52 protein-coding genes (2 of these 52 only partly in view) are annotated in these 57,671 nt (G+C 41.6%); 22 read left to right on the top strand and 30 right to left on the bottom strand.

What is annotated here, in order from left to right; all coding sequences use genetic code 11:
- From G563_RS33370 to G563_RS33360, 5 genes are all read right to left on the bottom strand, one after another.
- Positions 1 to 614 carry the beginning of a hypothetical protein gene (locus G563_RS33370; protein ID WP_051210667.1) on the bottom strand. Its footprint begins 1,294 nt before the window's first position, so only the first 614 of its 1,908 coding nucleotides appear in the window; it begins with the start codon at positions 612 to 614; its stop codon lies off the left edge, out of view.
- Positions 615 to 806: 192 nt separating this feature from the next.
- The gene (locus tag G563_RS0100590) at positions 807 to 2,273 is read right to left on the bottom strand and encodes a hypothetical protein (RefSeq protein ID WP_028663574.1); all 1,467 of its coding nucleotides are present in this window, start codon (positions 2,271 to 2,273) and stop codon (positions 807 to 809) included.
- Positions 2,274 to 2,413: 140 nt separating this feature from the next.
- Positions 2,414 to 2,632, bottom strand: coding sequence for a hypothetical protein (locus G563_RS33365; RefSeq protein ID WP_037325729.1), 219 nt, complete (start codon positions 2,630 to 2,632; stop codon positions 2,414 to 2,416).
- A gap of 9 nt (positions 2,633 to 2,641) precedes the next feature.
- Positions 2,642 to 3,151 (bottom strand): hypothetical protein, encoded by a 510-nt coding sequence (locus G563_RS0100580; RefSeq protein WP_028663573.1) that lies wholly within the window; start codon positions 3,149 to 3,151, stop codon positions 2,642 to 2,644.
- 29 nt (positions 3,152 to 3,180) lie between these two features.
- The gene (locus G563_RS33360) at positions 3,181 to 3,744 is read right to left on the bottom strand and encodes an RNA polymerase sigma factor (protein ID WP_063828374.1); all 564 of its coding nucleotides are present in this window, start codon (positions 3,742 to 3,744) and stop codon (positions 3,181 to 3,183) included.
- Between the two features lie 120 nt (positions 3,745 to 3,864).
- Between G563_RS33360 and gatC the strand changes: the two genes are divergently transcribed.
- The 6 genes from gatC to rlmB all read left to right on the top strand — a co-directional run bounded on the left by gatC (position 3,865) and on the right by rlmB (position 7,794).
- Positions 3,865 to 4,152 (top strand): Asp-tRNA(Asn)/Glu-tRNA(Gln) amidotransferase subunit GatC, encoded by a 288-nt coding sequence (gatC, locus tag G563_RS0100570; protein ID WP_028663572.1) that lies wholly within the window; start codon positions 3,865 to 3,867, stop codon positions 4,150 to 4,152.
- Positions 4,153 to 4,225: 73 nt separating this feature from the next.
- Positions 4,226 to 5,041: an Fpg/Nei family DNA glycosylase gene (locus G563_RS0100565; RefSeq protein ID WP_028663571.1), complete on the top strand. Its 816-nt coding sequence runs from the start codon at positions 4,226 to 4,228 to the stop codon at positions 5,039 to 5,041.
- Between the two features lie 127 nt (positions 5,042 to 5,168).
- Positions 5,169 to 5,480, top strand: a complete 312-nt coding sequence (gene rplU, locus G563_RS0100560) for a 50S ribosomal protein L21 (RefSeq protein WP_028663570.1) — start codon at positions 5,169 to 5,171, stop codon at positions 5,478 to 5,480.
- A 46-nt stretch (positions 5,481 to 5,526) separates the two neighbouring features.
- Positions 5,527 to 5,787 carry a 50S ribosomal protein L27 gene (gene rpmA, locus G563_RS0100555; protein ID WP_028663569.1) on the top strand — a complete coding sequence of 87 codons (261 nt, stop codon included), beginning with the start codon at positions 5,527 to 5,529 and terminating at the stop codon, positions 5,785 to 5,787.
- 173 nt (positions 5,788 to 5,960) lie between these two features.
- Positions 5,961 to 6,998, top strand: a complete 1,038-nt coding sequence (locus G563_RS0100550) for a class I SAM-dependent methyltransferase (protein ID WP_028663568.1) — start codon at positions 5,961 to 5,963, stop codon at positions 6,996 to 6,998.
- Between the two features lie 4 nt (positions 6,999 to 7,002).
- Positions 7,003 to 7,794, top strand: coding sequence for a 23S rRNA (guanosine(2251)-2'-O)-methyltransferase RlmB (gene rlmB, locus G563_RS0100545; RefSeq protein WP_028663567.1), 792 nt, complete (start codon positions 7,003 to 7,005; stop codon positions 7,792 to 7,794).
- Positions 7,795 to 7,844: 50 nt separating this feature from the next.
- On the opposite strand, the gene gmd is transcribed toward rlmB, so the two are convergent.
- The 3 genes from gmd to G563_RS0100530 all read right to left on the bottom strand — a co-directional run bounded on the left by gmd (position 7,845) and on the right by G563_RS0100530 (position 11,561).
- On the bottom strand, positions 7,845 to 8,960 hold the full coding sequence (gene gmd, locus G563_RS0100540; RefSeq protein ID WP_028663566.1) for a GDP-mannose 4,6-dehydratase: 1,116 nt from the start codon (positions 8,958 to 8,960) through the stop codon (positions 7,845 to 7,847).
- 40 nt (positions 8,961 to 9,000) lie between these two features.
- On the bottom strand, positions 9,001 to 9,540 hold the full coding sequence (locus G563_RS33355) for an SPOR domain-containing protein (RefSeq protein ID WP_229598421.1): 540 nt from the start codon (positions 9,538 to 9,540) through the stop codon (positions 9,001 to 9,003).
- A 68-nt stretch (positions 9,541 to 9,608) separates the two neighbouring features.
- The gene (locus G563_RS0100530) at positions 9,609 to 11,561 is read right to left on the bottom strand and encodes a DUF3857 domain-containing protein (protein WP_028663564.1); all 1,953 of its coding nucleotides are present in this window, start codon (positions 11,559 to 11,561) and stop codon (positions 9,609 to 9,611) included.
- Between the two features lie 78 nt (positions 11,562 to 11,639).
- Here G563_RS0100530 and G563_RS0100525 point away from each other — a divergent pair, with 78 nt between their 5' ends.
- Positions 11,640 to 12,275: a TIGR04282 family arsenosugar biosynthesis glycosyltransferase gene (locus G563_RS0100525; protein WP_028663563.1), complete on the top strand. Its 636-nt coding sequence runs from the start codon at positions 11,640 to 11,642 to the stop codon at positions 12,273 to 12,275.
- Between the two features lie 3 nt (positions 12,276 to 12,278).
- Here the strand turns inward: G563_RS0100525 and G563_RS0100520 are convergent, their stop codons facing one another.
- Positions 12,279 to 12,533: a hypothetical protein gene (locus tag G563_RS0100520; RefSeq protein WP_157584989.1), complete on the bottom strand. Its 255-nt coding sequence runs from the start codon at positions 12,531 to 12,533 to the stop codon at positions 12,279 to 12,281.
- Between the two features lie 165 nt (positions 12,534 to 12,698).
- Here G563_RS0100520 and G563_RS0100515 point away from each other — a divergent pair, with 165 nt between their 5' ends.
- Positions 12,699 to 14,351 (top strand): amino acid permease, encoded by a 1,653-nt coding sequence (locus G563_RS0100515; RefSeq protein ID WP_028663561.1) that lies wholly within the window; start codon positions 12,699 to 12,701, stop codon positions 14,349 to 14,351.
- Positions 14,352 to 14,524: 173 nt separating this feature from the next.
- Here the strand turns inward: G563_RS0100515 and G563_RS0100510 are convergent, their stop codons facing one another.
- Positions 14,525 to 15,235 carry an AlbA family DNA-binding domain-containing protein gene (locus tag G563_RS0100510; RefSeq protein ID WP_028663560.1) on the bottom strand — a complete coding sequence of 237 codons (711 nt, stop codon included), beginning with the start codon at positions 15,233 to 15,235 and terminating at the stop codon, positions 14,525 to 14,527.
- 153 nt (positions 15,236 to 15,388) lie between these two features.
- Here G563_RS0100510 and G563_RS0100505 point away from each other — a divergent pair, with 153 nt between their 5' ends.
- Both G563_RS0100505 and pbpC read left to right on the top strand, forming a co-directional pair.
- Complete coding sequence (locus G563_RS0100505) at positions 15,389 to 15,691, top strand: DUF4286 family protein (protein WP_028663559.1); 303 nt, start codon at positions 15,389 to 15,391, stop codon at positions 15,689 to 15,691.
- Positions 15,692 to 15,712: 21 nt separating this feature from the next.
- Positions 15,713 to 18,034: a penicillin-binding protein 1C gene (gene pbpC / locus G563_RS33350; protein WP_051210665.1), complete on the top strand. Its 2,322-nt coding sequence runs from the start codon at positions 15,713 to 15,715 to the stop codon at positions 18,032 to 18,034.
- 58 nt (positions 18,035 to 18,092) lie between these two features.
- On the opposite strand, the gene G563_RS0100495 is transcribed toward pbpC, so the two are convergent.
- From G563_RS0100495 to G563_RS0100450, 9 genes are all read right to left on the bottom strand, one after another.
- Positions 18,093 to 18,602, bottom strand: coding sequence for a hypothetical protein (locus G563_RS0100495; RefSeq protein ID WP_028663558.1), 510 nt, complete (start codon positions 18,600 to 18,602; stop codon positions 18,093 to 18,095).
- A 60-nt stretch (positions 18,603 to 18,662) separates the two neighbouring features.
- Positions 18,663 to 19,595 carry a fasciclin domain-containing protein gene (locus G563_RS0100490; RefSeq protein WP_028663557.1) on the bottom strand — a complete coding sequence of 311 codons (933 nt, stop codon included), beginning with the start codon at positions 19,593 to 19,595 and terminating at the stop codon, positions 18,663 to 18,665.
- Between the two features lie 94 nt (positions 19,596 to 19,689).
- Positions 19,690 to 20,676, bottom strand: a complete 987-nt coding sequence (gene hemB, locus G563_RS0100485) for a porphobilinogen synthase (RefSeq protein ID WP_028663556.1) — start codon at positions 20,674 to 20,676, stop codon at positions 19,690 to 19,692.
- Positions 20,677 to 20,686: 10 nt separating this feature from the next.
- Entirely contained in the window at positions 20,687 to 21,601 is a 915-nt protein-coding gene (locus tag G563_RS0100480) for a PfkB family carbohydrate kinase (protein ID WP_028663555.1), read from the bottom strand.
- A gap of 202 nt (positions 21,602 to 21,803) precedes the next feature.
- Entirely contained in the window at positions 21,804 to 22,499 is a 696-nt protein-coding gene (locus G563_RS0100475; protein WP_028663554.1) for a tetratricopeptide repeat protein, read from the bottom strand.
- Between the two features lie 49 nt (positions 22,500 to 22,548).
- Positions 22,549 to 23,598, bottom strand: a complete 1,050-nt coding sequence (locus tag G563_RS36615; RefSeq protein ID WP_051210664.1) for an acylneuraminate cytidylyltransferase family protein — start codon at positions 23,596 to 23,598, stop codon at positions 22,549 to 22,551.
- A 57-nt stretch (positions 23,599 to 23,655) separates the two neighbouring features.
- Positions 23,656 to 26,109, bottom strand: coding sequence for a GumC family protein (locus G563_RS0100460; RefSeq protein WP_028663553.1), 2,454 nt, complete (start codon positions 26,107 to 26,109; stop codon positions 23,656 to 23,658).
- Between the two features lie 18 nt (positions 26,110 to 26,127).
- The gene (locus tag G563_RS0100455) at positions 26,128 to 26,865 is read right to left on the bottom strand and encodes a tyrosine-protein phosphatase (protein ID WP_028663552.1); all 738 of its coding nucleotides are present in this window, start codon (positions 26,863 to 26,865) and stop codon (positions 26,128 to 26,130) included.
- Positions 26,866 to 26,876: 11 nt separating this feature from the next.
- On the bottom strand, positions 26,877 to 27,656 hold the full coding sequence (locus tag G563_RS0100450; RefSeq protein ID WP_028663551.1) for a polysaccharide biosynthesis/export family protein: 780 nt from the start codon (positions 27,654 to 27,656) through the stop codon (positions 26,877 to 26,879).
- A 220-nt stretch (positions 27,657 to 27,876) separates the two neighbouring features.
- On the opposite strand from G563_RS0100450, the gene rnhB reads away from it, so the two are divergent.
- Complete coding sequence (gene rnhB / locus G563_RS0100445; protein ID WP_028663550.1) at positions 27,877 to 28,452, top strand: ribonuclease HII; 576 nt, start codon at positions 27,877 to 27,879, stop codon at positions 28,450 to 28,452.
- Between the two features lie 96 nt (positions 28,453 to 28,548).
- The gene (gene glyA / locus G563_RS0100440; RefSeq protein ID WP_028663549.1) at positions 28,549 to 29,835 is read left to right on the top strand and encodes a serine hydroxymethyltransferase; all 1,287 of its coding nucleotides are present in this window, start codon (positions 28,549 to 28,551) and stop codon (positions 29,833 to 29,835) included.
- Between the two features lie 49 nt (positions 29,836 to 29,884).
- On the opposite strand, the gene G563_RS0100435 is transcribed toward glyA, so the two are convergent.
- From G563_RS0100435 to G563_RS0100420, 4 genes are all read right to left on the bottom strand, one after another.
- Positions 29,885 to 30,607: an RluA family pseudouridine synthase gene (locus tag G563_RS0100435; RefSeq protein ID WP_037325726.1), complete on the bottom strand. Its 723-nt coding sequence runs from the start codon at positions 30,605 to 30,607 to the stop codon at positions 29,885 to 29,887.
- Positions 30,608 to 30,725: 118 nt separating this feature from the next.
- A complete protein-coding gene (locus tag G563_RS0100430) occupies positions 30,726 to 32,159 on the bottom strand; it encodes a histidine kinase (RefSeq protein WP_028663547.1) in 1,434 nt (477 codons plus the stop codon).
- Between the two features lie 18 nt (positions 32,160 to 32,177).
- Positions 32,178 to 33,116, bottom strand: coding sequence for a hypothetical protein (locus G563_RS0100425; protein WP_028663546.1), 939 nt, complete (start codon positions 33,114 to 33,116; stop codon positions 32,178 to 32,180).
- A 17-nt stretch (positions 33,117 to 33,133) separates the two neighbouring features.
- Positions 33,134 to 34,090, bottom strand: coding sequence for a stage II sporulation protein M (locus G563_RS0100420; RefSeq protein WP_028663545.1), 957 nt, complete (start codon positions 34,088 to 34,090; stop codon positions 33,134 to 33,136).
- Between the two features lie 100 nt (positions 34,091 to 34,190).
- Between G563_RS0100420 and G563_RS0100415 the strand changes: the two genes are divergently transcribed.
- Positions 34,191 to 34,901, top strand: a complete 711-nt coding sequence (locus tag G563_RS0100415) for an RDD family protein (protein WP_028663544.1) — start codon at positions 34,191 to 34,193, stop codon at positions 34,899 to 34,901.
- A gap of 67 nt (positions 34,902 to 34,968) precedes the next feature.
- Here G563_RS0100415 and G563_RS0100410 read toward each other — a convergent pair whose 3' ends face one another.
- Entirely contained in the window at positions 34,969 to 35,805 is an 837-nt protein-coding gene (locus G563_RS0100410) for a M48 family metallopeptidase (RefSeq protein ID WP_028663543.1), read from the bottom strand.
- Positions 35,806 to 35,986: 181 nt separating this feature from the next.
- On the opposite strand from G563_RS0100410, the gene G563_RS0100405 reads away from it, so the two are divergent.
- From G563_RS0100405 to pruA, 5 genes are all read left to right on the top strand, one after another.
- A complete protein-coding gene (locus tag G563_RS0100405) occupies positions 35,987 to 37,699 on the top strand; it encodes a GMC oxidoreductase (protein WP_028663542.1) in 1,713 nt (570 codons plus the stop codon).
- Between the two features lie 28 nt (positions 37,700 to 37,727).
- On the top strand, positions 37,728 to 38,177 hold the full coding sequence (locus G563_RS0100400) for a nuclear transport factor 2 family protein (protein ID WP_051210663.1): 450 nt from the start codon (positions 37,728 to 37,730) through the stop codon (positions 38,175 to 38,177).
- 210 nt (positions 38,178 to 38,387) lie between these two features.
- The gene (locus tag G563_RS0100395) at positions 38,388 to 38,834 is read left to right on the top strand and encodes a hypothetical protein (RefSeq protein WP_028663540.1); all 447 of its coding nucleotides are present in this window, start codon (positions 38,388 to 38,390) and stop codon (positions 38,832 to 38,834) included.
- A gap of 243 nt (positions 38,835 to 39,077) precedes the next feature.
- Positions 39,078 to 41,180 carry a prolyl oligopeptidase family serine peptidase gene (locus G563_RS0100390; RefSeq protein ID WP_028663539.1) on the top strand — a complete coding sequence of 701 codons (2,103 nt, stop codon included), beginning with the start codon at positions 39,078 to 39,080 and terminating at the stop codon, positions 41,178 to 41,180.
- 45 nt (positions 41,181 to 41,225) lie between these two features.
- Entirely contained in the window at positions 41,226 to 42,857 is a 1,632-nt protein-coding gene (gene pruA, locus G563_RS0100385; RefSeq protein WP_028663538.1) for an L-glutamate gamma-semialdehyde dehydrogenase, read from the top strand.
- 108 nt (positions 42,858 to 42,965) lie between these two features.
- Here pruA and G563_RS0100380 read toward each other — a convergent pair whose 3' ends face one another.
- Positions 42,966 to 43,259, bottom strand: coding sequence for a 2TM domain-containing protein (locus G563_RS0100380; RefSeq protein ID WP_028663537.1), 294 nt, complete (start codon positions 43,257 to 43,259; stop codon positions 42,966 to 42,968).
- A gap of 241 nt (positions 43,260 to 43,500) precedes the next feature.
- Between G563_RS0100380 and G563_RS0100375 the strand changes: the two genes are divergently transcribed.
- Genes G563_RS0100375 through G563_RS0100365 form a run of 3 tightly spaced genes read left to right on the top strand, consistent with a single transcriptional unit; the run spans position 43,501 to position 45,743 of the window.
- Positions 43,501 to 45,126 carry an ABC-F family ATP-binding cassette domain-containing protein gene (locus G563_RS0100375; protein WP_028663536.1) on the top strand — a complete coding sequence of 542 codons (1,626 nt, stop codon included), beginning with the start codon at positions 43,501 to 43,503 and terminating at the stop codon, positions 45,124 to 45,126.
- A gap of 39 nt (positions 45,127 to 45,165) precedes the next feature.
- Positions 45,166 to 45,396, top strand: a complete 231-nt coding sequence (locus tag G563_RS0100370; protein WP_028663535.1) for a DUF433 domain-containing protein — start codon at positions 45,166 to 45,168, stop codon at positions 45,394 to 45,396.
- Positions 45,393 to 45,743: a DUF5615 family PIN-like protein gene (locus G563_RS0100365; protein ID WP_028663534.1), complete on the top strand. Its 351-nt coding sequence runs from the start codon at positions 45,393 to 45,395 to the stop codon at positions 45,741 to 45,743. The genes G563_RS0100370 and G563_RS0100365 overlap by 4 nt, the downstream gene beginning before the upstream one ends.
- 28 nt (positions 45,744 to 45,771) lie before the next feature.
- Here G563_RS0100365 and G563_RS0100360 read toward each other — a convergent pair whose 3' ends face one another.
- Positions 45,772 to 46,452 (bottom strand): LytR/AlgR family response regulator transcription factor, encoded by a 681-nt coding sequence (locus tag G563_RS0100360; protein WP_028663533.1) that lies wholly within the window; start codon positions 46,450 to 46,452, stop codon positions 45,772 to 45,774.
- A gap of 3 nt (positions 46,453 to 46,455) precedes the next feature.
- Positions 46,456 to 47,628 carry a sensor histidine kinase gene (locus G563_RS36610; protein WP_051210662.1) on the bottom strand — a complete coding sequence of 391 codons (1,173 nt, stop codon included), beginning with the start codon at positions 47,626 to 47,628 and terminating at the stop codon, positions 46,456 to 46,458.
- Between the two features lie 224 nt (positions 47,629 to 47,852).
- Here G563_RS36610 and G563_RS0100350 point away from each other — a divergent pair, with 224 nt between their 5' ends.
- Positions 47,853 to 53,318, top strand: coding sequence for an alpha-2-macroglobulin family protein (locus G563_RS0100350; protein ID WP_084650715.1), 5,466 nt, complete (start codon positions 47,853 to 47,855; stop codon positions 53,316 to 53,318).
- A gap of 145 nt (positions 53,319 to 53,463) precedes the next feature.
- On the opposite strand, the gene G563_RS0100345 is transcribed toward G563_RS0100350, so the two are convergent.
- The 3 genes from G563_RS0100345 to G563_RS0100335 all read right to left on the bottom strand — a co-directional run.
- Positions 53,464 to 55,491, bottom strand: a complete 2,028-nt coding sequence (locus G563_RS0100345; RefSeq protein WP_028663531.1) for a CHU_0125 family OmpA-like outer membrane integrity protein — start codon at positions 55,489 to 55,491, stop codon at positions 53,464 to 53,466.
- Between the two features lie 160 nt (positions 55,492 to 55,651).
- A complete protein-coding gene (locus G563_RS0100340) occupies positions 55,652 to 57,073 on the bottom strand; it encodes an inorganic phosphate transporter (protein WP_028663530.1) in 1,422 nt (473 codons plus the stop codon).
- 399 nt (positions 57,074 to 57,472) lie between these two features.
- A protein-coding gene (locus G563_RS0100335; protein WP_028663529.1) for an AsmA-like C-terminal region-containing protein crosses the window boundary here: on the bottom strand, positions 57,473 to 57,671 show its 3' portion. The gene runs 2,240 nt beyond the window's last position; only the last 199 of its 2,439 coding nucleotides appear in the window; its start codon lies beyond the right edge, outside the window — the gene reads right to left on this strand; the stop codon is at positions 57,473 to 57,475.

Below are 57,671 nucleotides of genomic sequence, written 5' to 3'. Positions count from 1 at the left end.
CCTGTAAGCATTACACGATAAGCCGCTAACTGACCTGGACCAATCTTAGCAATCGAACTACCGTCATTGAGCTCCATTCGAGCATGGGCAAATGGCAGTACCGTCAATCGCGTAGCCCGACTAATCGTATTTGGATGGGTGGATACAAGCCGAAGAGCTACAGAACCTGTACGGTCGGTAGGTAAGGTAAATCGAATGGGGCTTTCGTGAATAGAGTCTAAGACATTTACAAACTTTCCCGCTACGTTGGTCATTTGCAGAATAAACTCATTTTTATCTTCAAATTTCCCTTTGGTTTCAAAAGGAACCAAGATGGTACTTCCGGGACATATATACATATGCGACAAATCCCCGATTATCACCTCTGAGCTATTGTCTTCTGCCATAGCTCGAAAGGTAGTATCTTTCTGAAGTCCAACGGGCTTGATGGTATCTTGGCGAGATGAAAAATTAAAGTCCGTTATAATCCGACCCGAATCTTTCGGGTTTTTACGAAGAGTATCTTGGGATAAGATGTTTTTGCTATACTTGGCGAGAACGTCCCTTTCTCCCAACCACCACAACCCTACACTTGTCCAAGTGACAACAAGACAACTAATAATGAATTTGTGCATACTTTTTTGAAAATATTAGCACAAAATTAAGATTTAGGGAATTCTTTCAAAAGAAGGACGCTCAAAATCAAACAAATACTTCCCTACCACATTTCACTAAGTAGTCCAAAAATGCCCGATATTTTGCCCTTGTTCTACTCAATTCTTGGTTTGAAAGAAATCCAAAGTTCTCCCAAACCAAGGATTATTTTATTATAAATTCCCTACGGCTTGGTGAATACGAGCCGCCTGTTTAGGCTCAAATACCACGCAAGGAAATCCAAAAAGACATTTGTTTTTAATCATTTCGGCCACTTCTACCGGCACACTTTCTTCCCAGCCCGGTTCCCCACGCTTGATAAGTTCCAACACTCGGTCGGTCGAAATACGGAGATTTTCTTCGTTGAAATCACGAATATCTTCGATTTTGTCGTTACAAATCAAATAGCTAAACAACGGCTGTAGATTGGTAGGAAGCTCAAAATTTTGACAGGTAAACATTTTTCCTGCTTTGATAGTGGGATATACAAAAAGCTTCACATTTCGACTAAACAGCGTCGAAAACGATTCCAAGATACCACCAGGCAAATTTTGATAATAACTTTCTTCAAAAATATACTCCAAGTTGGGCACGCCTACTACCAATCCAATCTTAACACGGGTAGTTTTTGCCAAAAACGCCACCAATCGATGATACTCTTGGTAATTTGAAATCATTACCGTTTGGCCAATCGAACTCAAAATATCTACCCTATCCAAAAAGTCTTTTTCGTTGATATCTTGCTCACCTCCCCTCAGATTTTGGAGCGTAAGCTCGGCCACCATTACTACTTTCTTTTCATCTACGTCGGGCTCAGCCTTAAATTGTTTGAGGCCATTGCGAAGCATATCTACGTGTACATTGGTAATGGGTCGGAGTCGGCCTCTCAATAGCAAGATGTGTTTTTTGTAAAGTGCTTCTGAAGGCTGTAACACTTGTCCGTCAGGGCCAAACATGGCTACCTCCGTAAAACCATGTTTTACCAAGTACAAACTAAGTAGGCGATTGTCAACATGCTTAAAGTCGGGTCCTTGAATCCGAATCATGTCTATCTGAACTCGGTCTAGGCTTAAATCATCCATCAACGACAAAAGCAATGTTTCTGGTGATTTGTAATAATAAAAACAAGCATATATCAAATTAACCCCAATCACCCCCAAGGCTTGCTGCTGCATAATGCTATCATTATCAAGCATTTTGATATGAATCACCACGTCATTGTAAGGAGCGCGAGGAGTCAACTGAAACCGCAACCCCAGCCAGCCATGCCCTTCGTTGCTTTTCTGATAATTAAGCGCTACTACAGTATTGGCAAAAGCAAAAAACAAACTATCGGCACCTCGTTTTTCGGCCAACCGCTGCTCGACAAGGTCATATTCATGTTGAATCATTTTCATCAACCGCGACTCTACTACATAGCGCCCGCTGGGTTCAGGGCCGTAGATTTCGTCACTGAATTTCATGTCATAAGCCGACATAGTTTTGGCAATGGTGCCCGAAGCACCGCCAGCTTTAAAAAAATTGGCGGCGGTATCCTGGCCCGCTCCAATTTCAGCAAAAGAGCCATAAATACGCCTATCAAGATTGATTTTAAGCGCTTTTTGTTTAGTCCCGAGGTTTTTATCGTGTTTGACGCTCATAGGAAAGTAGTTTGTTGGCGTATTGGGATTTTAACTTTTTAAGTTTTTTTATAACAATACCCCGAATGCAACCTGTATTTTCTGCCTTCTACAAAAATACAACAAACTCCCCAATACCCATGCTACTAATTTGGAAGAAGCTACTCTTCTGGGGAGGTAAAATAAGCAATCACAGAATACATAACCCCTACCAAAGCTACTCTGAAAACCCACTGAATAAGCACGTCGCTTAGCGAATTAGCATGCTCTTTGGCTTCAATAAAAGCATATGTACAATAGCCCAATGTAAGCATAAACAACCCCCACCCTGCTAAGGAATAAGGCTTAAAAAAAATCGTTTTCCTCTCAAACCATTTCATTTGTCTCGGTTATTTTAGGTGTTCTATGTGTCTAAGTCTTTCCATATCTTGCATTGACTTTTCAATCATGTTTTCGGTGACTGCATAAAAACCGATTATAAGTGCCACACTCGTGCCAATCCCAATCAGGAAAAGATTCCAAAAACGTAGTTTTATCGTAACAATCAACTCGTTGGTGTTTCTATCATAAATGATATTGAGCAATGAAAGTAGGTTCATACCGGCGGCAATCAAAGGAAAAAGGAAAAAAAGCAGAGGCGAAAACCATCCTCCGTGGGCTCTATCAAATACCGTAAGGGTATCAAAAAAAGTATCTACCACGTGGTTGTCAGATTTAAAAATTTCTTTCATTCCCAAAAACGCCAACAAAAGCAACGGAAATAAAACAAGCCACCATCCAATAGCAGCCGATTTTCGAGTATTAAGTATGGGCACCTTCAGATACGCTTGGTGTTGAGTCGCTGGAGTGGGCTTTTTTAAGCCCTGCATTCTTTTTTCAAACTCTTCGTGATTTTCCATTGTCTCTATTTCTTTGGCTAATAAAAACCTTAACTCATCTTTTTTCTTAATATCTCTAGTCCTCGCGACAGTAGCGATTTGACCGTCCCCTCTGGCTTTTCTAAAATAGCACTGATTTCGAGTATGCTTTTTTCTTCAAAATATTTTAGAGAAATTACTTCTTGGTACTTTACATCCAGCTTTTTTAATTGGTTTTGAACCTCATTAAAGGCTTCAAACTGGGCCATATCTCGTTCTGCGTCTTGTCTTTCTTTGTCAAATACAACCAACAACTCCCGATCTGAAATTACTTCATGAGAAAGCTGCCCAAATAGGTCGGGGCGATATTTTTGATTTCTAAAAAAGAGATTGATTTCATTGGTTGCAATTTTATAAAGCCATGCAGAAACAGAATGTCCCTCAAACCTGTAATGATGAATGTTTAGGTAAGCTTTTAGAAAAGTTTCGGCTGCTATGTCACGAGCTATATCATAATCACCCACTCTACGAAAAGCATACCCAAAAATTTTTGAGTAAAATGCGTCGTAGATTTCACCAAAAACCTGAGCGTCGTTTTTGTCAAATACCTTAAAGTCAACTCTATTGATTTTCAAACTTAAAGCCATTTAGTCGTATAATACACTCTTTGGCGAAAAGTTGCGGTTTGGCGGTTAAATTCTTAGTTGTTTGCCCTAATTGAGGAGATTCTCTTAATTTTGTGAAAATTTAAGCCGATGCAAATAGACAAAGACACGCTCCACAAAATCGCCAACTTAGCCCGTTTGGAAATCAAGCCCGAAGAAGAAGCTCCACTCCTTCAAAGCTTAGAAAACGTACTCTCTTGGATGGAGCAGCTCAATGAACTAGATACCGACAATGTCCCTCCACTTACGCATATCTCTTCCGAAATCAACGTAATGCGCGAAGATATTGTAGGTCAGCACCTTCCGCGTGAGCAAGCTCTCGCCAACGCTCCTTCTCAAGATGGGGTATATTTTAAGGTACCAAAAGTGATTGAATAACAATGGTAAAAAAGTTCAAATTTTCGAATCAAGTTAGGCGGTTTTGAGTTTTCTATTGTAAACTCAAACGTTTATGCCCGAACTACCCGAAGTCGAAACATACCGTCGTTATTTTGAAGCTACTTCACTTCATCAGGTGATTGAGGCGATTGAGGTGGAAGACCCAAAACTACTCACCACCGACTATGCCACCCTCACCGAAGCTCTAATTGGGGCATGTTTTGTAAAAACCCAGCGAGTAGGTAAAAACTTGTTTGTAACTACCGACCAAGGCCCTATTCTTCGATTTCATTTTGGAATGACGGGCGATTTGGAATATTATCATTCGTCGATTCCACGTCCACGTCATGCTCGTATTGTCTTCATATTCCGCTCAGGTTTCAATTTAGGGTTTATTTGTCCGCGCAAATTTGAGCGTATTGGACTCGTAGAAGATATTCCTACTTTTTTGAAAGAGAAAAAAATTGCACCTGACGCACTTACTATTAGTTTGGAGCAACTAAGTCATAACATCCGACAAAAGAAAAGCATGATTAAACCCATCCTACTTGACCAAAGTACAGTAGCGGGTATCGGCAATTGGATTGTAGATGATGTACTTTTTCAGGCTAAAATTCACCCTGAACGACTCAGCCAAAGCCTTAGTAATGAAGAAATAGAGCGTATTTTTTTCGCTATCAAACTTGTATTGGAAACCGCAATCGAGCACGAAGCAAACTATGGGATGTTTCCTAAAAGCTTCTTGATTCATGCCCGTGAATGGGCCCCCTCCCCTTATGAAGAAGCCTTACGACACAAACTCTGTCCTTGCGGCAGAGTAGAAATACAGCAATCGCAAGTAGGAGGACGAACCACCTATTTTTGTCCTCTTTGTCAAACTATTCCCTAAAATGTAGAGAGTAGTCCCAAATAGCTACACTTTTTTTAGATTTTGATAAAAATAAATTGCTAATTTTTAGCAAAACCACTATTTTTGCACTCCATTTTTGGAAAAAACTGATTTAATCCCAATCATCATGTACGCAATCGTAGAAATCGCGGGACAGCAATTTAAAGTAGAAGAGGGCCAACAAATCTTTACCAACCGTTTGGAAGGAGATGTGGACGCTGCACTCGTGTTTGACAAAGTATTGCTAGTGGACAACGCAGGTACCATTAGCATAGGCGCACCGACGGTAACCGGTGCCAGTGTAAAAGCCACTGTTGTAGAGCACCTCAAAGGTGAGAAAGTAATCGTTTTCAAGAAAAAACGTCGTAAAGGATACGTGAAGAAAAACGGTCACCGTCAAGCTCTTACAAAAGTAAAAATCGACGCAATCGTAGGCTAATTTACTTCAATCAATAGCGTTTTAAAATTTTAAAATACTTAAAGAAATGGCACACAAGAAAGGTGTAGGTAGTTCGAAAAACGGCCGCGAATCGGAAAGTAAGCGCCTTGGCGTTAAAATCTTCGGAGGCCAATCTGCCGTAGCTGGTAATATCATCGTGCGTCAGCGTGGTACTAAGTATCACCCAGGTCGCAACGTTGGTGTTGGCCGCGACTATACGCTCTTTGCTTTAGCAGATGGTACTGTAAAATTCTCTCGTGGACGTGACAACAAGTCTTTTGTTCACATCGAATTGGCAGAAGCCTAAGTCATAGAGTGATTATTGTTGTATTTGATTAATTCAAAAGAAACCAATCATTTACAACTACATTAGAGAAAACTTGGTAAAAAACCCGCTTGAAAATTCAGGCGGGTTTTTTGCTAGTTATTTGCGTTTTTAATCGGGGAAGTCTACCTTCCATCTCCGAAAGCTCCTTATCTATGCAACTTCGCGTCGCCCCCGAAAATCCGCTTGAATGGTTAGCCCTCCAGACCAATCAGGTTCCCATTCCGTTGTTACATATTCAAATGTATTTTGTGATGGCCAAAGCAGTGATGGAGGCAGCCGAAGCAGGGGTTTTTGAGACTATCGAAAAAGGCCAAGATACCACCAAACGCATAGCGCACTCTTGCAATCTGCACGAAGGTGCATTGGAGCAATTGCTCACGCTTTTGGTTTCGATGGAGTATTTAAGCTACCATCAAGGGCACTTTTCTTTGACTCCAATGGCAAAAAAATGGATAGCCCCAGATAGCCCACATTCTGTACATGCGATTGCCCTGTATAACAATCACGTGGCCTGGGAATGGGTGAGTAAGCTAGGACAGTATTTACGGACGGGACAAGGTATGGAATCGCATGAAGTATTTACCGAAACGCAATGGAAGCTTTATCAAGATGCCATGACCGCCGTAGCTCGCTCCGAAGTCAGAGAGTTTGTGCAAAGGGTACCTATTCCCAAAAAAGCGACTCACTTACTCGACATCGGTGGGGCAAACGGCCAATATGTGGCTGCTCTTTGTCGAAAGTACCCTACATTGCAAGCAACCATTCTGGATTTACCAGAAGCGCTAGATAAAGCATCTCCTGTGACTGACTTTACAAATCGCATTTCATACATAGCAGGCAATGCCCTCTCCACCCCTCTCAGCCCTGATACGTATGATGTAATATTACTTTCAAACGTAGCACATCATTTTACGGAGAAACAAAATAAAGATTTAACACAACGAATCGCTCAAGCTCTTCGCAAAGGAGGTATATTTATCGTCAATGAATTTATACGTCCTTCTTTAGAACGTAAAGCTGAGCTGGTCGGCAGTTCGAGCAATTTATTTTTTGGCTTGACGAGTACTTCAGGCAACTGGACTGTAAATGAAATCCAATCTTGGCAACAATCTGCAGGCCTTAAAATTCATAAAACAATACACTATTTCACCATACCCGGAATGGCGATGGTGACCGCTAAAAAACTTTAAAACTATGGCATTTCAAAAAGACGGCTATCCTCCTAAAAGGACTTTTCATACTACAAAACCAGTAGATAAAGCCCGCGAAAAAGAATTAGTATTTGGTATACAGTCGGTAGCGGAAGCGATTCGTGCAGGACAGGAGATTGACAAAATCATGATTTATCGTGAGCAAAACTTCAACGAAATCCAGCAATTAGCCGCCGAACGCGAGATTCCAGTACAACGCGTTCCGATGGAGAAACTCAACCAAATTACGCGCAAAAATCATCAAGGGGTGATTGCCTTTATGTCAGCGATTCGCTATGTTTCGTTACACAATATTTTAGCTACTATCTTTGAAAAAGGCGAAGTACCTCTGTTATTATTGCTTGATCGCATCACGGATGTTCGCAACTTTGGGGCTATTGCACGTACTGCCGAATGTATGGGAGTTCATGCTATTGTGGTACCTATGCGTGGCGCCGCACAAATCAACAGCGACGCCCTCAAAACTTCTTCTGGTGCGCTCAACTATTTACCGGTTTGTCGCGAAAACAATTTAATAGATGCCGTTCAGTATTTACAAGATAGCGGCGTACAGGTAGTAGTATGTACTGAGAAAGCGAGTCAAATTGTAAGTAACATTGATTTTGCCAGCCCCACGGCTATCGTTATGGGGTCAGAGGAAGATGGGGTATCTCCCGATCTCATTCGAAGAGCAAATATGACCATCAAAATCCCAATGATTGGGAAGGTATCATCCCTAAACGTATCAGTAGCAGCAGGGATGGTGATTTATGAAGCCGCAAGACAGCGCGGCTAATCCTAAAGTCAATCGCCTTGGCATAGCAAGGCGATTGACTTTAAGCTCTATTACTCGTAATATTTGAGGGTACGATGTCCTTCTTTTTCGAGCAGCTGATCACGTTTGAAAATTTCAATATCCGAAGCCACCATTTCTTTCACAAGTGCTGGTAGGTCGTATTTTGGTTCCCAGCCAAGTTTGGTCTTAGCCTTCGTAGGATCACCTATCAACAAATCTACTTCCGTAGGGCGGAAATAACGAGGGTCAATACCCACTACTTCTTTGCCCACTGAAAGTGAATAAGCGGGGTTGTTGGATTTAAGTACAATTGCTTTTTCTTCTACCCCTTCTCCTGTAAACTCTAACTCCACTCCGACTTCAGCAAAAGCCATTCTTACAAAATCCCGGATTCGTGTAGTAATCCCTGTCGCAATTACAAAATCCTCTGGTGTATCTTGCTGAAGCATCCGCCACATTGCTTCTACATAATCTTTGGCATGGCCCCAGTCGCGTTGAGCATCAAGGTTACCCAAATACATTTTGTCTTGCAAGCCAAGTGCAATCCTAGCCACAGCCCGGGTGATTTTGCGAGTTACGAACGTCTCTCCTCTCAATGGCGATTCATGATTAAATAAGATACCGTTGACGGCATACATGTCATAGGCTTCGCGGTAATTGACCGTAATCCAATAACCGTACAATTTGGCTACCGCATAAGGCGAACGAGGGTAAAAAGGGGTTGTCTCAGATTGAGGAACTGCCTGTACCAACCCATAAAGCTCCGAAGTAGACGCCTGATAGACACGGGTCTTCTTTGTCAACCCTAACAGCCTTACTGCCTCCAAAATACGCATCGTACCCAAACCGTCCACTTGAGCGGTATATTCGGGTTCCTCAAAACTCACCCTCACGTGAGACTGCGCACCAAGGTTATATATTTCGTCTGGCTGAATTTCCTGAATAAGACGAATCACATTGGTAGAATCTGAGAGATCCCCATAATGCAAATGAAGACGAACTCCTTTATCATGAGGGTCTTCGTAAAGATGGTCAATACGCTGGGTGTTGAAGAGAGAGCTTCTACGCTTAATCCCGTGTACTTCATATCCTTTTTCTAACAACAGTTCTGTCAAATAGGCGCCGTCTTGGCCAGTAATCCCCGTAATGAGTGCCCGTTTTTTCATATTAGTAACAATGCCGCCCTGCGACTCTATTTAAGTGTTTTTACTTGATTAATAAGCTCTTTTTTAAGTCAATTTTTTCGGCCAGAACCACCGCAGAGGCATATCGCGTACGCACTTGCTCCAGATATCGCTCAGCATCGATACGATTCATGAAGTCTCCGATCCGAACACGGTAAGTAGGCTGGCTATACATCAAGTAGGGATTTAATTCTGGAAAGGTTTGATAAGTATAAAGTTTGGCATCATCGGCGTCTTTGCGGGTACTACCCACATAGATTTGAATCCGATAGCCAGAAGCAAACCGAATATTGCGATTGCGAGCCGCGATAGTATCGACTACGGCATCGAGTCGTCGATTTACGTGCAAAGGCTGATCAGACAATACACGCTTTACTTCATTTTTTTTGGGGGCAGTTTCTACTGGGGCTACCTCTTTGTATCGTGGTCGCACGCCCGACAAGTCTTCGTCATAATTGCTATAGGCATCTACCGTAGTAGAGCGTGTAGGTTTTGAAGTCACGCACCCTATTGCGATGTAGGTCATAGGGAGCAATAATATCCAATTTTTAAAATTCATCATTCAGAATTGGTATTGTCTTTTGATTCTTCTTTTTAAAATGACAAAATTATGGATTCCTAATAAGAGTTTTAGCTTTTCTCTAGCAACAACGTCACTTTATTAAAATCAGCCGCTGCATTGATTATTTTTTGGAACGATTCGTAGGTATCTATAGGCTGTAAAACCTGCTTATAAAACTCATCAATCGTGACCGTGAGCACGCCAGCCTCTAGTTTATAATCAGACACAAACCCCATCGCCGGCTCCGCTTTACCATCCGTAATGTTGCGCTTTAAGCTTTCTAGTCCGCTCACTTTATAGCCTTGTGGAATCCTGATTTTCATTACTCTTTTGTAAGCGTGGGCATTGCCCATATCAATCGAGTACTGCCGCTCTCTTTCGTTGTACATCTCTACTTGCGGTCCAATAAGCTCTCCTATTTTAAACAAATATTTTTTCCCCGCTCGTTCGAGTACACTCTTTAGGGCAATATCGGTTGTGAGGATAAACGGCTTATTGGCTTCGTCACTATTTAGATTTGTATTTTTGACTTGAGCATTGGAATAAGTCACATCAGGTTTTAGGGTAGATTTAATAATTTCGTTGGTCAACTGCTTTCGCTCTTCTTCTGCTTTTACAAAATGATAGTAGGGACGCAGTTGTGCCGCCTGATGTCCTGTCATCTGACGGGTTACTTTTCCTTGTACTTGATCCATAGTTGGCGAAAAACTCACATCTATCATCAAATCATCATGATTGTCCACTATAGTCGAAAACGGAATCAAGCGAATTTCAGCCTCTGGGATTGTTTGCATACCTTCTTTTATGGTTTTAATAAATAGCGCATTGTTACCTTCCATATATTGGTCAATCATCCCGTAGCGCAAAATAGGGCTACTTGGATCCAAAAACTTTTTGGTAGCAGGAAAATACAGCAAGTATTCATCTAAAAAGCTCCAAGAATCAAAATCTTTATCAAATACCGCATCCGCTCGGCTACAGCCTACCACGATTTCATAAGGAATATTGAGTATTTCTAAGGCCGAAATATAAAGCCGCATCATGCCTGCTTTGGAAGCATACTGTTTTTTTAGTACATCCGAAGCAACATCAGCCTCTTCTTCTTCCTTGACAGCGATGTTGGTTTTGGCATAATTCTCAAATTTTTTGAGGGCAACTTCGGCAGGAAGCCCTTTTATTTTTTCTTTTGTTAACAAAGCCCCTACATCTGCTTTCGATTCTTCAATTCCTGTTCGGAGATAATCATAGAAAGTTTCGGCGGCACTTTGCCAAGTGTACAATCGCTCTTCGCCTCGGCTCAGATTGTAGGACAATTTATAATCTGCTTTTACGATATTAGCCTTTAAGTTAGCGTATTTTTCTTCGTGGATAGGTCCTAGATTTTTGACCAAAATGGTGGTGATTCGCTTTTGAGAAACTGTATCGGTTTCGACACTCGCAGGAGCATTGTATACTTTGGCTTCAAACACTAAATAAGAAGGCGTAATAATCTTAAGCTCAGTAGCTCTGACTGGAATATCACTCTGTAAAATTTCAGAACCAAACAAGGTGCTATTGCGTCTAAAAAGAGTGGCATATTCCAGCTCTCCGCCTACCTCCAACCCCTCTACTGCCAATATTTTATAGACTCTTCCACGCTCTTCAAGTTCTTTGACCGCTTCCAATCCTACTTCTTTAATGGTGCCATTTTTGCTAATACTTCTTGCTTTGAGATACAGCAAATCGTTGGTGTTTGGTACCGGCAAAACGATTTTATTGTACATCTCAATTGATTTAGAATCATTGATTCGGATGCGTTTAAAAATTCCCTCCAAACAAGCAAACTGACCTAGCGAATCAAACGTATATTCGATAAAAATCTGATTACGGAGCAATACTCCCGATTCTTTTTGCTCACTTTCTGTAAGGGTAGCGAGGGTAGGATCAACTTTTTGGTTTTCAATGATTTTCTTAAATGCAACGTCTTGTGCAAATGATGTGGTGGTGGTTAAGAATAAAGCTACCCAAAGGAAATGTTTCATAAAAGTATTGAACTACCGTGTTCGTTCTATTTTTTTGTCAATCTTACTATCTTTATTTCAACTATCCAACCCAAACGAATGATTTGCTCACTTATTGTTTTTGTAAAAAACCCAATTGCTGGAAAAGTAAAGACTCGATTAGCAGCGAAGGCTGGACATCAAAAGGCTGTAGAAGTATATTGTGAACTTCTCCAACACACTAAAAATATAACGATTGAGTGGCTTCGCCAAAATTCTTTAGATTATGATAAAAGAGTCGTTATTTATTATGGAGATTTTATAAATAATAATGACTTATGGACGAGTGACTTTTTTTTCAAAAAAAGCCAAAATGACGTGTCCGATTTAGGAGGAAGGATGAGAGCAGCTTTTGAAGCTGAGTTTACGGAAGCCGATCGAGTGGTGATTATTGGCAGTGATTGTCTTGATATAACGGCAAAGCATTTGGAAGAGGCTTTTGAGCATCTAGAAAAAGCCGAAGTCGTGATTGGCCCAGCCAATGACGGGGGCTATTATCTACTAGGAATGAGCCAATTACATTCTTATTTGTTTGAAAATAAATCTTGGAGTCAAGCCCATCTATTAGAGGAAACTTTAGCTGATTTAGAAAAATACAATCCTAATCACGCCCCTCTACTTCCGTATTATTTATTAGAAACCTTGTCTGATATTGATACTTGGGAGGACTTCATACGGGCCAAAAACCGTCTCTGAACCCTAAATAAGTACCTCAAAATTCATAGCAAGCTCCTCAGAGCGTTGCTCCACTTTATCTTCGTTAAGGCCACGATACTTTCCAAAAAAGGTTCTTCTCCAAAGGGGCGAATCTGGCAAGGCGGGTTGAATAGCCACACCCGTGGGTCTAAGAGAAACGTTAGATACAATAACTTTGCCAGAAGCAATCAAACGCTTTTTCACATTCGGCGAAATACGGGATTTAACGACAGAGTAAGGTTTAACTTTAGTTGACATAGATGTAAACTTTTATCAATCAGATATTTAAATACTACCTAAAGTATCTATATCAAAAATAATGCCAAGTACTTCAGTTTCCCAAAAGCTAACATTAGAGTAGATTTGTTCACAATAATTTATATTTTTACCATAGATAGAGTAAACCAAACCTAAAACACTTCAATGAACAAATCTTTATTTCGCAAAAAGTCGTTAAAAAAAATACTAGACAATGCCTCTTTAGAAAGCCATAGCAATGGCATGGCTAAAATTCTTAATGTAAGAGACCTAGTATCGATGGGGATTGCGGCTGTCATCGGGGCGGGTATTTTTTCTACTATCGGAGCCGCAGCTTATGATGGCGGGCCGGGTGTTATTTTTCTTTTTATCATTACTGCTGTCACTTGTGGTTTTACGGCATTGTGTTATGCAGAGTTTGCTTCTAGAGTACCGGTTTCGGGAAGTGCCTATACTTATTCTTATGTGACTTTCGGCGAAATCATCGCTTGGATTATCGGCTGGGCTTTGATTCTCGAATATGCCATCGGCAACATAGTCGTTGCTATTTCTTGGAGTAGCTATTTCGACAATATTTTGCAGGGTGTGGGTATAGTGTTGCCTAGATGGATGATAACAGACGCTGCAACCGCCCAAAAAGTGTATGAACAAACCTTGTCTGCGGGTAAATCGGTCGAGAATCTGGCTTGGACTACGGCCCCACTCTTGGGCGATACAAGATTTATTATTAATATCCCAGCGTTTGTAATTGTAGTGCTTGTTACTATCCTAGCTTATATAGGTATCCAAGAAAGCAAACGTAGCGCCAACGCCATGGTAGCTTTAAAGCTCATTGTTTTATTTGTGGTATTTGCAGTAGGTATATTTTTTATTGATACCGACAATTGGACGCCTTTCTTACCTAATGGCTTTGGCGGTGTTCTGAAAGGAGTTTCGGCCGTTTTCTTTGCCTACATTGGCTTTGATGCTATCTCTACCACTGCCGAAGAATGCGCCAATCCCCAACGTGACCTCCCCAAAGGCATGATTTATTCATTGATTATCTGTACTCTTATTTATATCGTCACAGCGCTTGTGATCACAGGTATGGTCAATTATTCAGAGTTTCAAGGAGTAGCAGATCCATTGGCCTACGTATTCGACAAAATCGGTCAACCTCGCGTAGGTTATTTTATTTCGATTAGTGCGGTAGTAGCGGCTACGAGTGTTTTATTGGTATTTCAGATTGGCCAACCCCGCATTTGGATGAGTATGAGTCGCGATGGGCTACTTCCTAAGGCTTTCAGTAAAATTCACCCTCGTTATAGCACGCCTTCTTTTTCAACTATTATTACGGGGATTTTAGTCGCAATCCCAGCTTTATTTATGGATGCTTCGTTGGTTACTGACCTTACTAGTATTGGGACCCTATTTGCTTTTGTACTAGTGTGTGGAGGAGTTTTAATTTTGCCCAAAGAAGAAAATCAATCATCGAAATCGTTTCGAATTCCGTATATTAATAGTGGGTTTATCATTCCTGTTCTTTGGATTGTATTTGTCTATTTTTCGCGCCAAAGAATCAGTGAAGCATTTTCTCATTTTGGGAACGAGCAACACCAAGAATACCTTTTTTTGATATTTTTAGCGCTTTCTCTGTGGGTAACTGTATACAGTTTTCTAAAGAAGTGGTCTTTGATTCCGGTGATGGGTATTTTATGTTGTACCTATCTCATGATTGAAATTCCCATCAATTCTTGGTTTGTCTTTTTTGGGTGGATGACAGCAGGTTTAATTATTTATTTTAGCTACGGCTATCGCAAAAGCAAAATAATAGCTTAATTTGGCCAAAAACACGCTAAACAGCTATAAATTAGGTAGAGAAAAAAATCTTTTTAGTTGTTATACGAACAAATTGGACTTAATAACCGTTTTAATAGAAGAAATAATTAAATGGTAGAGGTTTAGGTAGTATAGTAATCCACCATCCTTTTTAAGGGCGGTGGATTTTTGTTTTAGTTGATATCTACCATTGTAAAGCGGTCTACCATTTCGTCAGGATGCACTTCTAACACATTGGCTAATACTAGCAAAACCAGCGTTTTGGAGGCTAGATTTCTTGAAATACCTGCCACAGACGCAAAATCATCGACAGTCACACTGCGATGCTTATCCAAATGCTGCATTAGTTTACGTTCGTTGTCTCCGTATCTAAACTTGACATTGTGGTCGTTGTTTTTCCGCCTCAAAATCTCCCGCATTTCCCAACTTGCTTGTATCGATTTATCCGCTACACGCACATAGGCTTTTTTCACTAGCTTTGGCGCTTGCTTTTGGGGTACAAATTTCTTGCGTACATAAGTGGTATTAGTACGAGCAGCATCAGGCTCTTGCAATACATAATGAGGTCGTTGAGGACTCGGCAAAATATTGAATACCAACACATCTCGTTCTTCTGCTACCGGCACTCTTTCAACGGTGTATTGTATATGGGGGGAGCAATATTTTTCAATAGCTCTCACCAACAAGTATTCATCCTCATCTACGTATTTGAGTCCTTTGATGGTGCGGTCATCACCGATGCCGATGAGAAGGCGTCCGCCGTCAGTATTGGCAAATGCCACGACTTCACGGACGATTTTTTCGGGGTGGTTGGTCTTCAATTTGAATTCAATATGCTTACCTTCACCCTGTCTGACCAATTCTCTTAATGCCTTATAGTCCATTGGACAGGTCTTGAAATTGGAGGGACTTATCACTTGGATAAATCTACTATTTAAGTTCGAAACGCCCAACAAATTAATATTATTTTTTTATGGTATCGAAAAGCCCACTATATTTTTAAATATTGCGTTTCGAATCAAATAAAGACCAAAATTATGATTTTATATAGTGTAACCGTCAATATCGACAAAGCGATAGAAAGTGAGTGGCTTCAATGGATGAAGAAAGTACACATGCCAGAAATAATGGCAACAGGGCTGCTTGAAGGCAATAAGCTCTTGCGCCTTTTGACAGAGATTGAAAATGAAGGGATTACCTACTCGTGCCAATATTATTTTCAAAGCATGGAAGATTATTTCACTTACCAGAATCTTCATGACACGGTTCATCAGCAAAAACATCACTCGCTTTTTCAAAACAAGTATGTGTCTTTTAGAACTTTATTGGAAGAGGTATAGGTCTCTTAAGCATTCATACTCATGCTAGAAGTAGTAAAAAAAAGTTCTTTTCAACGAATATTCAATCTTCGCAATGGGCTGTTGATAAGCCCATTGATACTTTTTTTTCTGCTTGATATTTTCTTTCCTTTTCGAGTTAAGCCTTCTTACTCGACGCTCGTTACGGCAGCGGATGGCAGTGTGCTTCATGCTTTTTTAAACAAAGAAGATAAGTGGAGAATATATACTGAGCTAGATGAGATTACCCCTATTCTTCGACAAACCATTCTCCAAAAAGAAGACAAATACTTTTATTATCATTTTGGAATCAATCCTTTTGCTTTAGCTAAAGCAGCCGTAAACAACCTCCTACGCCAACGGCGTGTATCAGGAGCATCTACCATTACGATGCAAGTAGTACGGCTGCTAGAGCCACGAAAACGCACCTATACTAGCAAAATGATTGAGGTTTTTCGGGCTACTCAATTGGAAGTTCATTATTCCAAAGATGAGATTCTTCAGCTTTATCTCAATTTGGTCCCTTACGGTAGCAATATCGAAGGGATGAAATCCGCTTCTTTGCTTTACTTTGGCAAGCTTCCTCAGCTGCTGAGCTTGGCCGAAATTACGACGCTTGCTATTATTCCTAATCGCCCGTCTAGTTTGAGGTTAGGAAAAAATAATGGTTTTATCATAAGTGAAAGAAATAAATGGCTGAAGCGATTTGAGCAAACAGGGGTTTTTAAACAGCGCGACATTGAAGACGCCTTACAAGAACCCCTCAACGCGTATCGACGTGAAGCTCCTAAAAAGGCGCCTCATTGGGCCATAAGAATGCAAAAAGAGCACAAAAACACTCCCATTGTCCATACTACTTTGCTCGCAAATCGACAGATACAAGCCGAACAAATCACCAAAAATTATGTAAATCGTCTACGTAGCATCAATATCCACAATGCCGCAGTTCTTGTAGTCAATAATCAAACCCTCAACGTAGAAGCTTATGTAGGTTCGGCCGATTTTCAGAATATATTTGACGGAGGTCAGGTAGACGGTATCAGGGCGGTGAGGTCTCCGGGTAGTACCCTCAAGCCTCTTCTTTATGGGGTGGCTTTTGACAGAGGTCTTCTTTCTCCAAAATCTACCCTTAATGATGTGCCAACCAACTTTGGGGGTTTTGAACCAGAAAACTTTGACCGACACTTCAACGGTAAAGTAACGGTCGAATTTGCCCTAGCCAATTCGCTCAATATTCCGGCTGTGAAAGTATTAAAAGATATATCGCCCAGTGTTTTTATTGAATATTTAAAAAAAGCCGATTTTCAGACAATCAAAAAACAGTCAAAAGATTTAGGGCTTTCGATGATTTTGGGAGGCTGTGGAGTGACTTTAGAAGAACTTACTCGTCTTTTTGCCTCATTTGCTAATCAAGGAAAAATCCAACCCCTACATTATCTACAGTCGAATGAGAAAACTACCAAACCCGCAGAGGTACTGATTTCGGCAGAAGCATCTTATCTAATTACGAATATTCTTACCCAAATTACACGCCCCGATTTGCCCAACAACTTCGACAATACCTATCATTTACCGCGTATTGCTTGGAAAACGGGTACTTCCTATGGCAAAAAAGATGCTTGGAGTATCGGCTATAATCAACATTATACAGTAGGAGTCTGGATAGGTAATTTTTCGGGAACAGGAGTACCCGAACTCAATGGTGCCAATATTGCCACTCCCCTTCTCTTTGATATTTTCAATGCCATCGATTACAATTCCCCCAAAGGATGGTTCCGCCCTGCTGCCAATATTATTTCTCGAAAGGTATGTGCCGAGAGTGGGGATGCTCCTAATAGTTTTTGTAATCATCAAATCATTGACTACGCTATTATGGGCATATCACCGAGTCGAAAATGCCAACACCTCAAATGGGTATTTACCAACAAAAATGAAACCCTTTCTTATTGCTCACAATGCTTACCCGATACTGGTTTTCAACGTAAATTGTACCCAAACCTTTCGCCAGAACTAATCGCTTACAACGAATCTAAGCAAATCCCCTATGTCAAGATTCCTTCTCATAATCCTTACTGTACCCGCATCTTCCAAGCAGGTGGACCTACAATCACTAGTCCAAACGACGGCAGCGAGTATTTTTTAGACGACCAACAGATGCAGCTGTCTTGCCAAGTATCTAATGACGTAACGATGGTATATTGGTACGTAAATGATAAACTTGTAGAAAAAACAAAACCACAAAGTCCAGTATTTTTTAGTCCACCTCCTGGCAAAGTCAAGATTTCTTGCAGCGATGATAGAGGCCGCAATAGTGATATTTATATCAATGTCACTATTGCCAAATAAAAAGGGAAATCGATGTAAACTCGATTTCCCTTTTTATTTGGCTTACATCGAACCAGTATTATTCGTCTGCAATTTCGGCACCTTCAATGTTATAATTCAATTCGTAGATGTTATCTGCATTGAGTTTTAGAGTGCCTCTCAAGGTATGACGCTCGTCGGTCTTGAATTTACGACCAGTCTTTTTGAATTTGAGACCCACAACCGACTCCGGCCCTGCACCTCCACAAAAGAAACAAGCACTAAATGGAAACGCCGAAAGCGCATACAGATTAGCCTCCGCATCTATTGGTAATACATAGCCAGTAAGCAGTACTTCTTTTCCATTCAACTTATTGACGTTAGGGCCAAAAGTAGGATAAAGCATATATACTGATTCTTCGGGATACCATTTTTTCTTAAAGGTGACATCACGAAGGGTTTCCCAAGAAATCTTCACGGGATTGTTGCTACTCAATGCCCGATAGCGAAATTTGTCTTTGCTTTCTGTGTTCTTATCTGAATATTCGGCTTTGACGAAGCCCATGATGGCAACCATAGACACCAAAAGAGCCGCTATTAAACTTTTCATGTTTTTACTGATTGTTTGACAGTAAAATTAATACAAAATTTTCACAATTTATGTTCCGCCCTAAGGCTTTAAAACTTTATCAATCACGTGGATAATCCCATTAGTCGCGTTGATATTTGTTTTAATAAGATTGGCTTCAGTAGGGGGATTTTGCCGATCTTTGATTTTAATACCAGTCGACTGAACATCAAAGCTAGTCACGTAAGAAGCGTCTAGCATCGCTAGATTGCCCGACAGCATATAAGAGAAATAGCGGCTCAGCGCAATGTGATAACCCACAGTTCGTGCCAAAATAATAGGGCTTGTGACTGATATTTCGGCCGACGAAAGCCGCCCTGCTATCATTGCCTGATTGGTAGGCAAAAACAAAGTATAAGAGGGCGAAAATACTGTTTTGGCGGTGGTATCAACCAATTCTTGCAAACGAGGGTCGGCTATTCTAGCTCTCAAAAGTGCTTCTCTAAACAGACTATAATCAGGGGTATTTTTTAGAATAAGCCCCACTGAGCGATTGGCTATCGGAACCACGTTGTTGATGACATGTACTACACCATTGGTAGCTACCATATCCGTTTTTGTAAACCTAGCATGATTCAAAAATGGTCCTCCATTTACATTTGATAAAAAGGCATTACCCTTTGACATCATCGTAACAGGATTATTTAACCCTAGAGCCATTTTCTCTTTGGTAATTTTCCCAATCATTATATGATTGGTAAGAAGCGCTCTTACTTCTTCAGGAGGCAATGCCGTAATGGCAGAGGCATCCGCAAAACCCGCCGCCTTAAACCCTTCATCACTAGGCGCATAGATCGTAACAGTACTTGTCTTGAACGCATCTCTGATACCTGCATGGTCAATGGCAGCTCTTAACATCCCTAACTCACTATCTTCTATCAAAATATCGGATACACTTTTGGGCTGTGGTTCGTCTTGTTTGCAGCCTGCACACCAAATACAAAAGAGTATAAAGATTCCAGTGATTTTTTTCATAGAGTCAAACATATGAGTTAGGTGTTGAATACAGATATTACTCGCTTCTTGGCTAACACACTAAACGTTTAAAAAAAACGAAAATTGTGACTTTTTACACTTGAGTTTGCAGAAGTGCAAATTCTTTGGCAAAATAGGTAAGAATTACCTTCGCACCTGCTCGTTTTATAGATAGAAGCACTTCTACCATCGCTCTCTGCCCATCAAGCCATCCATTTTGAGCAGCGGCTTTTACCATAGCATATTCGCCAGAGACATTGTAGGCGGCAACTGGCAAATCGAAGTTTTGATTCAAGGTCTTGATAACATCCAAATACGAAAGAGCAGGTTTGACCATCAAAAAATCAGCCCCTTCTTCATAGTCTAGTTCGGCTTCGATAAGGGCCTCTCTTACATTGGCAGGATTCATTTGATAAGTCTTCTTGTCACCAAAACGAGGTGCTGAATCTAGCGCATCACGAAATGGCCCATAAAACGCACTCGCATATTTGGCCGAGTAAGACATAATGCTGACATCGGTAAACCCTTCTGCATCAAGTACCTTTCGGATATACCCTACTCTGCCGTCCATCATATCGCTAGGGCCGAGGATGTCGGCTCCTGCCCGGGCTTGTGCCACGGCCATTTTACCTAAAATTTCGAGTGTTTGGTCGTTTAGTATTTTTCCATTTTCGACCAATCCATCATGACCATCACTGCTGTAGGGATCCATAGCTACGTCGGTCATAATAGCCAAATCAGGAAACCTGTCTTTTACGGCTTTAAGTGCATCTAAGTATAAGGTACCTTCTCGATAGCTTTCGGTGGCAAACTTATCTTTTTTATCTTCCGAATAATTGGGAAACAAATCGATGCACTTGATTCCCAAATCGGTGATTTCTTTTAATTCTTCCAAAAGAGTATCTAACGAATACCGGTAAATGCCTGGCATCGACTTCACCTCGCTCTTGACACCTTGCCCATCTAAGATAAACATCGGGAAAATGAGATCATCGACCGAAAGGGTTGTTTCTTGTACCAAAGCACGGATGGCTGCCGATTGCCTATTTCGACGTGGGCGGCGAACAATAGAATAACTCATACTTACTTTTTTAAATTTGGAAGTTGGCTAAGCTAACAAACTCTTGAACACGAGCCGTGATTTCTTCTTGCGTAAGACCGACGATTCGGTCGGCGCCAAATTTTTCAACACAGAATGATGCCATAGCCGAACCATACACAATGGCCCGTTTCATGTTGTCGAAGCTGATATCATCAGTGCTTGCAAGATACCCGATAAAACCACCCGCAAAAGTATCTCCAGCGCCTGTAGGGTCAAAAACTTCCTCTAATGGCAACGCTGGACAATAAAACAGATTATTGCCTTGAAATAACAAAGCTCCATGCTCTCCCTTCTTGATGATAAGGGTTTTAGGGCCCATTGCCATGATGGTCTTGGCAGCACGACGAAGTGAATAATCGCCCGATAAAATACGTGCTTCTTCATCATTGATGGTCAATACATCTACCAGTTTCAAGACGTCTTTAAGGTCGTCCATGGCTATATCCATCCAAAAATTCATGGTATCAAGCATCACCAATTTGGGGCGTTTTTCGATACGTTCGAGTACTGTTTTTTGAATAGAAGGCGCGGTATTGCCTAGCATCAAATACTGACAATCTTGATAAGAAGCCGGAATCACGGGGTCAAAGCCTTCCATTACATTGAGCTGTACTTCTACTGTATCGCGACTGTTCATGTCGTTGTGATACTTACCCGACCAAAAAAACGTTTTTTCGCCTTTTTTGATTTGTAAGCCTTCTGTATCAACTCCGTGGCCCTGCAAAAGCTCAATCATTTCTTGGGGGAAATCATCTCCTACTACCGCTACTAACTTATTTTTAGTAGTGAAATACGAGGCTGAGAGTGTAATGTAGGTGGCCGCTCCACCTATGATTTTATCTGTTTTGCCGAAGGGTGTCTCAAGCGCATCAAAAGCAACCGAACCTACTGTTAGAAGACTCATAAAGAGAAGATTAAATAAATGGACTAATTTGAAAATATGAAAAATACGAAAAATTGCAGCCGCACGATACTCTGCAACGGGACTGCAAGATTTTGTTTGTACAAAAACTTATTTATCAAAAACAAAGGATAAGACTGTTGAGCCTTATCCTTTGATATGTTTCTATAAAAAACAAATGAGCGAGTACATTATATCATCTTTTTTACTCGGCTGCACTTTCGAGCAATGCTTTGAATTTTTTTGCATTCAAAACGTCAGACGATTGAGGATAGTCTTCGATAAGGTCTGAATAAACCTTGATAGCCTCTTGATTTTTCTTGGCCTTTTCGTAAGCAATACCCAATTTAATCATATAGGAAGGCGTAAACTGAGGCGTAGGCTTATAATCTACTGCCTTTTGGTAATAGCTGATTGCCTCTTCTACATTATTTTTCTCCATGTAAGCATCACCAATCAAGGCATATGCACGACCTTGTAATACTAAATCTGAAGCAGAGAATGCCTTTAAGCGAGTAATAGCCTCGTCAAATTTACCTTGTTTGATAAGTGCAGAACCTGCAATAAACGTAGCGATATTTCCAGCAGGAGAAGCGCTGAATTCATCCGCGATTTTTTCTACGCCAGGATTTCCGCCACTTCCTTTGAGGGCTTTGTTGAGAGAATCTGCTTCATAGGCAAATTGGGCACTATATAAAGCGGCTTGGGCTTCTTCGTCTTGACTACTTACGTACCAGTTATAGCCAAACCATCCTGCCAAACCAACTACCACCACCCCTATTGCTATATATAGCAAACTACGGTTCTTTTCGAGGTTTTTCTCAAACTTGTTTAGCTCGCTTGCTAACCCCTCTGGGCTTTCCAAAAATTCTAACCCAGAATCTGTGTCTTTATTGCTCATTACTATTGCTTTTCAAATTGGACTGCAAAATTAGGAAATCTGTTGAAAGTCAAAAAGAACTATTTGTTTTTTTACTTAATTCTATAAATTCATACACACTTAAGTTGCGATCATCTACGTAAAAATCGGCCGTAACTTTACCTAAACGTAGCTCATGATGTTTTACACCCCATTTTTCAATTTGCTGTTTTGTCACCGCCGACCAATCTATTCCGGTTTTGCTTCCTCTGGCCGTAAATAGCACAATCCTATGTCCTTGTTCGTACATTCTGTTGACGGCCTCTATCACTGGCCAATTGGGCTGAGACAGATTATAATCATTGTTGGGAGAGAGCTGAGCCACTACTCCATCAATATCCACACTAAAGGTTCGGCTTTGTTCATTGCCTGAGTACTGTTGTAAAATCAGATGTTCTGCCTTTTCCCAGTCACTTTGTAAATCTATATCATTAAATATCTTTTGCACATATCCGCCAATGTTTTTACCAGTCATTGAGTTTTGAGCTACAATCGTATCATACCTCACCACATCGATGTTGGCTGTTTGGAGGTATACTTCGGGCAATGCTTGCCGAGGTTGATTGTAAGGGTCGGCTATGCCCTCTAACATCAACAACGGTGCCAAAGTTTTATCTTCCCGCAAAAACCACATTTTATAAGGTGTATGAGGCACTGGGCACACTGCTCTTATGCTATCCCATTGAGGATGAGCGAGTAGCTCCTCTATCATTTCATCAATTTCTTTCACTTCCCTAAAAGGAGAAGTAGGTCGTAGGTGAACAATGATATCGGGCGTGTAGTCTTCATTTTTTTGAAGCCATTGAAGGGCCTGCTGAAAAACCTCTAAGTCAGGAGTTAAATCTCCAGAGATTGACTCAGGGCGTAAAAAAGGGACTTCAGCACCGAATGCTTCGGCTATTTGTTGGTAATATTCACTATCTGTAGAAACAATAACTCGATTGATGTACTTTGATGCGAGGGCTTGCTCGATAGAATAAGCCAAAAGTGGCTTGCCAGCCAAAGATTTGATGTTTTTGTCAATGATGGATTTCGAACCTTGTCGAGCAGGAATAAGGGCAAGAATTTTTTGGGATTTCAAAACAATATAAATTAGTTAAGTGGCTTTGCCGATTTTAAAAAGTTTACCATTCTCTGTTTAGCTTTTAGGTCTAAACCAACCTTTTATTTTACGCCACAGGCTACGCTTCGTAGTTCCTGAATCAGAATAATAATTGTTAGACTTTCCATAATAATCATAACTATACTTGTATCCATAACCTTTTGAAGCATAAGAAGGGGTAGAAACGCTAGCATATAGATTATCTTTATAAAAATCATTGATAATAATCCCGACCTGTTTTAGCTCTAGCTCATCGGTCATCTGCTGGGCCAAAAGAGGCGCTTCTTTGGAAGAATACAGCCATCTGATCACAAACAACACTAAATCGCTTTTGCGCAAAAGGGGGATATTGTCGGAGACTAGCCCAATAGGCGCTGTATCTACTATTACAAAGTCATATTGTTGGAGACACTCATCAAGCATTGCATCAAAACGGCTCTGCTGTATGAGTTCAGCGGGATTGAAAGGTACAGGCCCCGCTGGGATATAGTCTAACTTATCAATTGCCGAATGCTGTACTACTTTCTGATAATCATCTATTTTGCCAGCCAGATAATTACTCAACCCAATTTTATTGTTGTTGTTAAAAAATCGGTGTAGACGTGAGCGCCGTAAATCTGAGACCACTATCAGTACCTTTTTATCCACTTTTGTAAGCGAAATGGCCAAGTTAATGGTAACAAAGGATTTCCCCTCACCTGCCACTTCCGAAGTAACCATCAGCAGTCGCCCTCTGTTTTCTTTGATTTCGGTCAGAAAACTAAGATTTGTTCGTATCCCGTTGACTGACTCCGAAAACAGTGATCTATTATCTAAAAAATAATGTAAGTCTTTTTCATTGTTTCGAATCTCATCAGGGTAGCGTTGAATCACTCCCAGAAGTGTTGTTTTTCCATTTTTACCAATTTCAGAAATATCAACAAACTTATTGTTTAAGTATCTCACTAAGAAAATAGAACCCAACCCTACAATCAATCCCAACAATACACTAAACGACAAAATGACAACCGCCCTCGGAGCTACTTTATAGGCATTGGTACGAGTAAGTACTGTAAATGAGGGAAGCATTCCCGCTTTTATGATAGAGGCTTCGATTTCTTTGTTTATCAACAATAAATATATTTTTTCATTGACATCTCGGTCATTTTGTAAATACCCCAACTCCCTTTCGACCGAAGGAAGGGCATCTATTCTTTTTTTAAGAAGAGTAAGGTTTTGGTTAATAATCCTGAGCGTGCTTTCATTTTTTTCTTTCTGAACCCTAATATTGCTTAAAATCTGCTCTCGAATACGCTCAATTTCGTCATCTGCTGCTTTCACAACGGGATTGTTTACGCTGAGATTTTTGCCAACGATAAAGTTTTTACGATCCAAAATAAGCTTATTCAGATTTTGAACCAATCCCACTAGCACGCCATCGGTAGTGTTGTCAAGTCCGATACTTCCAATGTTGACTGGCTCAAAGCGATTATTAAGGCTTTGTTCGAGAAGGTCTATATATGCTTTTTGTATTTCTAAGGTATTTTTTTGAGTCTCAAACTGCGTCATTTGTCCCATTACGTCCGACATAGACGCCTGCAAATTAGGCACGGATTGGCGCTGTTTATACACTTCCAGTTCAGACGAAGCTTTTCTCAGAGCATCGGCATATATCTGGGTCTGCTCTCTAATAAAATTAATAGTCAGATTAGAAGACAGCTTTTTTTGTTGGAGGTTGTACTCTTGATAAGACTCAATCAATTTTTGTAGAAAATCTTGGGTGAATCTACGGTTTGAATGCGAAAACGACACATTCAGGATTGACATATTGCGCTCAGCTTCATTGACATAAATAAGACTACTGAGCATTCTTCTGATCTGGTTGGGGTCGTTGTAGCTGAAAATGTAATCTTGAGTCAGTCTTGCTACCGAATTTACTTTGAAACTGAGCCCTTTGACCGCAATGAGCGTGTCTTTTGACAAATCAAATTTTAGCTCTTCATTTACTTCATCTTCTGGTTTTTCGGTTTTGTAGGTAATGATTCCATTTTTTTGAATCTGAAAAACCCCAAAACCGTATTCGGAAGCTTCATAAGAGACGATTTGAGCCGTAAAAGGCTGATAGGGATAGATATCTTCTGTGCGAAAAGTAGATTCACTATAAAATGTAAAGGGGTAATTGAGTTTTTTGACGGCTCCATTCACGACCTCTTCTGATATTATGACGTACCTTTCGGTAAGATACTTCTGACTGGCAGCGGCGTCAGTTTCCAAAAGCTGATTGAGTTCGTCAAGCTCCGTTTGTTTTTCGCTATAGCTTAAAAGTACAGACGATACATAGCGTGAATTGGATATTTGCAAAAAAACAAAGCAGCCCGCCAGCGCCAACACCAATGACCCTAATACCCAATACCATCTACTCGCCAATACCCGTACGATTCGTTTGATATCTATATTGACAGATGCCTCTGCATACCTATCATACACCCTATTCCAATTCTCATTTTGCATATAGCTTCCCTAAAAAATTTAGCCTAGATGGTTTAGTAAAGGCAATTGTTGTAATTTATCAAAATAAGGGTTTCCGTTCAAATCTGCCAATTTTTGTAAGTGTCTTACACCGTGTGCATCGGTACCTACCACATCAATATAATCGGCATCCAGAAGTTGCTCAGCCATCCGACGCTCGGCCTTGCCATAATAGCCTGTAAGCGACAACAGATTGAGTTGAAAACATACCCCTTTATTTTTCCAAATCTTCCATTCATTGGGTTTGGTATGCCAATAGCGATAACGCTCTGGATGCGCTAACACAGGTGTATAACCTTTTTGTTGTATCTCTTCCACAAGCTTGATACCCCACGGAAATTGCTGCATGGGCAACTCAAACAGTATATATTGTGATTCGATGGGCAAAAGTTCATTTTTTTTGATGAGCCCCAAAAAATTTTCATCCGCAAAATACTCAGCCGAAGCCTCCAATACCAAAGGAAGATTGTTTTGTGAAATCAGTCGTTCAACTTTCTCATGAGCTTTTTTGATAGTATCTGAGGTATTTTTAAAATAATCAGCCCTTACGTGAGGTGTAGCTACTATTTTTTTGATTCCCAACGACACATACTCTTGCAGCATCTCTAAGGTTTGTGCTTCGTTTTGGGCACCATCATCAATCCCATACAACACATGGCAATGCCAATCACACTGCACCGTAGTAAGTGTAAACGCCGAATTAGGAGAAGCTTTTGTCCTCTTAAAAAAAGAAAACATGATTTTGTTGGTTAATTGCGCAGTGTTAGATAAATCCCCAATAGCACTGCAACTGTATTGAGCGTGATAACAATGGGCTGTAAGATACTTGATAACCGCTGATTTTTCACATTCCGAAGACTCCCTTTGGAAGGCGGTATAAAAACATAATCACCTTCATAAATGCGTATATTAGCCACCAAAGGATCAGTGATATTTCGGATGTCGTATTCTATTTCGGTTTGGGTTCCTTGGGTAGTGCGTATCAATTTTATAGTCCGGTCGGCAATCGAAAAATCGATCCCGCCCGCCAGCGTAATCACTTGTCCCAACGTCATTTTTTCTTCTTCGATAGGTATGACTCCCTGCTTAAATACCGCTCCTAATACCCTCACATATAGATTTAAGATTTCGATATCAAAAATAGGGTTGTTGATAAGGTCTTGGTAGCGTCGTTCTACTTCACTGATAGCTTCTGCTTTGGTAAGACCTACGATTTTGATTCTTCCTATGTGGGGAAGTACAATTTGCCCTAACCTGTCAACGGTAGTTTGATAGGGATTTATGGAGCCAGAGGTTGTGATAGGAGAGCCCGACACGGAGATTCCGGCACTTTGGGGATAAATAATCTCAAGCGCATTTAGGTTGCGAATACGCAGCTTATCTCCTACCCTGATTCGGTACTGAGCAGTATCTAGTGTCGATATCGGCTGATTTTCTATCAGCACTTTTTCAACTTTAGTAACAGGGGCTGGGCTTTCTTGAGCTACTCCATAACAACACACCAGCAAAAATAGGAAAACAAGTCGCATACCAAATTAATGAGAGAGGCTGTGTTACCTCGAAGCAAAAATAAGTAAATTGCCTGCTTGACCCAAATACCTCGCTAGATAGGTGGTTTTAAAGGGCCTTTATTTCCCCTTAAAACGGACTTTTTTTATTAATTAAACAAAAGCCATTCAGTAACTATCTGGGCATAATACACTGATTTTAAACAAATAAAGACTAACCCGTTGGGCTTTAGCACTTACTATGTTAAAACCTTTTTATAACGATACACTCATCGAGGCAGGACTCGACGAAGTAGGAAGAGGGTGCTTAGCTGGTCCTGTAGTGGCAGCTGCCGTAATTTTGCCAAAAGATTTTGAACATGAACTTCTCAATGACTCTAAACAGCTTTCGAAAGCTCAGCGAAATATTTTGCGCCAAGAAATCATTGATGCTGCCCTTGATTGGGCTATTGCCGAGGTATCTAACCAAGAAATTGATCAAATCAATATCCTAAAAGCAAGCTTTTTAGCTATGCACCGGGCTATCGACCAGCTTACTTATCGTCCTGAGCACTTGCTCGTCGATGGCAATCGATTCACCCCTTATCCCTTTATACCTCATACTTGTATTGTAAAGGGTGATACTTTGTTTATGAGCATTGCCGCTGCGTCGATTTTGGCCAAAACCCACCGCGACGATCTCATGGAGCAACTTTCGTTGGAATATCCTCACTATCAATGGGCTCAAAATGTGGGCTATCCCACACCAGCCCATCGGAGAGCTATTCAGGAGCATGGCAGCTGTTGTCATCATCGTTTATCCTTTAAGTTGATTTGAATTTCAAAGGATTAGGCTTCTATTTTGACACGGTCTTTGTACCTTTGCTTAAATTTTTCTCCAAATTGTAATTCGTAAATCCAAATTGTAAATCCAATGGTTGCTACGACAACAGGACGCGACACCCAAATTTTTGATTTGATCGCTCAAGAACACCACCGCCAAGAGTCAGGTATCGAACTTATTGCTTCCGAAAACTTTACTTCTAAACAAGTAATGGAAGCCCAAGGCAGTGTGTTGACAAATAAATATGCCGAAGGCCTACCCGGCAAACGTTACTATGGCGGCTGCGAAGTTGTGGATCAAATAGAGCAAATCGCTATCGACCGTCTTAAGGAGCTTTTTGGTGCTAGCTGGGCCAACGTTCAACCTCACTCTGGCGCACAAGCCAACACAGCTGTATTTTTAGCCTGTTTGCAGCCGGGCGACAAAATCCTCGGTTTCAACTTAGCTCATGGGGGTCACTTAACTCACGGCTCTCCTGTCAACATTTCGGGGAAATATTTCCAGCCGTTTTTTTATGGAGTAGAGCAAGAAACAGGGCTTATCGACTGGAATAAAGTAGAAGCGACAGCACTTAAAGAGCGCCCTAAGATGATTATTTGTGGTGCTTCGGCCTATAGCCGCGATTGGGACTATGCACGTCTTAGAGCCATTGCTGACCAAATCGGTGCTATACTTTTGGCGGATATTTCTCACCCCGCTGGGCTCATCGCCAAAGGCTTGCTCAACGACCCACTCGAACATTGCCATATCATCACTACCACCACGCACAAAACCCTCCGTGGACCTCGTGGGGGAGTTATTATGCTTCGTAAAGACTTCGAAAATCCTTTTGGAATCAAAACTCCTAAAGGCGAGATTCGTACGATGTCTTCCTTACTTGATTCGGGTGTCTTTCCGGGTACACAGGGCGGCCCATTGGAGCACGTTATCGCGGCCAAAGCAGTAGCATTTGGAGAAGCTCTAAGCGACGACTATACTGACTATGCTATACAGGTACGTAAAAATGCCCAAGCTATGGCGACGGCTTTTGTAGAAAAAGGTTATAAAATAATCTCTGGTGGCACCGACAATCACCTCATGCTTATCGACTTAAGCTCCAAAAACTTGACGGGAAAATTGGCAGAGAATACGTTAATCAAAGCAGATATTACTGTCAACAAAAACATGGTTCCGTTTGATGCCAAATCACCTATGGTAACTTCTGGGATGCGGGTCGGAACTCCTGCCATGACTACGCGCGGTCTCAAAGAAACCGATATGGAACGCATCGTAGATTTGATTGATACTGTATTGATGAATGCCGACAACGACCAAAAAATCGCGGCAGTGAAGCAAGAAGTAAATGATTGGATGGCAAAAGTGCCACTCTATCTGTAAAGCAAATATTTAAAAAATGAGGTAGTAAGTTATTTACTACCTCATTTTTTTATGCGTTTTTCTCCAGCAATTTCACCAACACCCCAAAATCTTTTGGATAGGGTGCTTCTACTTTGATAGCCTCACCATTCATTAGCTGAAAAGAAAGAGAATAGGCATGTAATGCCACCCTCTGCATAATAGGTAATTCTTCGGTGTCTTTCTTGAGATTAAAATTTCGCTTCAATTCTGAAAGATATACATTGGCCCCCCCGTAAGTCGGATCGCATACAATCGGGGCTTTCAAACACTGCAAATGAATCCGAATTTGGTGCATACGCCCTGTGATTGGAATACACTCCACAAGCGTATGTTTTCGAAAAGCTTTTAACGTAAAAAAAACGGTTTCGGCGGGTTTTCCTTTCTGGCGGTCTATCTTAACGGCCGTGCCATCCTTCATTGGTGCAATTGGCAAAAAAACGGAGATACTGTCAAAATCATGAACCCCGTTGACTACCGCATGGTAGCGCTTAGTGACTTCACGGTGTTCAAATTGCATCGATAAATGCCGATAAGCTTCTGGATTTTTGGCAATAGCAAGCGCCCCTGAGGTTTCTTTATCAAGGCGGTGCGCTACTTGGGCATCATAGCTGTATTCTTTGGCTAATCTCAAAATACTCACCGACTTATCGGCGGTACGCTCATTGATAGAAGGTACATGAGCAGGTTTATTGATTACGATATAATCCTCGTTTTCAAATAAAATAAGGTCTTTAAAGTCCAAACGGAGCATGTGATTCTCGCTTTGGTATTGTATCAAAAAACCACATTATAGTTTTTCTTACAACACAATTAAGTTTTTGTTACAGAACGACAAAACAACAATAAATACACTAAAATTCCTTCGTTTTTTATTTGTTCATCAAAGGGAGCGTTATGACCACTTCTTTGGAGGGAGTATTTTGTAACAATACCGACGCCTCTTCTCCGTACAATAACCTGAGTTTTTCTTGGATACTTTGCAGACCATAACCTACACCTACAGGTTCGGGGAAAGGCGTGCCATTATCGTGAATAGTGATTTGGAGCAATCGTCCCTTTTTAGCTGCTTTGATTTCAATGGCACCCCGTTCTGGCATTTTTGCGATACCATGTTTGATAGCATTTTCGACCACGGGCTGAATCAAAAAACGCGGTACTTGAGCTTGTTTGAGTACCTCGTCAGATACCAATATTCTGAACGAAAGTCGATCTCCAAAGCGCACCTGCTCTATTTCCAAATAAGTAGCTGCCATTTCAAGCTCATTGGCCAAGGTATCAAAATAGTCAGATGTTTTGTTGGTAACATACCTAAAAAGCTTTGACAATAGAAGTGTCATTTGCTCTGCTCTATCGGGGTCAAAATGTACCAAACTTGCAATGCTATTGAGCGAATTATAAAGAAAATGAGGATTAATCCTAGCCTGAAGAGCTTCCAATTCAGCCCTAGTTTTTAGTTTTTCTAATTCAGAAAGTTGAAGCTCTTGTTCTGAAATCTTGCGAGTAAGCTGTTTGCCCTGTTTCTGAAAATAGTGAAACACATTAGCTACAAAAATCGGACACAGCACATACACATACCAAGGAGCATTGCTAGTCGACTGAGAAGGGTATTTTTTGAGGGTTTCGGCAATGATTTCTTGCCCAAAGCTTAAAAAAGAAAAGGTAGTCAGAAACAAATAACCCACCCCAATCACAAACGACAATAGTAAATGTTGAGTCGTAATTGACTTGACATTTTTTTCCAAAAATCCCGACATCCAATTGGTCGCGACTACCGTCAAAATCCCCCCTACGATGTTGTTAGCAACAATATATTGATAAAAAAGCCCAAGAGTAGGCTCATAGGCGTTCAAGATTTGATTGGTAAAATAAATGACCGCACTCACCCCATAAAACATAAACGCTCCAATAAAAACGCTTATAACCGTACCAAACCATCCCGTATGGTACAGCAAATGGGTAAGAGAGGAGAGTTTTTGGGTTAGATTCTGGACTTTATCGGTTACTACTTTTGTATCTTTTTGCTGCCCCACCGACCAGCTAACCCCCTCTGTGGAAGCATTTTGCAAGTTGACTCCTTTTACATCGGCGCCCTCAAAATTGGCATGGTCTATTTTGGCAAAGCTAAGATTTGCATTCTTTAGAATAGAGCGACTAAAATTGACATATGATAAATTTGAAAAACGAAAGTCGGCTCCCGTCAAATCCATATCACTCAAATCCAGACCTTCCAAATCCAACGTCTGAAAATTTAGATTAGACGATTTGAGTTGGTCAGCAATATCTTCTCTCAACGTTGATTTCATTGATTTCCTCAAAAAGCATTAGAAATCTTCTTCTCTTAAATCTTGGCGAGGAGTAATATCTTTTCCGATTTCGTCAATAGCGTCGGCCAATTCTGTTTTCTGAGCAATAAAGTTATAATACTGCATTGCCGCCGCTATAGGGATGAGACTTTGAACCAAGGTGGAAAATACATTACTGACAATGGTTAATATCACATAAGTAGTCGACATATTGAAAGTTCCCAATTTCATCCCACTCGCAAATCCTAATATCATTCCTGGCACGGCTAAGGCCATCGAAACAATATATACAATCAATACCATCATCATGAGCAATACGAAGGTAGACCACCAACTGCGTATTTGTTGACGAACAGATTCAAAAAAAAGCAACCAAATGAGTAAAATACTTCCAACCACGGGCGACCACCAAGGACTTTCAACCAAGTCAACTGAGCGTTTTAGCGCACCGAAAGCGTCCGCATTTTCTCGAACTATTACAATAAAAATAAAAGGAAAACAAAAGGCCAAAAAATAGCCCGGTATAAACAGAAAGATAAAGCCTACAAAAATGCCTAAAAGCGCCAATAAAAAGGCCCCAATTCCACTCAACAAGCTGCCTTGGACTCTTCCCCACACATCGGCAGGCGTAATAGCGCGATTGCCTTCCTCGTACTCTACAATAAAACTAGTTACGGTCAGATTCGTAATTACAAAACCCACTAACGACAGCAGGTACGTCACAAAAAGAAGAGGCGAAAAGGAAGAGAAATATTTTACAAAATCACTCGAATCAGATAATCCCGTAAGCCTACTATTTAAGTAAAGCCCTACCAATCCCAGCATCAAATTAAAGGGTACTGCAATGTAAAGTATACAAGTGGCAAGAGGTTTGAAGTTTTGAACAACGAACTGAAAGGTAGCATTGATTTTTTGCCCAAAGTCTCTTTCTTGGACAAGTTTGAGGGGAGGATTCATGAGGGTTTAGGAATAGTTTATGATAAACGGAAACTTCTTGTCTCTTTATATAGCTTGGCAGGATACCACACAAAATACCAAACAATAAACACCGCCGACACAATGATAATACTTCCACTTAGCAAGGCTGGCATTTTGAGGCGAGTGACAAAGCTCTCCAAAAAACCAGCAGTGATAAAGATAGGTACTAGTCCTATGACAATTTTCATGCCTTTTTTTGCACCTTGTTTAAAAGACTCCAATCTACTGTAGGTCTTGGGAAATAGCAAGCTATGCCCCATCACTAGTCCCGCAGCACCCGCAATCACAATGGCCGAGATTTCGAGGGTACCGTGAATCCATATTTTCAAAATAGAGGTCAACAACAAATCACGTTCATAAAAAAAGTACTGAAATGCCCCTAGCATGACTCCATTTCGAAACAAAATACTAACGGTACCAAAAGAGAAAAAAATTCCCATCACAAACGCTACGAAAGAAACCCGAATGTTGTTGAGCGTAATTTGCAAAAACATCCCTGCTTGGTCAGAATCTCCATAAATAGCCAAAGGGTCGCCTTTCTTGATATTTTCTAATGTTTGATTTACGTAGCTATCTCCCAAAATAAGACGCACAAAGGTATCGTCGTTGGCAGCTGATACCCATCCTAAAATACAAGCTCCCATAAAAAAAATAAATGAGTACAAGAGTTTAAGCCTTGATTCATACATCAAAAGAGGAAGCTCATATTTCCAAAAGGCTTTGATTCGCCCGGTATCTTCTTTGCGATTACTGTATAGTTTTTGGTGTAATGTGGAAGTCACCCCATTAAGATAACGCGTCACATTCGATTTGGGGTAGAAAGTACGCGCATAAGCGAGGTCGTCGGTGAGTTCAATGAACCTTTCTGTCATTTGGTCAGGGTCATTGGTCGACGTCTGTTCATATTCCTGCCATTTTTCAGTATTTCTCTTAATAAAAATAGCCTCTTTCATCAGAATTTGTGTTGGGTTAGTGAGGGATTGCGGGTTTTTCCCTAACTTTTCTGCAAAATATAAAAACGCGACCACAAACTCTTTAGTTATTACCAAAAACATGTCTGTTCGTATCCAAACCTCCCAAAATGTTGACTTAGAGTATGAAACAGCCAGCATTGGAGACCGTATTTTAGCAAATCTTCTCGACCGTCTTATTTATGTTGGTTGGGTACTTGTGTGGATATTGGTGTATACAACCCTTAAATTAGAGCAAACGTTGTCTATTTTTTTGATTGTTCTTACTGTTGTTCTACCTGTTTTGTTTTATCCCTTACTTACCGAATATTTTCTCAACGGTCAGACCCTAGGCAAGCGCGCCATGAATATTCGAGTAGTAAAACTAGACGGCACCAAACCTACTTTGGGAGCTTATATTTTACGATGGCTACTTATTTTGATAGATACAGAAATACTAACGCCTTTTGTAGCAGTAGTCACGATTGCAGCCAATGGCAGAGGACAACGAATAGGCGACATAGCAGCGGGTACTACCGTCATTAAAACTACTAAGCAGATTAGACTTAGTGATGTCACTTTTGAATCATTACCGCAAGACTATCAAGTGACTTATTTGCAAGTAAAAAGGCTAAATGACCGAGATATAGATACCATCAGGCAAGTACTGATGAAAGATGATGATGGTTTATTAGATAAGACTACTTACAAAATTGCTTCGATTTTTGAGATAAATCTTCCCTTAGATACGCGTCGATTTTTGAACACAGTCGTCAATGACTACGCTCATTTGGCATCATTGGAGGAATTATAATTTTTCAATGGAAAAGAGGCGGGTATCCGCCTCTTTTTCATTGATTTTTTTTATTGACCGAATTTATCTAGTTTCTGCCTCTATTTTTATTGTAAATAGCCACGGCATCAGGCATAAGCTTTTTCAAATCTCTGATACGGGTATTGTCGGCAGGGTGGGTAGATAGCCATTGTGGGGGTTTTTGTCCATTGCTTGCTTGGGCCATTCTTTGCCAAAAATCCACCGCCGCGCGGGGGTCATATCCTGCCATAGCCATAAAAGTTAGCCCAAGGCGGTCTGCTTCACTTTCTTGATTGCGGCTATTGGGTAAAATATACCCTACACTAGCCGCAGCAGGTGCTGCCAAGCCATACAATCCCATCCATGTAGCCTGCGTTTCGCGTGGTTTGTTTGACATAGCCGCCCCTAAGCCTACTTGCCCTGCTGCAAGCGCTCCTTGCGCCAATAACCCTTGACTCATTCGCTCGGCTCCGTGACTCGCAATCGCATGAGAAATTTCGTGTCCCATTACTACTGCTACGCCTGTTTCATCTTGGCAAAGCGGCAAAATCCCGGTATAAAACACAACTTTACCTCCTGGCATACACCAAGCATTGATAGTTTTGTTTTCAATCACATTAAACTCCCACTGAAAACCTTCAATGGCTTGACTATAGTTATTGGCTCTCAAATAGTCTTCTACCGACTTTTTGATACGTTGGCCTGCCCTTTTGACCATGTCTACTTGAGCACCGCTACGCAAAACTTTGCTAGAGTCTAACACTTCTCTATAACTAGAAAAGCTCATCGGCAACAACTCTTTGCTGTTGATAAGCATTAACTGATTGCGCCCAGTAACAGGGACTTTTTGGCAAGCTGCTACGGCAAACAATGCTGTTAGTGAAGCAAATATGATTCGTTTCATGGATTTTAAAGATTGGTTGTTTATCTTTCTTCATTCATAAATCATGCTACTACTTCAAGCATACCAATCTGTAGAAAACCTTCCGCATAATGAGGCATTTTTTAGACATGACTCCCTTTGAAAGAATAATCTTAGTACATTCGTTTTTATAAAAGATGAGTACTTCAAAAGTGATTGCTGCATGAATTTCAATATTGACGCTCAAAAACAAAACACTTACGACGCTATCGTAATTGGCTCGGGAATTTCGGGGGGCTGGGCCGCCAAAGAATTGTGTGAAAAAGGACTACGTACGCTCGTATTGGAGCGAGGCCGCAACGTCACCCATATCACCGACTACCCCACTGCCATGACCAATCCGTGGGAATTTAAGCACCATAATAGGCTTCCCCCTTCTTTTAGAGAACAAAACCCTATCGTGAGCAAATGCTATGCGCTAGATGAAGCGACTCAACAGTTTTTTACGAAAGATTCTGAACAACCCTATATTCAAGAAAAACCTTTTGACTGGATTAGAGCTTATCAAGTAGGTGGCAAATCGCTTTTGTGGGCGCGCCAAGTGCAGCGCTGGAGCAAATTCGATTTTGAAGGCCCAGCTAGAGACGGTTTTGCAGTGCCTTGGCCCGTAACTTACGATGACCTTGCTCCTTGGTACAGTTATGTAGAACGTTTTGCGGGAATCAGCGGCAACAAAGACGGATTGGAAGGACTACCCGACGGAGAGTTTTTACCTCCTTGGGAGCTCAATTGTGTTGAAAAACATTTGCAAAAATCCCTCAAATCCCATTATACAGACCGCCACCTTATCATTGGGCGCTGTGCTCACCTTACCAAACCTCAGCCTTGGCATACTGCCCTTGGGCGTGCCCAATGCCAAGCCCGGCATTTGTGCTATCGGGGCTGTCCTTTTGGGGCCTATTTTAGTTCTCAATCTGCTACTCTCCCTGCGGCACAAAAAACAGGTAAACTCACTATCAGGCCGCATTCTGTGGTGCATTCTATCATTTATGACCCCAAATTGGGCAAAGCTTCTGGGGTACGTACCGTAGATGCCAACACAAATGAGACGATTGAGTATTACGCAAAAGTCATTTTCTTAAATGCTTCTTGTTTGGCAAGTAATCAGATTTTACTCAACTCTACCTCAAGCCGTTTTCCGACGGGATTGGGCAACGACAGTGGTGTGTTGGGACGTTATGTAGCTTTTCATAATTACCGAGGCATTGCTTATGCAGATATTGATGGCTTCGAAGATCAATATTATTTTGGTCGTCGTCCTACTTCGGGATTTATGCCACGGTACCAAAATGTTCATAAACAAGAAACGGATTTTCTTAGGGGTTATTTGGTTGCCCTCAGCGCATCCCGGGGAGGATGGGGACATGCCGCCGGTCAAGAAGGTTTTGGGGCAGATTGGAAAGAAACAAATAGCAAACCTGGACCTTGGCACTTGTATGTACAGATTCAGGCCGAAACTATCCCTAAGTTTGAAAATCACCTTAGATTGAGCCCCGAACAAAAAGATAAATACGGGATTCCTCAACTCATTACGTCAATAGGCTACGACGACAATGACCTAAAAATCATCAAGCATTTCCATACTTCGGTAGCCGAAATGCTCGATAAAGCTAATTTTAAAAACATTAACCTCGTAGACGACAAACGCAACCCTGGCCTGGATATTCATGAAATGGGTGGCTGCCGGATGGGAAGCGACCCCAAAACTTCGATGGTCAATAAATGGAATCAAATTCACCACTGTAAAAATGTATTTGTAACAGATGGCGCGGCGATGACCTCTATCGGAACCCAAAATCCTTCGCTAACTTTTATGGCTTTTACGGCGCGCGCCGCTAATTTTGCAGTTCAAGAATTAAAAAAGAAAAACCTTTAATGTATTTCCAAACCTTTTTATATTATTCATGAAAAACCTCACTCGGCTCTCTCTCATCGCTTCGATGGTATGTATCTGGATTTTGAAAAGCTACGTAGTATTGTCACAGACCTCCCCCGAAACCACCGTTACGGAAATAGAAAAAAAACGTTTTGCCGCGCTTGTTAGTAAAGATTATGCTTATCTGGACCAAGTACTGGCTTCTGATTTGTTTTATTGCCATTCCAATGGGCTGATTGACACCAAAGAGTCTTTTGTTCAGTCAATCAAAGACGGCAAACTGGTTTATAATGAAATGAATCCTGAAGAATTGAAAGTGAGGATTTTTGACAAAACAGCCATTGTGACCGGCGTTTGTGCCGCCAAAGTCATCAGCAATGGACAGCATCTTAATACTCGCTTTCGGTTTACGGATGTGTATGTTAGACGCAAACAAGGCTGGCAAATGGTAACTTGGCAATCGCTAAAACTTCCTTAGGACGATTTTGTAGGGATAACAGACAACCTTTTTCTACAATACTTCGTCTTTTAGTTTGAATACGAGAGAGTTCCCTTAAATAGGTTTTTGGAGAATCGTTTGCAGATTTTTTAAAAAAAACTGATATTCGAGCGCAATATTGTTGGTTTGGCGTAGGTTTTGTTATAGAAACACAAAGAAATATTCTGATTTTAAACATAATACATGATTATGAAGCGCATTTGTACGGTTTTGGCTTTGGCGAGCATTGTTTTGGTTTCGGGTTGTAAGAAAAAGCCGAAACCCCTTAGTGAGATTATTGGAAGAGTATGGAGCGCCCAAATAGTGAAAGAAGGCTCAGCCACCGTATATACCAAAGGTGCTGCCACAAACATCCGTTCGGGATACGTCAATTATCGATTAGACCTAAGTAGCCCCACCTCAGTTACTTATAAAGAATTTGACGGAAACACTTTTACAGGTCAATGGGAGGTTCAAGAGACTGCTACAGGCAACAATCTGATTTTGAAAAACTTGAACCCACAGCCTACCGAATCTAACGGAACGGTTCAATTTATTATCAATTCAGCATCAGAAACAGAGCTTATCCTTACAAGTGCGACAACGAGTCGTAAAACGGGCGGTACTATCAACAATTATACATTAGTATCACCTTAAAAAGTCTTGCTCTTCAAGCCACTATTAGCCTCGCTCTTTTATGAACGAGGCTTTTTTTATATTGACACTTATCAAACTAAAAACTTAATCAAGTAACAGGTATTTCATGCGTTAGCATTCACTTTAGTGGCAACAAAAAGTTAATATTTATTGTCAAAACAATATTTTTGAGGTCGTTCTCTGACAAGCGGGCGACATTGTTTATTTTTGTCGAGCACTTTGTCTACTATCTTCTTATTTACTATGAATAAATCTCTCATTTTTTTGGCTTTTGTTTCAGCCACTGTACACGCTCAAATGCAATACCCCACCACCCGAAAAGTTGACCATGTCGACGAATATCATTCTGTAAAAGTAGCCGACCCGTATCGGTGGCTTGAAGACGACCGTTCTGCCGAAACAGCAGCTTGGGTAGCCGAGCAAAACAAAATAAGCTTTGGATACCTAGAAAAAATCCCTTATCGAGGCCTTATCAAACAACAACTCGAAAAAGTCTATAACTACCCTAAATATTCGGCCCCGCGTCGCAAAGGAGAATATTTTTATTTTTATAAAAATGATGGTTTGCAAAACCAGTCGGTTTTGTACCGACAAAAAGGAGCCAATGGCACGCCAGAGATAGTACTCGACCCCAACAAACTCTCTACCGACGGAACAACGAGGTTGACCGTGTTTAACTTATCGAAAAATGGCAACTTTGCCGTTTGTGGTTTTTCTAAAGGCGGTTCTGATTGGCAAGAGTACCAAATCATGGACATGAAAACCTTGAAAATGCTTGATGATCGCCTTGAATGGGTCAAAGTATCAGGCGCAGCTTGGCAAGGCGATGGCTTTTATTATAGTCGCTATCCTAAGCCCGAAGGAAGTGCCCTAGCGGCTAAAAACGAAAATCATCAGGTATTTTTTCATAAAGTAGGCACTCCCCAATCTGCCGATGAACTCGTGTATGAAGACCCCGCAAACCCTCAACGTTTTCATATTGCGTATGTGAGTGAAGACGAACGTTTTTCGTTTCTTACTATTTCAGACCGTGGCAAAGGGAAAGATGGCAATGCGCTTTTTTTTCGTGAAAAAGGTCAAAAAGACTTTAGACCCATTGTGGCCGAAATCAGTGATTATCAATTTTCTATCGTAGATAATATTGGAAATAAGTTTTTGCTCCGTACCAACAAAAACGCCAAAAACGACCGTGTGGTACTCTATGACCCCGCCACTCCTGATGAAAAAAACTGGAAAGCGATATTGCCCGAAAAACCCGAACCTCTTCAGGGTGCAAGCACGGCTGGTGGAAAACTCTTTGTGACCTATCTAAAAGACGTCACTACTCGCGCTTATGTATATGACCTCAACGGTAAACTAGAAAACGAGGTGCCTCTGCCAGGATTGGGGTCGGCAGGTGGCTTTGGCGGTGAGCGAGAAGACAAATCCGTTTTCTATACTTTTTCGTCTTTCAACTACCCTCCTACTATTTTTAGCTATGATATAGCTTCGCGCAAAAGCACGATTTTCCGCAACCCTGAAGTCGCTTTCAAACCTACTGATTATGAAACCAAGCAGGTGTTTTATACAAGTAAAGATGGCACGAAAGTACCTATGTTTTTGGTGTACAAAAAAGGACTCAAACTCGACGGAGCCAATCCTACCATTTTGTATGGATATGGCGGATTCAACATTAGTCTAACGGCAAGTTTTAGTCCCTTACTCATTCCGTTTCTTGACAATGGTGGAGTATATGCACAAGCCAATTTGAGAGGAGGTGCGGAGTACGGCGACAAATGGCATGAAGCAGGAATGCGCCTCCAAAAACAAAATGTTTTTGATGATTTTATTGCGGCTGGCGAGTATTTGATTGCGCAAAAATACACTTCTAAAGAAAGGCTTGCCCTTCGCGGTGGCTCCAACGGCGGCCTTCTGGTAGGAACTGTCATCAATCAGCGGCCTGATTTATGCAAAGTGGCGTTTCCGCAAGTAGGTGTAATGGATATGCTCCGCTTCCATAAATTTACCATCGGCTGGAACTGGATAGCCGATTATGGAAGTAGCGACAATGCCGAAGACTTCAAAAATTTATATGCTTATTCTCCTTTGCACAATATCAAAGAGGGCGTAAATTACCCTGCTACTATGGTCACCACCGCCGACCACGACGACCGTGTTGTGCCTGCTCACTCTTTCAAGTACATTGCTACCCTCCAAGAAAAGGCAGCGAAATCCACCAAAAATCCTCTATTGATTCGGGTAGATGTCAATAGCGGGCATGGTGCCAGCAACACGGCTAAGTCATTAGAACAAACTGCTGATATATACGCTTTTATGTTTTATAATATGGGGCTTACTTGGAAATAAGCATCAAAGCTAAAAAACTTATTATCACCCAAAAATCAACAAACTATGGCTACTGGATTTTTCAACGTACCTGTTCCGAAAAACGAACCCGTTAAATCATATATTCCAAATTCTCCTGAGCGTATCGCACTCAAAGCCGCTCTTGCCGAAGCTCGTAGTAAGCAGATTGATATTCCGATGTATATCGGCAGTGAAGAGATCATGACCGATGATAGATACGCCGTCACTCCCCCTCACGATCATCAACATGTGTTAGGTTATTATTCGTTAGGAGATGCTTCGCACGTAAAAAAAGCCATAGAGGCTAGTTTGGCTGCTAGAGAGCAGTGGGCCAATTTAAGTTGGGAACACCGAGCTAGTATCTTTCTAAAAGCCGCAGATTTATTGGCAGGGCCATATCGCGCCGAAATCAATGCCGCCACAATGCTCGGTCAATCTAAAAATGCGTATCAAGCCGAAATCGACGCTGCTTGCGAAATGATTGACTTTTTACGCTTCAACGTTTACTATGCTTCCCAAATTTATAAAGAACAACCCCAATCGTCGGAGGGTGTTTGGAATCGCTTAGAGCACCGTCCCCTCGAAGGTTTTGTATTTGCCCTTACGCCGTTCAATTTTACGGCGATTGCAGGGAATCTACCTACTTCGGCAGCACTTATGGGAAATGTGTGTGTGTGGAAACCCGCCCTTACCCAAGTATATGCGGCCAATGTGCTCATGAAAGTATTCAAAGCCGCTGGCTTGCCCGACGGGGTTATCAATCTTATTTATGTAGATGGGCCAATAGCCGGAGATATTATTTTTAGCCATCCTGATTTTGCAGGTATTCACTTTACGGGTAGCACTAAGGTGTTTCAGCATATTTGGCAAACTATCGGCAACAATCTGCCTCTCTATAAGTCTTTTCCTCGGATTGTGGGCGAAACAGGCGGCAAAGATTTTGTGATAGCCCATTCTTCAGCCGATGCCAAAGCAGTAGCCGTAGGGCTAGTGCGTGGTGCTTTTGAATATCAGGGACAAAAATGCTCGGCGGCTTCGCGTGCTTACATTCCTTCCAATTTGTGGGAAGACGTAAAAAATTTCATGATAGAAGATTTAGCTACCATCAAAATGGGTGGTACCGAAGACTTTAGCAATTTTGTGAACGCGGTCATTGATGAAAAATCATTTGATAAAATCGCCGCTTACATCGACAATGCCAAAAAAGATACTCGTGTAACAGTGATAGCAGGGGGCAATTATGATAAGTCAAAAGGGTATTTTGTAGAACCCACCGTGCTTCTCACTACCGACCCCATGTACACCACCATGTGCGAAGAAATCTTTGGCCCTGTGTTGACAATTTATGTATATGCCCCCGAACAATTTGAAGAAACGCTGGAGCTTGTTGACAAAACTTCTCCTTACGCCCTAACGGGCTCAATCTTTGCTCAAGACCGCTACATCATTGAGCAAGCAAGCAAAAAATTAGTCAATGCTGCGGGCAATTTTTATATCAACGATAAACCTACGGGTGCAGTCGTAGGGCAACAACCTTTTGGAGGAGCTCGCGCTTCGGGTACCAACGATAAGGCAGGGTCTATTTTAAATCTTCTGCGTTGGGTATCGCCACGCACCATCAAAGAGACTTTCGTTTCTCCTACCGATTACCGTTATCCCTTTTTGGCGGCAGACTAAGAATAGGTAGTAGGTATATCATCGTTATACAAAAAAATCCCCTTCATGAAGGGGATTTTTATTGTATTTCAAGGTAGAAGTTCAGTGTAAATTTTTTATTAATATTATCTATTTCTCTCGCAACTCTTGTTGCAATTTTTGATACTCTCTTTCTGCCGCTTTACGTTCATCAAACAAAAATCCGTACGCGCTTATTCCGTGAATGCCCAAACCTATTCCCCATGCCCACCATAGGTCAAAAGGAATTTTTCCGCCCTCTATGAGGCACATTATCGAAATCACGCTACATACAAGCAAATAAACAATAACATGCTTTTGAAACCCGACCCGACGACGGGCTATTTTCATTAAATACTCGTCTTTGGGAAGATTCTGCTGCTCTTTATTGACAAATGTTTCCATGGCGATCAATGTTTAGGTTAATTTTTTTGTTTCGTTTTATGGCTGTTTTGATGATTCAAAGGTAGTAGTGAGTTCTCTCTAAAAACACCACATTCCGACGAAACGTAGATTGCCAATGACCAACCGTAACTCTCGACCTATAAACCGTTTGCGTACCAGTATTTAAGAATCATGTACCTTATTTCCCACTAAAAATTCGTATTTTTGCAACATCTTTCACTGAAAATTATCAACTCACTCAATGATAACGGTCTCTAATGTGTCGTTGCGCTACGGTAAACGAGTGCTTTTCGACGAAGTAAATATTAAGTTTAACCCCGGCAACTGTTATGGTGTTATTGGAGCAAACGGCGCGGGAAAATCAACGTTCTTGAAAATTTTATCGGGAGAAATTGAAGCTCAAACCGGAAGTGTTGCCATAACGCCCGGCCAACGGATGGCGGTTTTGAAACAAAACCAGTTTGAGTTTGACGAATACCAAGTCTTACAAACGGTGATGATGGGCTACAAGCGTTTGTACGAAATCATGCTAGAAAAAGACGCGATTTATGCCAAAGAGGACTTCACGGAAGCTGACGGTGAAAAAGCGGCTGACCTCGAAGCTGAATTTGCCGAAATGAACGGATGGGAAGCCGAGCCCGAAGCAGCGTCGTTGTTGAGTGGTTTGGGAATCAAAGAAGACCTTCACTATGCCCAAATGACCGACCTTGACCCGAGCCAAAAAGTACGGGTATTGTTGGCACAAACGCTGTTTGGAAACCCTGACATCTTGCTGCTTGATGAGCCTACCAACAACTTGGACGTGGAAACGGTGATGTGGTTGGAAAACTTTTTGAACAACTTTAAAAACATCGTCATCGTCGTATCCCACGACCGTCACTTCCTCGACCAAGTGTGTACGCACGTGGTTGATATTGACTTTAGCAAAGTACAATTATACGGCGGTAACTATACCTTCTGGTACGAATCGAGTCAGTTGGCATTGAAACAACGTGCCGACCAAAACAAGAAAGCCGACGAAAAACGTAAAGAATTGGAAGAATTTATCCGTCGTTTTAGTGCCAACGTTGCGAAATCAAAACAAGCAACGGCACGTCAGAAAATGTTGGATAAACTCAACGTGGACGAAATTAAGCCTTCGTCGCGTAAATATCCGTACATCAACTTCAAACCAGAACGCGAAATCGGCGACCAAGTATTGACCGTAGAAGGTTTGTCGAAAACGGCAGAAGACGGAACCAAACTATTTGAAAATATCTCGTTCCGCGTGAATCGCGAAGATAAAATTGCGTTCATCGGTCGTAATACCTTGGCGATTACAGCCTTGTTTGAAATCTTGCACGAACAAGTAAAACCCGATGCGGGTGATTTCAAATGGGGCGTAACGATTACGAACTCGTATTTTCCAAAAGACAGTGATAGTTATTTTAAAACCGATGATAACTTGGTAGATTGGCTACGTCAGTTTTCGAAAGAAAAAGACGAAAGCTTTATCCGTGGTTTTTTGGGACGGATGCTTTTCTCGGGCGAGGAATCCCTCAAAAAAGCGAGTGTGTTGTCGGGAGGAGAGAAAGTACGTTGTATGTTGTCGAAAATGATGCTTTCGGCGGCCAACTTCCTTACCTTAGACGATCCTACCAACCACTTGGATTTGGAGTCGATTACGGCGTTGAACAATGGTTTGATTGATTTCAAAGGAGCGATGCTATTTTACTCGCACGACCACCAGTTCATCCAAACCGTTGCAAACCGCATCATCGAAATTACGCCAAACGGTATCTTGGATAAGATGATGACCTACGACGAATACATCACCGACGACCGCGTCAAAGCCCAACGCGAAGCGTTGTATGGGGAGTTGGTGTAGGGTTAAGAAGTAATGCTTTAAGTTTAAATAAAACCTGCTATGGATTATGCAAAATTTGTAGAGTCAAACCCCGACGTAATGATGGGAAAGCTCGTCATCAAAGGTACTCGCATTCCTGTTGAGTTAATTTTAGAAAAGTTAGCCGCAGGTCAAACCGAGGAAGAATTACTTTTAGACTATCCACGGCTGTCTCGTGAAGCTATTCATGCAGCGCTTGCCGTTGCAGCGGAAGCGGTTAGAGATATGAAATTCTACAAATTAGCGTCATGAAAATTGTCGCAGATGAAGGGATCGAAGCCCGTCTTGTGTTAGGTTTAAGAGAGACGGGTTTCGATGTTTTATATATCGCTGAAGAAATGCCGTCATTACCCGACGAGGGGGTGTTGGATTTATCCTTACTTGAAAGCCGACTTCTACTGACCAGAGATAAAGATTTCGGCGATTTGGTTTACAGAGACCGTAAAAAACACAACGGCATTGTCTTAGTGCGTCTCAAAGATACAATGCCCACACTTGAAAAAATAAAGATTGTGTGCGACGCCTTTCGTCAACATGGGACAGATTTTCAAGGAGCTTTTACTGTCATTGACGAAAATTACATCCGAATTAGACATTAAGCCGCTCAAACGAGCGGTTTTTTGTTTTTTACCCCAACAACAACCGCTCCACGCTTTCACGATAAGATTCACCGATGGGAATGGTGATTTTGGGTAACACCAACTGATGGCGTTCGATTTTGAGAATGGCGTCGATGGCAACGATGTACGATTTATGAACGCGCAGAAACCGTTCGGCAGGTAAAATGCGAAGCAGTTCGGTGACAGTCATGCGCGTAATAACGCGACGGCTGCGTTCATAAATAAACAGCAAGTTGGTGTCTGATTGAATGTACTGAATTTCGGCCAAGGGTACGCGTACCCAATCATAACCCTCTTTGACAAAAATGTAGCTTTGTCCTTCCACCCGTTGACTCAATGGCGTATATACGCGGTTAGCAGCTTGTAAAAAACGGTTAAATTCAATGGGCTTCAACAAATAGTCTAACGCCTGTACGTCAAATCCTTGTACGGCAAATTCGGGGTAGGCGGTGGTAAAAATAACCTGCGTTTGTCCCTGAAGAATCCGTGCGAAATCGGTGCCAAGTAAATCGGGCATTTTGATGTCCAAAAACACGCAATCTACCCGTTCTTTTTTCAAAAAAGCCAAGGCTTCTTTGGCGCTTACAAAGGTTTGTTTTAGGGTTAAAAACGGGATGAGTGCCGCGTACTCTTCGATGATGGTCAAAGCCGCAGGTTCGTCGTCGATGGCGATGCAGGAAACGTTCATGGTCTACAGTTGGAGCGTCAAATCTACTAGAAAAGTACTTTTTTCGGAGCCAAACCACAAGGTATGTTGGTGCGGATAAAGCAATTGCAGTCGTTTTTGTGCGTTTGACAAGCCCGTTCCTGTCCCTTTTTGGTGGCTAGGTATCGTCAAAAGGCTGTTTTCGACGCACAGGTGGAGTTTTTTGTCCTCAATCTCTAAACGAATAGCCACAAAACTCGGCTGCTCTAAGCTAATGCCGTACTGGAAGGCATTTTCAATGAAAGGAATCAACAGCAACGGCGCGATGTCGGCAGGTTCTTGATCCCATTGTAGAGAAGTAGTGAGCGATACATGCGGGTGCAGAGGCAAGCGAGCGCGCTGGAGAGCTAGGTACTTTTCAATAAATGCCAATTCTTTTTCCAACGATGTTTTTTCGTGGCGAACCTCTTCGACGCTGTGCCGTAAAATTCCTGAAAGCTGTTGGACCAACTGCGCCGTTGGGGTATCTTTTTCAGAAAGAGCCGAACTGTAGATGGTATTGAGCGAATTGAACAAAAAATGAGGATTTAACTGTGCTTTCAAGGACTCAATTTCTACTTCGCGTTGCTGCTTTTCCAGCGCCTCTTCCCGCTTACGATTTTGCCAAACGTACATGACGAGGGTGAAAGCTCCTGTATATAGAAAGATTGTTATGATAAATCTTCCCCCAATCATAATTAAAAACGCATTTCTAAGACCATTGCTACCAAGAATTAGGAAGGATTGTTTTAGCAATTCGCCGTAAGGGAGAAATAATCGTCCTTGCTCCAATTGCTCTTTTCTCCAAGCTTCATCATTGGTATAAACATAGGTGTAATTAGAAGCTAACCAATCATTAAATGTCCAAAGGAAAATTTTGAAGACAAAAATCGTTACTAGGTATATGAATAACCTGATAAAGAAGCGTTTATATTTCTTCTGTATTAAATCTGGAAAAACAAATAAATAAAAAGCGGTTCCGAAGATTGCTGGCCATAGCGCATTGAATACAGGAGCATCCTGAGCCAAAAATAAATCTAATTTAAGTGCATGCCAAGTTATAGGAACACCTTCTTTTATAAGAGCAAAAGTATAAGAGCTAATAAACGATATTAAACATAAAACAGTAAAAACAACCCCATAATGAATCCAGAACAATCGCCATTTATTGATGTGCATAGCTGTATGGTTTAAGATGATGCTCCAAAGCAACTACAACCACCAGAACTATAAAAATAAATGTGGCAAGTGCTTCAAATCGTGTGTTCTAGCCCCTAAAAATAAGCTACTAATCCTTTGAAAGAGCCGCCAAATAATTGCCCCACGCTTTTGTTGTTTAGTGATTACAATTTCCCGAACTTTCATCGTTTATATGCCAGAATTATTCATAATCCCTTCCAAAAATGCGCTCTCTCTTCAACCTACGAAAGATTATTCGTCTTTTTCCACAATTTGCGGTGTTTTCCACACTATTTTTTACAGAATGTGGAAAACTCAATGAAATCCGGGTCGTTGGACGAAATTTTGAGGATGAAATCAACCTCGCCCAAAACCTAGTCTTTACCTTCAACAAAGACATTGTGAAGATATCAGACCTAAACAGCTGGGAATCGACCAAGTTTGTTGAGTTTGTACCTGCCGTAGCAGGTAAGTTTAAGTGGACCGCTCCCAACGAACTCGTGTTTTCTCCCGCTAATGGTTTCGAGCCTGCTACCGAATACCGAGCGGAGTTGAGTAAAGAATTAGCAAAAAAAACCATTGAAAATAAATACGGCGTTTCTGATGAAGAAATGGAGTTTCACACCCCGTTTTTACAACTGACCAATGCCGAAACTTACTGGACCAAATCTCGTGATACTGGCAAGCCTCTTGCCAAAACCAAGCTTTTGTTCAACTACGCCGTTAATGGAAGTGAAGTAGGTGCCAAGCTCAAAGCCAACACAGAAGAACGTCCGCTACAACCTTCGGTGATTCAGACTCAAACGTCGGATGCAGTCACGGTTTCTCTCCCCAATGCCCTCAGCAGCAAAAACGAGCAACCCTTAGAAATGGTTTTGGAAAAAGGGCTGAAAGTTCCGAATACAAACTACACTAGCAAAGAAGAAATCAAATACACAAGTAATCTGCCTTCGTCAACCACGATTGAAATAAAAGACGTAAAAACGGGCTTTGAAAACAACCGAGGTACGGTGCGAATCATTACAACTCAAGAACTCCAAAATGAAGACCTCAGTACTTATTACAGCATTCAGCCGGCGGTACAAACTAAGGCCGAATTGACCGAAAATGGCTTTATCATTCGCGGAGATTTTAACGAAACTGATACCTATGTTTTGACCCTAAACCAAGAAATCAAAGGAGTGCTTGGCGCACGTTTGGAAGAAAGCGTTAGCAAAGATTTGTTTTTCGGCCTCATGCCAGCTAGCATTGCTTTTGTCAACAAGAAAGCCGTTTATCTTTCTTCCAAAGGCTCTCGAAATGTAGGTGTACAGATTGTAAATGTCCCCAAAGTACAAGTCAAAATCGCGAAGATTTATGAAAACAATATCTTGCAATACCTCCGCAACAATCGCTATGAGGAATACGGCTATCTAGGAGGCGAAGATAATTGGGGACCTACGGGAGCTTTCAATTATGAAGACGACTACAATCAATCTTACAGCGATCTTATCGTCGACAAAACCGTCGAAACCGACAACCTGCCCAAAGTAAAAGGCGTATCAGCCCTTAACCTTGGCATACCCGATGCGTCCAATTCATTCCGGGGTATTTATCTAGTAACCGTCCAATCCAAAGATGAACAATACCAAAGAGCCAACAAACTTGTGTCGCTGTCTGATATTGGCCTCATCGCTAAGCAAGGCAAAGATGAAGTGTGGGTTTTTGCCAATTCAATCAAAACCGCCGAGCCTTTAGACAAACTGGAAGTAAGCCTTATTTCGTCTAACAATCAAACCGTTGCTACTGCCAAAACAGACTCTAAAGGCGTGGTAAGATTTGATAAACTTTCTGAAAAAGCCCCTAATTTTAAAATGGCAATGATTGTAGCTCGGACGTCTCGTTCGGGTGATACCGCAGAAGAAGATTTCAACTATTTATTGTTAGAAGATACTCAAGTCGAGACCTCTCGTTTTGAAGTAGAAGGCAAACGCGACAACGCCACGGGTTTTGAAGCTTTTGTATATGGCGACCGTGACATTTACCGCCCCGGCGAAACGATTCACTTCAACACGGTGGTACGTCACCAAAATTGGAAAAGCGTTGGAGAAATCCCCTTGAAAATAAAGGTATTGTTACCAAACGGAAAAGACCTGAAAACGTCGCGCCTCACTACCAACAGCGAAGGAGCCATCGAAACCTCTATTGCCCTCGACAAAGCTGCCGTCACCGGTGGATACAGCATTGAAGTCTATAACGCCAATGATGTACTGTTGACCTCCAAAAAACTAAATATTGAGGAGTTTATGCCCGACCGCATCAAGGTAGATGTTAGAAGCAATCAAGAATTTTACCGTTCGGGTCAAACAGTTCAACTCAGTGCCACCGCCCTTAATTTATTTGGTCCGCCTGCTTCGGGTCGCAACTACGAAATGGAGTTTTCGCTCAAGCGAAAAGCATTTACTGCCTCAAAATTTAAAGAATACATCTTTGAGATTCCGAGTAGTACTACCAAATTTGAGAATGTGGTAAGGCAAGGCACTACCGATGAAAACGGAATAGCCAAACAAGATTTTCAAATTCCGGCCACGCACCAAGATTTGGGCGTGTTGGAAGGGAAAATTTACGTAACGGTTTTTGATGAAACAGGCCGCCCCGTCAATCGCCTCAAACGCTTTGATGTTTATACACAAGATATTTTTTATGGGGTCAAAATGAATGATAGCTACGTGGGCCTGAACGCACCCGTGCCTATTGGGCTGGTAGCGGTAGATAAAGACGGAAATGCCAAACCCTCGGCTACGGCCCAAGTTGACATTATCCGAATGGACTACCAGACCGTCGTAGAAAAGCAAAATGACCAATTGCGATATGCTTCCAAAAAGCGCGAGAAAGTGGTCTATTCCAATCTGGTTTCCTTCAAAAATGGTTTCTCTGAAGTACGCTATGTGCCCACCGTATCGGGCGAATACGAAATCAGAATCCGTCGTAGCAATGCTAATGGCTACACAATGACGAAGTTTTATGCCTATGGTTGGGGAAACACTTCGGCCTCCTCCTTTGAAGTCAGCAACGAAGGTGAAGTTTTGATGGAATTTGACAAACCTACCTATCAGGTTGGCGACAAAGCCACGGTTTTGTTTAAAACGCCTTTTGCTGGAAAACTCCTAGTCACCTTAGAAAGAAATAGTGTATTGGAGTACCACTACCTAGAAACAGACAATAAATCGGCGGTTTTTAAATTTTCGTTGGAAGGCAAACATTTACCCAATGTATTCCTGACTGCCACGCTCATTCGCCCCCTTGACCATTCGGATTTACCTCTGACGGTGGCGCATGGTTTTGCTTCCGTCAAAGTGGAAGATGCCGACACTAAGCTTCCGGTGGAAATTGTAGCAGTGGAAAAATCGCGTTCGAAAACAAAACAAAAAATCAAAATCAAAACCGCCCGTAACGCACAAGTGACAGTAGCGGTAGTAGATGAGGGAATTTTGCAAATCAAGAATTTTCAAACGCCTGATATACACGGCTTTTTCTATCAAAAACGTGCTTTAGAAGTCAGTAGTCATGACTTGTATCCTTTCCTTTTTCCTGAGCTATCATTGGCTTCTTCGAGCAGTGTAGGAGGTGATGGTTATGATTTAGAAAAACGAATTAACCCGCTCTCCAATGGACGGGTAAATCTAGTGGCTTATTGGTCGGGGCAGCTCAATAGCGGTTTCAGTGGAGAAGCCGAATTTGAAGTCGATATTCCTCAGTTTTCGGGAGATTTGCGCATCATGGCCGTAGCGTACAAAGACAACGAATTTGGCTCAGCCAACAAAAACATGAAAGTCGCTGACCCTATCGTAATCAGTACCGCTTTGCCTCGTTTTTTGAGTCCTGGTGATGAAATAATAGTACCTGTCAATATTTCTAATACTGAAAAAAATGCGGCCAATGTCACCGCTAGCATCGCCGTAAATGGAAAACTTCAATCTCTTTCTACCAATGCCCAACGGCTTTCTATTGCCCCCGAAAAAGAAAACCGCACGGCTTTTGTAGTGAAAGCGGCTCAGGCTATGGGAACAGGCACTATCACCGTGACGGTCAACAATGGAAAAGAGAAGTTTGTAGAAAAAACCGAGCTAACGGTTCGCCCCGCTTCTTCCCTCCTCAAAACCGCTCAATCGGGTAGTATTGCGGCAGGTAGTCAAGGAATGATTGATTTAAGAGGCAATGATCTTATTCCTAATACTGTAAGTAGCAAAATCATCGTAAGTCGCTCGCCTATGGTTCAATACGCCAAAGCACTTGATTATCTTCTGGGGTATCCACATGGTTGTATTGAGCAGACGATTTCGAAGGCTTTTCCTCAAATTTATTTTGCAGATATTGCCAAAAGTATTGCCCCCAAAACCTATGTTGTCAAAACAGGCGCGAGCGATTTTAATCCTAATTTCAATGTCCAAGCAGCTATTCAGAAAATTGAAAGTATGCAGCTTCCTAGTGGTGCTGTGAGCTACTGGCCTGCTGGTACGGAGGAATCGGCATGGGGCACTGCGTATGCCACTCATTTTTTGCTCGAAGCTCAAGAGGCTGGTTTTGAAATCAATGTTTCGTCACTTGGGCGAATGCTAGATTACTTGACCACCAAAACAGGGTCATTAGCTACCGAGTCAGAATATATTTTAGACGAAGCGGGAAATTATACCCAAGTAAACATCGCTAGTCGCACGTCTATCTATGGGCTTTATACTTTGGCTTTGGGAGGAAAAGCCAACCGCGCCTCCATGAATTATTACAAACAAAATCAACAATTGCTTACCCCCGATTCGAGGTATTTGCTTGCTTCGGCTTTCAAACAAATAGGCGACGAACGAAGCTACAAAGATTTGCTCCCTGCTAATCTTCCCGAAAAACAATCTCCACGCCAACTAAGCGGCAGCTTTGCTTCCCCTATTCGCAACTTGGCATTGACCCTCAATACGCTTATAGAGTCAGATCCAAATCAATTACAAATTCCTACATTGGCAAGGCGATTGTCGCAAGCACTCAATGCCACGCCTTACCTCAATACCCAAGAGGCGGCATTTGCCTTCTTGGCTTTGGGCAAGTTGGCAAAGAAAAACGCAACAAGCACGGCCACGGCCAATCTAACCCTCAACGGCAAAGGCTATCAGTTTGATGGCAAAGATTTGAGTATTGCTATCAATGGCCCCCTTCGAGGATTGGGGACTGTCTCGGGCAAAGGCTCCGTCTATTGGTTTGCGCAAAGTGAGGGTCTGAGCGCCACTGGCAATTATGTAGAAGAAGATGCTGGGTTGCGAGTGAGACGTCAATTTTTGAACCGCAACGGACAGCCTGTGAGTACTTTTCGTCAAAACGATTTGGTTGTTGTGAAAGTATCTATCAGCAGTACTGATGGTATTCCAGTCGAAAATGTGGTAGTAACGGATTTGCTTCCTGCGGCGTTTGAAATCGAAAATCCTCGCCTTACGGAGCCACGTGATATGCCTTGGATTCAGAACCCCACTACTCCCGACCACTTCGATATTCGCGACGACCGTATCAACTACTATACGACTGCCAACAGTACCGAAAAAACCTTCTATTACATGGTGCGGGTGATTACCAAAGGCACATTTACCCTCGGCCCCGTCTCAGCCGATGCGATGTATTCGGGAGATTTTAGAAGTTACTGGGGAGGTGGAAAAGTAAAAGTGGAGTAAAAACAAAAAACCCTGCCAAGGTTTTGAGCCTTGGCAGGGTTATATTCTCGTCAACGTCACTAAGAAGATTTTAGAAGTCATTGAGGAGGTTGGAAAGGGAAACAAAAAACCCTGCCAAGGTTTTGAATCTTGGCAGGGTTATATTTTAATAACTCAAAATCGTAAACTCTGTACGACGGTTTTTCTGGTGTTCTTCTTCGGTTTTAGCATCCTTAATGATAAGGCGAGTTTCTCCATAACCTTTCGCAACGAGGCGGTCAGCTTCTATACCTTTGGATGCAATATAATCCACTGCCGACTGTGCCCTATTCTGAGAAAGTTTATTGTTGTAAGAATCTGAAGCACGGGTATCGGTATGCGAACTTAATTCAATCCTAACCGTCGGATTGTCTTTCAAAATCTGCACCAACTTATCTAGTTCTACCGCCGCATCTTCTCTAATATTGAACTTATCAAGGTCATAGTAGATATTCTCCAACACAAAAGTTTTATTGATTGCCAAACGGTCGAGCTTATAGGCTACCGTAAAGGTGGTATCCATAGTTAGTTTTTTACGGAAAATCTGAGGGATAGCCCTACCCGCCATCGTAAATGACTCTCTCTTTGCTATATAACCTGGCTTCTCTATGAGCAGGGTATAGTCTTTACCTTCTTCCAACGGAAAAGTTCCAAAAATCCCCCCGCCTTTGGTACTGCCTTGTCCTATCAAACTATCGGCAGAGGCTTCATAAATTTTAACTACAGCCGAATCTAGCGGTAAGCTAGGCGTTTCGTTAGAAGAAATGGTACCTGCTAAATAATAATTAACGATTTTGGGTGGTTCAGGTTTAGCAATTGTACGACGCCGTGGGTCGTCCAGTGGTAGCTTTTCTAATTCTGCAAGTTGGGTAGAATCAAGACCTACGCTTTCATCTTCTACAAAATAAATATCATCATCGCCTTTGCCTCCTTCACGATTCGACGAGAAAAATCCGTATTTCATCTCATCATCAATAAATACCAACCCAAAATCGTCGAAACGAGAATTGATAGGTGAGCCCAAGTTTTCGACCGAAATAACGCCTTGCGAACGAGTAGCCACAAACAAATCAAGTTTGCCCAAGCCCGGATGCCCGTCGGATGCAAAATAGAGTTTAGCATCGGGCCCTACATACGGAAACATCTCATCGCCAGGGGTGTTGATATCTTTCCCCATATTTACGGGTTTGCTAAAACGCCCCGAAGCATCCATATTGGTACGATAAATATCAATACCACCTACGCCACCGGGACGATTGGAACAAAAATATAGAGTACGACCATCACGAGAAAACGCGGGACTTCCATCCCAAGAAGCCGAATCACTTACCGGAATCAAACGCGGTTCGGTCCATTGCCCACTTGCAAAACGGCTCAAATACAAATCCACATCTGCGGTGCCTTTGCGTTTGCCGGTGTTTCCTCTAGCAAATACTACGGTTTTGCCGTCTTTTGTAAAGGTGACATTGGCCTCATTGACTCCTTCCAAAAACAAGGAAGGGCTAAAAATCTGAGCATCGCCTCCTGTTTCGTCGTAGTTTTCGGCTAGTTTTACCTTATAAATCCCCGTCATGGGCATACCGTTGGTTTTATAAACGGTAGCTTTCCGCGAAGCCGCAAAAATCAAATCATCGTCCTTCACAAAAGGCGAAAATTCGGCACCAGGGGTATTGAGTTTCCCCAAGTTTTTTACTTGATAAAACGTCTTTTTTTGCTGGATTACATCTATTGATTTTAATGTATAAAGCTCACGATTGGCTTTTTCGGCAGCTACTTTATTGGTAGGGTTGCTTGTGATAAACTTCTCAAGCTGTGCGGCTGCTTCGGAATATTTGCCAGCGGCTTTGAGTGCAAACGCATAATTGAAAGGAGCTTCAGGATTTGTGATACCATTTTCTAAAGCCTTTTGATAATAAGGCACCGCCAATTCAAACCTATTGGACATGCGATACGACTCTGCAATGAGATAATTGGCTCTCCCTACTTCATAGTTTGCTTTTTCGGCGGTTTGTAAATCTTTGATAGCTAGGTCATATTCCCCATTATCAAATTTACGTACCCCTTTTTTAAAAATCGATTGGGTAGAGTTACAGGCTACTAGAAGGGCTAAAAAACCCACCATCACCACGCTTGATATAAATGTATGCTTTTGCATAATAGTTCTGGAACGATACGTATGCGGCTAAGTTAGCAAAAGAGTTGTTTGATGCTTAATTTTAACGCTAAATATTGTTGAAATGTTGCATAAAAAAACCTGACAGTATAGATTTTCTGTCAGGTTTAAAAGTGTTTTTTGAGTATTTATGACCTAATACTTACAAAATCCAACGGAAAAAGACATATAACGTAAACGATAAGAAAATCGACACAGGTAAAGTGAGTACCCATGCCAACAAAATATTTCTTACTGTCTTGGCTTGTAAATTTTTAATTCCTTTACTCGCTACCATCGTACCCGCTATCCCCGACGACAACATGTGCGTAGTACTCACAGGCAAACCTAAGCCCGAAGCCAAGCCAATCGTACTCGCTGCTACTAGCTCCGCCGAAGCTCCTTGCGCATAGGTAAGGTGAGATTTACCGATTTTTTCTCCCACAGTTACCACAATTCGCTTCCAGCCTACCATCGTGCCCAACCCCAACGAAAGCGAAATCATGAGTACTACCCAAAATGGCGCATAGTCGGTATAGCGACGTAGGCCCTTTTTATCATCTGTACTTTCTTTCAAAATTGCCTTATCTTGAGGGCTAAGATTGACAGATGCACTTTCTGACAGTTTTTTTAGATTACTATTGATCACTAAAATATCACGACGAGCATCCAAGCGTTCGTCTTGCTTGATTTGTGTTTCTGCCGCCGAAACGTTAATCAAATTGTTTAAATCACTACTACTACTCTTCACTTTAGCCAATTGCTTTTTTTCTTCTACTCCTAGCAGCGTAGTATCTATTTTGTTCATAGTTTGCTCAATCGCTATCAGGTTTTTTTTCATTGATTGAGGTTCTACTTTATCATTGAGCGCAAAATAGGCTGGTACAATTCCAATCAAAATCAACATTACTAGCCCTACACCTTTTTGGCCGTCATTGTTTCCATGAAAAAAGCTTACCCCTGTACACGTCAAAATCAAAATCGCCCGAATCCACAAAGGAGGTTCTTGGTTTTTTTTGGGTTCACTGAATACTTGCTCGCGGGTTTCTTTACTAAGTGAACGACGCAATATAAACATCAATGTAACCGCCAAACTAAAACCTACTAAAGGAGACAGCAACAACGAACCGAAGATTTCGGTGGCTTTTCCCCAATTGACTCCTGCGCCATCGCTAGCCTCAGGCATCATCGAAAATGCCAAACCTACCCCCAAAATCGATCCAATCAACGTATGAGAGCTAGAAGAAGGAAGACCAAAATACCACGTTCCAAAATTCCAAATGATCGCACTCAACAACAAAGAAAGCACCATCGCAATACTGTGATAGACATTTTGGTCGATGAGCAGCTCCACAGGAAGTAAATTCACAATCCCCATCGCTACGGCAATCCCGCCTAAAAGTACACCTAAGAAATTACAAAAACCTGACCATATAACGGCGGTCGTTGGCTTGAGAGAGTTGGTGTATATGACGGTAGCCACGGCATTGGCAGTGTCATGAAATCCATTTACAAATTCAAAAGCACAAGCGCATAAAATGCATATGAAGAGCAGAATAAAAATGTCTAATTCTAAACCAAACATAGGAAGTGAGCGTAAAAGTTTATTTGTTTTTTTCGTTTAAGGAAGGCAACGAACTACTCTTCATCAAGAAGTTAGCGCTTAAAACAAATCTAAAAGAGGGATTTTTCAAAAGTCACGGATTTGATTTGTGAAGTAAGTAGTTGTTTTCAGAATAAGCAAATGTACAACGGCAAAGTTTATCAAACCAAAGTTGCTTACCCTCTAAGTCGTTATGAAATCTTTAAGTTTTTTAGCTATTCTCCAAAACCCTCATTCTTACTGATTAGGCTTCTGAGAAGCTGTATCTCTTGGTTAAAACTTACGGCACAAAATTACGCTCATAGCCCTTAATCTAGGCTCATTTCAATATTACCAAATTGTTAATTATTTATTAATTTTTACAGGAAACTTTAAGGCGAATTACAAAACATTTCGTTGTTTTTTTCGCCAATCAAGGTGATATTTCAGTTTTACCTCCCCTTCCTCTTCTACGGCTCTGATGATTAGGTTTCGCCCATTGAGGTCATGAATGATGTGCTGCTCATCATTATCCTCCCTCTTCAAATTACTTAAAGGTACATGCACCAGTAAGTCCGTTTTAGTACCAAAACTATAAGTA

It is taken from the genome of Runella zeae DSM 19591 (assembly GCF_000423565.1).
GTDB classification, from domain to species: domain Bacteria; phylum Bacteroidota; class Bacteroidia; order Cytophagales; family Spirosomataceae; genus Runella; species Runella zeae.
This window is presented reverse-complemented; position numbering and strand designations above follow the sequence as displayed.

What these genes read in the sequence shown, in the direction of transcription:
- G563_RS0100365 (WP_028663534.1), top strand. Translation starts at nt 45,393, where the DNA reads ATGAAAATTGTCGCAGATGAAGGGATCGAAGCCCGTCTTGTGTTAGGT.
- G563_RS0100450 (WP_028663551.1), bottom strand. Translation starts at nt 27,656, where the DNA reads ATGCGACTTGTTTTCCTATTTTTGCTGGTGTGTTGTTATGGAGTAGCT.
- G563_RS0100505 (WP_028663559.1), top strand. Translation starts at nt 15,389, where the DNA reads ATGATTTTATATAGTGTAACCGTCAATATCGACAAAGCGATAGAAAGT.
- glyA (WP_028663549.1), top strand. Translation starts at nt 28,549, where the DNA reads ATGGTTGCTACGACAACAGGACGCGACACCCAAATTTTTGATTTGATC.
- G563_RS0100475 (WP_028663554.1), bottom strand. Translation starts at nt 22,499, where the DNA reads ATGAGCAATAAAGACACAGATTCTGGGTTAGAATTTTTGGAAAGCCCA.
- hemB (WP_028663556.1), bottom strand. Translation starts at nt 20,676, where the DNA reads ATGAGTTATTCTATTGTTCGCCGCCCACGTCGAAATAGGCAATCGGCA.
- G563_RS0100590 (WP_028663574.1), bottom strand. Translation starts at nt 2,273, where the DNA reads ATGAGCGTCAAACACGATAAAAACCTCGGGACTAAACAAAAAGCGCTT.
- G563_RS0100525 (WP_028663563.1), top strand. Translation starts at nt 11,640, where the DNA reads ATGATTTGCTCACTTATTGTTTTTGTAAAAAACCCAATTGCTGGAAAA.
- G563_RS0100480 (WP_028663555.1), bottom strand. Translation starts at nt 21,601, where the DNA reads ATGAGTCTTCTAACAGTAGGTTCGGTTGCTTTTGATGCGCTTGAGACA.
- G563_RS0100430 (WP_028663547.1), bottom strand. Translation starts at nt 32,159, where the DNA reads ATGAAATCAACGTTGAGAGAAGATATTGCTGACCAACTCAAATCGTCT.
- G563_RS0100405 (WP_028663542.1), top strand. Translation starts at nt 35,987, where the DNA reads ATGAATTTCAATATTGACGCTCAAAAACAAAACACTTACGACGCTATC.
- pruA (WP_028663538.1), top strand. Translation starts at nt 41,226, where the DNA reads ATGGCTACTGGATTTTTCAACGTACCTGTTCCGAAAAACGAACCCGTT.
- rplU (WP_028663570.1), top strand. Translation starts at nt 5,169, where the DNA reads ATGTACGCAATCGTAGAAATCGCGGGACAGCAATTTAAAGTAGAAGAG.
- G563_RS0100400 (WP_051210663.1), top strand. Translation starts at nt 37,728, where the DNA reads ATGAAAAACCTCACTCGGCTCTCTCTCATCGCTTCGATGGTATGTATC.
- G563_RS0100435 (WP_037325726.1), bottom strand. Translation starts at nt 30,607, where the DNA reads ATGCTCCGTTTGGACTTTAAAGACCTTATTTTATTTGAAAACGAGGAT.
- gatC (WP_028663572.1), top strand. Translation starts at nt 3,865, where the DNA reads ATGCAAATAGACAAAGACACGCTCCACAAAATCGCCAACTTAGCCCGT.
- G563_RS0100380 (WP_028663537.1), bottom strand. Translation starts at nt 43,259, where the DNA reads ATGGAAACATTTGTCAATAAAGAGCAGCAGAATCTTCCCAAAGACGAG.
- G563_RS0100455 (WP_028663552.1), bottom strand. Translation starts at nt 26,865, where the DNA reads ATGTTTTCTTTTTTTAAGAGGACAAAAGCTTCTCCTAATTCGGCGTTT.
- G563_RS0100460 (WP_028663553.1), bottom strand. Translation starts at nt 26,109, where the DNA reads ATGCAAAATGAGAATTGGAATAGGGTGTATGATAGGTATGCAGAGGCA.
- G563_RS0100360 (WP_028663533.1), bottom strand. Translation starts at nt 46,452, where the DNA reads ATGAACGTTTCCTGCATCGCCATCGACGACGAACCTGCGGCTTTGACC.
- G563_RS0100415 (WP_028663544.1), top strand. Translation starts at nt 34,191, where the DNA reads ATGTCTGTTCGTATCCAAACCTCCCAAAATGTTGACTTAGAGTATGAA.
- G563_RS0100510 (WP_028663560.1), bottom strand. Translation starts at nt 15,235, where the DNA reads ATGGACTATAAGGCATTAAGAGAATTGGTCAGACAGGGTGAAGGTAAG.
- G563_RS0100425 (WP_028663546.1), bottom strand. Translation starts at nt 33,116, where the DNA reads ATGAATCCTCCCCTCAAACTTGTCCAAGAAAGAGACTTTGGGCAAAAA.
- gmd (WP_028663566.1), bottom strand. Translation starts at nt 8,960, where the DNA reads ATGAAAAAACGGGCACTCATTACGGGGATTACTGGCCAAGACGGCGCC.
- G563_RS36610 (WP_051210662.1), bottom strand. Translation starts at nt 47,628, where the DNA reads ATGCACATCAATAAATGGCGATTGTTCTGGATTCATTATGGGGTTGTT.
- G563_RS0100390 (WP_028663539.1), top strand. Translation starts at nt 39,078, where the DNA reads ATGAATAAATCTCTCATTTTTTTGGCTTTTGTTTCAGCCACTGTACAC.
- pbpC (WP_051210665.1), top strand. Translation starts at nt 15,713, where the DNA reads ATGCTAGAAGTAGTAAAAAAAAGTTCTTTTCAACGAATATTCAATCTT.
- rnhB (WP_028663550.1), top strand. Translation starts at nt 27,877, where the DNA reads ATGTTAAAACCTTTTTATAACGATACACTCATCGAGGCAGGACTCGAC.
- G563_RS33355 (WP_229598421.1), bottom strand. Translation starts at nt 9,540, where the DNA reads ATGATGAATTTTAAAAATTGGATATTATTGCTCCCTATGACCTACATC.
- G563_RS0100395 (WP_028663540.1), top strand. Translation starts at nt 38,388, where the DNA reads ATGAAGCGCATTTGTACGGTTTTGGCTTTGGCGAGCATTGTTTTGGTT.
- G563_RS0100490 (WP_028663557.1), bottom strand. Translation starts at nt 19,595, where the DNA reads ATGAAAAAAATCACTGGAATCTTTATACTCTTTTGTATTTGGTGTGCA.
- G563_RS0100580 (WP_028663573.1), bottom strand. Translation starts at nt 3,151, where the DNA reads ATGGAAAATCACGAAGAGTTTGAAAAAAGAATGCAGGGCTTAAAAAAG.
- rpmA (WP_028663569.1), top strand. Translation starts at nt 5,527, where the DNA reads ATGGCACACAAGAAAGGTGTAGGTAGTTCGAAAAACGGCCGCGAATCG.
- G563_RS0100550 (WP_028663568.1), top strand. Translation starts at nt 5,961, where the DNA reads ATGCAACTTCGCGTCGCCCCCGAAAATCCGCTTGAATGGTTAGCCCTC.
- G563_RS0100515 (WP_028663561.1), top strand. Translation starts at nt 12,699, where the DNA reads ATGAACAAATCTTTATTTCGCAAAAAGTCGTTAAAAAAAATACTAGAC.
- G563_RS0100370 (WP_028663535.1), top strand. Translation starts at nt 45,166, where the DNA reads ATGGATTATGCAAAATTTGTAGAGTCAAACCCCGACGTAATGATGGGA.
- G563_RS0100495 (WP_028663558.1), bottom strand. Translation starts at nt 18,602, where the DNA reads ATGAAAAGTTTAATAGCGGCTCTTTTGGTGTCTATGGTTGCCATCATG.
- G563_RS0100340 (WP_028663530.1), bottom strand. Translation starts at nt 57,073, where the DNA reads ATGTTTGGTTTAGAATTAGACATTTTTATTCTGCTCTTCATATGCATT.
- G563_RS0100375 (WP_028663536.1), top strand. Translation starts at nt 43,501, where the DNA reads ATGATAACGGTCTCTAATGTGTCGTTGCGCTACGGTAAACGAGTGCTT.
- G563_RS0100345 (WP_028663531.1), bottom strand. Translation starts at nt 55,491, where the DNA reads ATGCAAAAGCATACATTTATATCAAGCGTGGTGATGGTGGGTTTTTTA.
- G563_RS0100565 (WP_028663571.1), top strand. Translation starts at nt 4,226, where the DNA reads ATGCCCGAACTACCCGAAGTCGAAACATACCGTCGTTATTTTGAAGCT.
- G563_RS33365 (WP_037325729.1), bottom strand. Translation starts at nt 2,632, where the DNA reads ATGAAATGGTTTGAGAGGAAAACGATTTTTTTTAAGCCTTATTCCTTA.
- rlmB (WP_028663567.1), top strand. Translation starts at nt 7,003, where the DNA reads ATGGCATTTCAAAAAGACGGCTATCCTCCTAAAAGGACTTTTCATACT.
- G563_RS0100350 (WP_084650715.1), top strand. Translation starts at nt 47,853, where the DNA reads ATGCGCTCTCTCTTCAACCTACGAAAGATTATTCGTCTTTTTCCACAA.
- G563_RS0100530 (WP_028663564.1), bottom strand. Translation starts at nt 11,561, where the DNA reads ATGAAACATTTCCTTTGGGTAGCTTTATTCTTAACCACCACCACATCA.
- G563_RS0100410 (WP_028663543.1), bottom strand. Translation starts at nt 35,805, where the DNA reads ATGAAACGAATCATATTTGCTTCACTAACAGCATTGTTTGCCGTAGCA.
- G563_RS0100420 (WP_028663545.1), bottom strand. Translation starts at nt 34,090, where the DNA reads ATGAAAGAGGCTATTTTTATTAAGAGAAATACTGAAAAATGGCAGGAA.
- G563_RS0100520 (WP_157584989.1), bottom strand. Translation starts at nt 12,533, where the DNA reads ATGTCAACTAAAGTTAAACCTTACTCTGTCGTTAAATCCCGTATTTCG.